This is a genomic window from Streptomyces sp. NBC_01381 (genome assembly GCF_026340305.1).
In the GTDB taxonomy this organism is placed as follows: domain Bacteria; phylum Actinomycetota; class Actinomycetes; order Streptomycetales; family Streptomycetaceae; genus Streptomyces.
Genome location: NZ_JAPEPI010000002.1, coordinates 393,997 through 449,861, shown reverse-complemented (window position 1 = coordinate 449,861; position 55,865 = coordinate 393,997). Strand labels below are relative to the sequence as shown.

The 55,865-nt window shown below is 70.0% G+C and carries 57 protein-coding genes and 3 pseudogenes (2 of these 60 only partly in view); 30 read left to right on the top strand and 30 right to left on the bottom strand.

The window, feature by feature from the left end:
- On the top strand, positions 1-1,721 hold the 3' portion of the coding sequence (gene fxsT, locus OG453_RS23825) for an FxSxx-COOH system tetratricopeptide repeat protein (RefSeq protein ID WP_266870483.1). Its footprint begins 2,188 nt before the window's first position; 1,721 of the gene's 3,909 nt are visible here — the last part of the coding sequence; the start codon falls outside the window, past its left edge; it ends in the stop codon at positions 1,719-1,721.
- Between the two features lie 57 nt (positions 1,722-1,778).
- Here fxsT and OG453_RS23820 read toward each other — a convergent pair whose 3' ends face one another.
- The 5 genes and pseudogenes from OG453_RS23820 to OG453_RS23800 form a co-directional block, all read right to left on the bottom strand.
- Positions 1,779-3,617: an HEXXH motif domain-containing protein gene (locus OG453_RS23820; protein ID WP_266870482.1), complete on the bottom strand. Its 1,839-nt coding sequence runs from the start codon at positions 3,615-3,617 to the stop codon at positions 1,779-1,781.
- Between the two features lie 32 nt (positions 3,618-3,649).
- The gene (locus OG453_RS23815; protein ID WP_266870481.1) at positions 3,650-3,817 is read right to left on the bottom strand and encodes a hypothetical protein; all 168 of its coding nucleotides are present in this window, start codon (positions 3,815-3,817) and stop codon (positions 3,650-3,652) included.
- A 124-nt stretch (positions 3,818-3,941) separates the two neighbouring features.
- Positions 3,942-5,003: a trypsin-like peptidase domain-containing protein gene (locus OG453_RS23810; RefSeq protein ID WP_266870480.1), complete on the bottom strand. Its 1,062-nt coding sequence runs from the start codon at positions 5,001-5,003 to the stop codon at positions 3,942-3,944.
- 14 nt (positions 5,004-5,017) lie between these two features.
- Entirely contained in the window at positions 5,018-5,317 is a 300-nt protein-coding gene (locus tag OG453_RS23805; RefSeq protein WP_266870478.1) for a trypco2 family protein, read from the bottom strand.
- Positions 5,318-5,529: 212 nt separating this feature from the next.
- Positions 5,530-5,708, bottom strand: a pseudogene (locus OG453_RS23800) (LytR family transcriptional regulator); the annotation flags it as partial.
- Positions 5,709-6,353: 645 nt separating this feature from the next.
- Here OG453_RS23800 and OG453_RS23795 point away from each other — a divergent pair.
- Both OG453_RS23795 and OG453_RS23790 read left to right on the top strand, forming a co-directional pair.
- A complete protein-coding gene (locus OG453_RS23795) occupies positions 6,354-6,611 on the top strand; it encodes a chaplin (protein WP_323178662.1) in 258 nt (85 codons plus the stop codon).
- 119 nt (positions 6,612-6,730) lie between these two features.
- Entirely contained in the window at positions 6,731-7,492 is a 762-nt protein-coding gene (locus tag OG453_RS23790; protein WP_266870477.1) for a chaplin, read from the top strand.
- Between the two features lie 409 nt (positions 7,493-7,901).
- On the opposite strand, the gene OG453_RS23785 is transcribed toward OG453_RS23790, so the two are convergent.
- Entirely contained in the window at positions 7,902-9,209 is a 1,308-nt protein-coding gene (locus OG453_RS23785) for an ATP-grasp domain-containing protein (RefSeq protein WP_266870476.1), read from the bottom strand.
- Between the two features lie 130 nt (positions 9,210-9,339).
- On the opposite strand from OG453_RS23785, the gene OG453_RS23780 reads away from it, so the two are divergent.
- Positions 9,340-10,629: a glycoside hydrolase family 26 protein gene (locus tag OG453_RS23780; RefSeq protein ID WP_266870475.1), complete on the top strand. Its 1,290-nt coding sequence runs from the start codon at positions 9,340-9,342 to the stop codon at positions 10,627-10,629.
- Positions 10,630-10,656: 27 nt separating this feature from the next.
- Here OG453_RS23780 and OG453_RS23775 read toward each other — a convergent pair whose 3' ends face one another.
- The 9 genes from OG453_RS23775 to OG453_RS23735 form a co-directional block, all read right to left on the bottom strand.
- Complete coding sequence (locus tag OG453_RS23775; protein ID WP_266870474.1) at positions 10,657-11,766, bottom strand: GNAT family N-acetyltransferase; 1,110 nt, start codon at positions 11,764-11,766, stop codon at positions 10,657-10,659.
- Positions 11,766-12,428 (bottom strand): lipopolysaccharide biosynthesis protein, encoded by a 663-nt coding sequence (locus tag OG453_RS23770; RefSeq protein WP_266870473.1) that lies wholly within the window; start codon positions 12,426-12,428, stop codon positions 11,766-11,768. The genes OG453_RS23775 and OG453_RS23770 overlap by 1 nt, the downstream gene beginning before the upstream one ends.
- Positions 12,429-12,435: 7 nt before the next feature.
- Positions 12,436-13,614, bottom strand: a complete 1,179-nt coding sequence (locus tag OG453_RS23765; protein WP_266870472.1) for a glycosyltransferase — start codon at positions 13,612-13,614, stop codon at positions 12,436-12,438.
- On the bottom strand, positions 13,611-14,324 hold the full coding sequence (locus OG453_RS23760) for a polysaccharide deacetylase family protein (protein WP_266873105.1): 714 nt from the start codon (positions 14,322-14,324) through the stop codon (positions 13,611-13,613). The genes OG453_RS23765 and OG453_RS23760 overlap by 4 nt, the downstream gene beginning before the upstream one ends.
- A 67-nt stretch (positions 14,325-14,391) precedes the next feature.
- Positions 14,392-16,068, bottom strand: a complete 1,677-nt coding sequence (gene murJ / locus OG453_RS23755) for a murein biosynthesis integral membrane protein MurJ (RefSeq protein ID WP_266870471.1) — start codon at positions 16,066-16,068, stop codon at positions 14,392-14,394.
- Positions 16,065-17,321: an O-antigen ligase gene (locus OG453_RS23750; protein ID WP_266873104.1), complete on the bottom strand. Its 1,257-nt coding sequence runs from the start codon at positions 17,319-17,321 to the stop codon at positions 16,065-16,067. The genes murJ and OG453_RS23750 overlap by 4 nt, the downstream gene beginning before the upstream one ends.
- A 97-nt stretch (positions 17,322-17,418) precedes the next feature.
- Positions 17,419-18,903, bottom strand: coding sequence for a sugar transferase (locus OG453_RS23745; protein WP_266870470.1), 1,485 nt, complete (start codon positions 18,901-18,903; stop codon positions 17,419-17,421).
- Positions 18,900-20,066, bottom strand: coding sequence for a glycosyltransferase (locus tag OG453_RS23740; RefSeq protein ID WP_266870469.1), 1,167 nt, complete (start codon positions 20,064-20,066; stop codon positions 18,900-18,902). Before OG453_RS23740 ends, OG453_RS23745 begins: the two co-directional genes overlap by 4 nt.
- A gap of 33 nt (positions 20,067-20,099) precedes the next feature.
- A complete protein-coding gene (locus OG453_RS23735) occupies positions 20,100-20,234 on the bottom strand; it encodes a hypothetical protein (protein ID WP_266870468.1) in 135 nt (44 codons plus the stop codon).
- Positions 20,235-20,579: 345 nt separating this feature from the next.
- On the opposite strand from OG453_RS23735, the gene OG453_RS23730 reads away from it, so the two are divergent.
- From OG453_RS23730 to OG453_RS23705, 6 genes and pseudogenes are all read left to right on the top strand, one after another.
- The gene (locus OG453_RS23730) at positions 20,580-20,819 is read left to right on the top strand and encodes a chaplin (protein WP_266873103.1); all 240 of its coding nucleotides are present in this window, start codon (positions 20,580-20,582) and stop codon (positions 20,817-20,819) included.
- Between the two features lie 201 nt (positions 20,820-21,020).
- The gene (locus OG453_RS23725; protein ID WP_266870467.1) at positions 21,021-21,680 is read left to right on the top strand and encodes a hypothetical protein; all 660 of its coding nucleotides are present in this window, start codon (positions 21,021-21,023) and stop codon (positions 21,678-21,680) included.
- Between the two features lie 244 nt (positions 21,681-21,924).
- On the top strand, positions 21,925-22,209 hold the full coding sequence (locus tag OG453_RS23720; RefSeq protein WP_266870466.1) for a hypothetical protein: 285 nt from the start codon (positions 21,925-21,927) through the stop codon (positions 22,207-22,209).
- A gap of 96 nt (positions 22,210-22,305) precedes the next feature.
- Positions 22,306-22,443, top strand: a pseudogene (locus OG453_RS23715) (chaplin); the annotation flags it as partial.
- Between the two features lie 242 nt (positions 22,444-22,685).
- Positions 22,686-23,363 (top strand): vitamin K epoxide reductase family protein, encoded by a 678-nt coding sequence (locus tag OG453_RS23710; protein WP_266870464.1) that lies wholly within the window; start codon positions 22,686-22,688, stop codon positions 23,361-23,363.
- 112 nt (positions 23,364-23,475) lie between these two features.
- Positions 23,476-23,934 carry a hypothetical protein gene (locus tag OG453_RS23705; protein ID WP_266870463.1) on the top strand — a complete coding sequence of 153 codons (459 nt, stop codon included), beginning with the start codon at positions 23,476-23,478 and terminating at the stop codon, positions 23,932-23,934.
- A gap of 148 nt (positions 23,935-24,082) precedes the next feature.
- Here OG453_RS23705 and OG453_RS23700 read toward each other — a convergent pair whose 3' ends face one another.
- A complete protein-coding gene (locus tag OG453_RS23700) occupies positions 24,083-24,364 on the bottom strand; it encodes a chaplin (RefSeq protein WP_266870462.1) in 282 nt (93 codons plus the stop codon).
- Between the two features lie 159 nt (positions 24,365-24,523).
- Here OG453_RS23700 and OG453_RS23695 point away from each other — a divergent pair, with 159 nt between their 5' ends.
- Positions 24,524-24,781, top strand: a complete 258-nt coding sequence (locus tag OG453_RS23695; protein WP_266870461.1) for a hypothetical protein — start codon at positions 24,524-24,526, stop codon at positions 24,779-24,781.
- Between the two features lie 22 nt (positions 24,782-24,803).
- Here the strand turns inward: OG453_RS23695 and OG453_RS23690 are convergent, their stop codons facing one another.
- Positions 24,804-25,898: a S1 family peptidase gene (locus OG453_RS23690; protein ID WP_266870460.1), complete on the bottom strand. Its 1,095-nt coding sequence runs from the start codon at positions 25,896-25,898 to the stop codon at positions 24,804-24,806.
- 458 nt (positions 25,899-26,356) lie between these two features.
- On the opposite strand from OG453_RS23690, the pseudogene OG453_RS23685 reads away from it, so the two are divergent.
- The 4 genes and pseudogenes from OG453_RS23685 to OG453_RS23670 form a co-directional block, all read left to right on the top strand.
- Positions 26,357-26,596: pseudogene (locus OG453_RS23685) on the top strand (GTP-binding protein); the annotation flags it as partial.
- Positions 26,597-26,823: 227 nt separating this feature from the next.
- Entirely contained in the window at positions 26,824-27,255 is a 432-nt protein-coding gene (locus tag OG453_RS23680; protein ID WP_266870459.1) for a hypothetical protein, read from the top strand.
- A 65-nt stretch (positions 27,256-27,320) separates the two neighbouring features.
- Positions 27,321-28,085 (top strand): hypothetical protein, encoded by a 765-nt coding sequence (locus OG453_RS23675; RefSeq protein WP_266870458.1) that lies wholly within the window; start codon positions 27,321-27,323, stop codon positions 28,083-28,085.
- 162 nt (positions 28,086-28,247) lie between these two features.
- Entirely contained in the window at positions 28,248-28,799 is a 552-nt protein-coding gene (locus tag OG453_RS23670; RefSeq protein ID WP_266870457.1) for a hypothetical protein, read from the top strand.
- 302 nt (positions 28,800-29,101) lie between these two features.
- Here OG453_RS23670 and OG453_RS23665 read toward each other — a convergent pair whose 3' ends face one another.
- Positions 29,102-29,335 (bottom strand): hypothetical protein, encoded by a 234-nt coding sequence (locus OG453_RS23665; RefSeq protein ID WP_266870456.1) that lies wholly within the window; start codon positions 29,333-29,335, stop codon positions 29,102-29,104.
- 67 nt (positions 29,336-29,402) lie between these two features.
- On the bottom strand, positions 29,403-30,752 hold the full coding sequence (locus tag OG453_RS23660) for a tetratricopeptide repeat protein (RefSeq protein WP_266870455.1): 1,350 nt from the start codon (positions 30,750-30,752) through the stop codon (positions 29,403-29,405).
- 125 nt (positions 30,753-30,877) lie between these two features.
- Here OG453_RS23660 and OG453_RS23655 point away from each other — a divergent pair, with 125 nt between their 5' ends.
- From OG453_RS23655 to OG453_RS23625, 7 genes are all read left to right on the top strand, one after another.
- The gene (locus OG453_RS23655) at positions 30,878-31,090 is read left to right on the top strand and encodes a hypothetical protein (RefSeq protein WP_266870454.1); all 213 of its coding nucleotides are present in this window, start codon (positions 30,878-30,880) and stop codon (positions 31,088-31,090) included.
- On the top strand, positions 31,087-31,416 hold the full coding sequence (locus OG453_RS23650; protein WP_266870453.1) for a DUF6415 family natural product biosynthesis protein: 330 nt from the start codon (positions 31,087-31,089) through the stop codon (positions 31,414-31,416). The genes OG453_RS23655 and OG453_RS23650 overlap by 4 nt, the downstream gene beginning before the upstream one ends.
- Before the next feature lie 167 nt (positions 31,417-31,583).
- The gene (locus OG453_RS23645; RefSeq protein WP_266870452.1) at positions 31,584-32,012 is read left to right on the top strand and encodes a hypothetical protein; all 429 of its coding nucleotides are present in this window, start codon (positions 31,584-31,586) and stop codon (positions 32,010-32,012) included.
- Between the two features lie 75 nt (positions 32,013-32,087).
- Entirely contained in the window at positions 32,088-32,840 is a 753-nt protein-coding gene (locus OG453_RS23640; RefSeq protein WP_266870451.1) for a class I SAM-dependent methyltransferase, read from the top strand.
- Between the two features lie 23 nt (positions 32,841-32,863).
- Positions 32,864-33,760, top strand: a complete 897-nt coding sequence (locus tag OG453_RS23635) for a hypothetical protein (protein ID WP_266870450.1) — start codon at positions 32,864-32,866, stop codon at positions 33,758-33,760.
- Positions 33,761-33,827: 67 nt separating this feature from the next.
- On the top strand, positions 33,828-34,112 hold the full coding sequence (locus OG453_RS23630; RefSeq protein WP_266870449.1) for a hypothetical protein: 285 nt from the start codon (positions 33,828-33,830) through the stop codon (positions 34,110-34,112).
- A gap of 158 nt (positions 34,113-34,270) precedes the next feature.
- The gene (locus OG453_RS23625) at positions 34,271-34,822 is read left to right on the top strand and encodes a hypothetical protein (RefSeq protein ID WP_266870448.1); all 552 of its coding nucleotides are present in this window, start codon (positions 34,271-34,273) and stop codon (positions 34,820-34,822) included.
- A gap of 23 nt (positions 34,823-34,845) precedes the next feature.
- Here OG453_RS23625 and OG453_RS23620 read toward each other — a convergent pair whose 3' ends face one another.
- From OG453_RS23620 to OG453_RS23605, 4 genes are all read right to left on the bottom strand, one after another.
- The gene (locus OG453_RS23620) at positions 34,846-35,262 is read right to left on the bottom strand and encodes a hypothetical protein (protein WP_266870447.1); all 417 of its coding nucleotides are present in this window, start codon (positions 35,260-35,262) and stop codon (positions 34,846-34,848) included.
- Positions 35,259-37,259 carry a hypothetical protein gene (locus OG453_RS23615; RefSeq protein ID WP_266870446.1) on the bottom strand — a complete coding sequence of 667 codons (2,001 nt, stop codon included), beginning with the start codon at positions 37,257-37,259 and terminating at the stop codon, positions 35,259-35,261. The genes OG453_RS23620 and OG453_RS23615 overlap by 4 nt, the downstream gene beginning before the upstream one ends.
- 152 nt (positions 37,260-37,411) lie before the next feature.
- Positions 37,412-39,322, bottom strand: coding sequence for a hypothetical protein (locus OG453_RS23610; RefSeq protein ID WP_266870445.1), 1,911 nt, complete (start codon positions 39,320-39,322; stop codon positions 37,412-37,414).
- The gene (locus OG453_RS23605) at positions 39,315-40,700 is read right to left on the bottom strand and encodes a site-specific integrase (RefSeq protein WP_266870444.1); all 1,386 of its coding nucleotides are present in this window, start codon (positions 40,698-40,700) and stop codon (positions 39,315-39,317) included. The genes OG453_RS23610 and OG453_RS23605 overlap by 8 nt, the downstream gene beginning before the upstream one ends.
- A 115-nt stretch (positions 40,701-40,815) precedes the next feature.
- On the opposite strand from OG453_RS23605, the gene fusA reads away from it, so the two are divergent.
- Positions 40,816-42,735, top strand: coding sequence for an elongation factor G (fusA, locus tag OG453_RS23600; protein ID WP_266873102.1), 1,920 nt, complete (start codon positions 40,816-40,818; stop codon positions 42,733-42,735).
- 80 nt (positions 42,736-42,815) lie between these two features.
- Here fusA and ychF read toward each other — a convergent pair whose 3' ends face one another.
- On the bottom strand, positions 42,816-43,904 hold the full coding sequence (gene ychF, locus OG453_RS23595) for a redox-regulated ATPase YchF (protein ID WP_266870443.1): 1,089 nt from the start codon (positions 43,902-43,904) through the stop codon (positions 42,816-42,818).
- A gap of 355 nt (positions 43,905-44,259) precedes the next feature.
- Here ychF and OG453_RS23590 point away from each other — a divergent pair, with 355 nt between their 5' ends.
- On the top strand, positions 44,260-44,742 hold the full coding sequence (locus tag OG453_RS23590; protein WP_323178710.1) for a DUF6542 domain-containing protein: 483 nt from the start codon (positions 44,260-44,262) through the stop codon (positions 44,740-44,742).
- Positions 44,743-44,754: 12 nt separating this feature from the next.
- Here OG453_RS23590 and ppgK read toward each other — a convergent pair whose 3' ends face one another.
- Positions 44,755-45,498 carry a polyphosphate--glucose phosphotransferase gene (gene ppgK, locus OG453_RS23585; protein ID WP_266870441.1) on the bottom strand — a complete coding sequence of 248 codons (744 nt, stop codon included), beginning with the start codon at positions 45,496-45,498 and terminating at the stop codon, positions 44,755-44,757.
- 30 nt (positions 45,499-45,528) lie between these two features.
- Positions 45,529-46,515 carry a 4-hydroxy-3-methylbut-2-enyl diphosphate reductase gene (locus OG453_RS23580; RefSeq protein WP_266870440.1) on the bottom strand — a complete coding sequence of 329 codons (987 nt, stop codon included), beginning with the start codon at positions 46,513-46,515 and terminating at the stop codon, positions 45,529-45,531.
- An 85-nt stretch (positions 46,516-46,600) separates the two neighbouring features.
- On the opposite strand from OG453_RS23580, the gene OG453_RS23575 reads away from it, so the two are divergent.
- From OG453_RS23575 to OG453_RS23560, 4 genes are all read left to right on the top strand, one after another.
- Positions 46,601-47,995 carry an APC family permease gene (locus tag OG453_RS23575; protein ID WP_266870439.1) on the top strand — a complete coding sequence of 465 codons (1,395 nt, stop codon included), beginning with the start codon at positions 46,601-46,603 and terminating at the stop codon, positions 47,993-47,995.
- A 318-nt stretch (positions 47,996-48,313) separates the two neighbouring features.
- Positions 48,314-49,531 (top strand): exodeoxyribonuclease VII large subunit, encoded by a 1,218-nt coding sequence (gene xseA, locus OG453_RS23570; protein ID WP_266870438.1) that lies wholly within the window; start codon positions 48,314-48,316, stop codon positions 49,529-49,531.
- A 9-nt stretch (positions 49,532-49,540) separates the two neighbouring features.
- The gene (locus OG453_RS23565; protein ID WP_266870437.1) at positions 49,541-49,798 is read left to right on the top strand and encodes an exodeoxyribonuclease VII small subunit; all 258 of its coding nucleotides are present in this window, start codon (positions 49,541-49,543) and stop codon (positions 49,796-49,798) included.
- Positions 49,799-49,953: 155 nt separating this feature from the next.
- The gene (locus OG453_RS23560; protein WP_266870436.1) at positions 49,954-50,544 is read left to right on the top strand and encodes a malonic semialdehyde reductase; all 591 of its coding nucleotides are present in this window, start codon (positions 49,954-49,956) and stop codon (positions 50,542-50,544) included.
- A gap of 83 nt (positions 50,545-50,627) precedes the next feature.
- Here OG453_RS23560 and OG453_RS23555 read toward each other — a convergent pair whose 3' ends face one another.
- On the bottom strand, positions 50,628-51,146 hold the full coding sequence (locus OG453_RS23555) for a DUF4245 domain-containing protein (protein WP_266870435.1): 519 nt from the start codon (positions 51,144-51,146) through the stop codon (positions 50,628-50,630).
- 165 nt (positions 51,147-51,311) lie between these two features.
- Between OG453_RS23555 and glpX the strand changes: the two genes are divergently transcribed.
- Entirely contained in the window at positions 51,312-52,343 is a 1,032-nt protein-coding gene (gene glpX / locus OG453_RS23550) for a class II fructose-bisphosphatase (RefSeq protein ID WP_266870434.1), read from the top strand.
- Positions 52,344-52,439: 96 nt separating this feature from the next.
- Here glpX and OG453_RS23545 read toward each other — a convergent pair whose 3' ends face one another.
- Positions 52,440-52,817, bottom strand: a complete 378-nt coding sequence (locus tag OG453_RS23545; protein WP_266870433.1) for a WhiB family transcriptional regulator — start codon at positions 52,815-52,817, stop codon at positions 52,440-52,442.
- Positions 52,818-52,933: 116 nt separating this feature from the next.
- Positions 52,934-53,614 carry a DUF1707 domain-containing protein gene (locus tag OG453_RS23540; protein WP_266870432.1) on the bottom strand — a complete coding sequence of 227 codons (681 nt, stop codon included), beginning with the start codon at positions 53,612-53,614 and terminating at the stop codon, positions 52,934-52,936.
- Between the two features lie 158 nt (positions 53,615-53,772).
- Between OG453_RS23540 and OG453_RS23535 the strand changes: the two genes are divergently transcribed.
- Entirely contained in the window at positions 53,773-55,464 is a 1,692-nt protein-coding gene (locus OG453_RS23535; RefSeq protein ID WP_266870431.1) for a fumarate hydratase, read from the top strand.
- A 28-nt stretch (positions 55,465-55,492) separates the two neighbouring features.
- Here OG453_RS23535 and OG453_RS23530 read toward each other — a convergent pair whose 3' ends face one another.
- On the bottom strand, positions 55,493-55,865 hold the 3' portion of the coding sequence (locus OG453_RS23530) for a dirigent protein (protein WP_266870430.1). 116 nt of this gene lie beyond the right edge of the window; the window shows 373 of its 489 coding nt (coding positions 117-489); the start codon falls outside the window, past its right edge; it ends in the stop codon at positions 55,493-55,495.

The window sequence follows — 55,865 nt, the reverse complement described above, 5'->3', positions numbered from 1 at the left end:
TCGCGCCGGACCCGATTTCCCGTTCCATTTTCTCCGGGCTGGGAAACAGCAGCATTTTCCCCGAGCTCGACGCGACACTGAACGACCCGATGCGCCTGGCGCGAGCCATAAGGGAGGTGAACCGCTACTCCCTCGCACGCATCGACCACCGTACGAACTCGATCGAAATGCACCGCCTGGTTCAGCTCGTCCTGAACAACCGCATGACCCCCGAGGAGCAGTCCCGTATGCGCCATGGCGCCCACACTCTGCTGGCCGCCGCTGACCCGAAGGCACCCAACGCCGCCGCCAACTGGCCGCGTTACGCGGAGCTCTACGGTCACGTCATCGCCTCTGACGCCATCAAGTCCGATCAGCCCTGGGTGCGTCAGCTCGTCATGAACATCGCCCGGTATCTCTACTACTGGGGCGACCACGAGGTGTCGCTCGACTTCTCCGAGCAGGCCTGGGAGACGTGGCAGACCGTGTTCGGCGAGGAGGACCAGCAGACACTCCTCATGGGGCAGTGGCTCTGCTACATCTACTGGGTTCTCGGCCGCCACCGCGAAGCCGTCGACCTGGTCGCCAAGCTCAAGGAGATCTACGAACGCACCGCCCCCGAAGGCCGCGAGGACACCCGCGAGGACGCCCTCGCCGCGATCAACCTGGAAGCGGCCGTGCGCCGCGTCGAGGGCGAGTTCGCCGCCGGAGCCCAACTGGACGCCACGGTGTACGAGCGGGCCCGCGTCGCCTTCGGCGAGGAGGACCCCACCACTCTCGAAGCCGCCCACAACCTCGGCACGAGCCTGCGCCAGGCCGGCGAATTCCGTAAGGCGCTCGAACTGGACGAGCACACCCTGGCACTGCGCCTGCGTGTCCTGGGCCAGGACCACCAGCGGACGCTGATGACGGAGAGCAACGTAGCCATCGACGTACGCGAAACAGGTGACTACGTAGGAGCACGCGCACGCCAGCAGGCCGTCCTGGACGCCTACCGCGACGTATTCGGCCGCGGCAATCCCGCGACCATCGGCACGGTGCGTCAGCTCAGCGAGGCGTGCCGCAAGGCGGGCGACCACACCCAGGCCCTCGAGCTCGCCACCGAGGCGTACTCGAAGTTCACCCGGCGCTACGGCGACACCCACCCCTCGTCGCTGATCGCCGCACTGACCCTGTCGGTGGCGCTGCGCCAGAACGGCGACCTGAACGCGGCACGCGAGCGCGGCGTGAAGGCCTGCCAGGAGTACCGCAACGTCTTCGCCCCGCAGCATCCGCACGTCCTGGCCGCGGACGTCGACCTCGCCGTCACGCTGCGGCTCCTTGGCCAGCCCGAGGAGGCCCGCCGTCTTGACGAGGCCGCGCTGTCCTCGCTCACCGAACGGCTCGGCCAGTCCCACCCGATCGTCCTGGCCACCGCCATCAACCTGGCCAGTGACCTGGCGGCGCTCGGCAACCACCGCGAGGCCCGTGCGATCGGCCGGCAGACGCTCGACCTCTGCCGTGCCGTCCTCGGCGACGACCACCCGACCACGCTGGCGTGTGCGGGGAACCTCGCGCTGGACCTCATCGAGCTGGGCGAGGAGGCCGAGGGCGCCCCGCTGCGGGCCGACACCCTGGCGCGGATGGAGCGCGTGCTCGACGCACCCCGGCTGCTCTCGGAGCCGGCCACTCCGCACCCGGCCACCTTGCAGGCCAAGGCGGGACAGCGCGCCAACTGCGACATCGACCCGGTGCCGCTGTAGCGACGCCGGAGGCCATGAGCGGGGCGGGCACCACCCGCCCCGCGGTCCCCTCAGGCGCTAAAGCCCCGCACGCCCCAACCACCCCGCGAGCCGCACCGGATCGGCACCCTGCCCGGTGGCGCTCTCCAGAGCGCTCTGCACGGCGCAGGCCCGCTCCGGGAAGTGCCGCAGCAGCCGCGCGGCGTCCCTGTGGGCGGCCGCACCGGCAAGGGACCGCCCCAGACCGGCCCAGGCGCCCAGCGGGGCGCCCTTGCCCGTCAGACGGGCGGTGAAGGCGTCCCGCGCCTCGGCCCGTTCGCCGCGGCACAGGAGTACGTCGGCCTCGTCGGCCCCCTCGACTCCGTACATGTCCCGGTCGGCGCCGCTGAGCCGGTGCCTGGCCAGGACGGCCGCGGTGTCCAAGAAGCGGCTCTCCGTGTCCGGTACGAGAACGGGTTCGCCCGCGAGACCCGCCGGGGGCTCCTCGTCCCCGCGCTGCCAGGCAAGCACTGCTTCCTCCACGGCCGAGGCGGGCGGCCGCAGATGGTGCGCCCGCCAGCGGGCCCGGTGGTCGGCGGCCACCTCCTGGGCCAGCGCCAACTCGGCGGACGGCACGTCATCGCCCATCCACCGCGCACAGCGCTCGCCGAGGGCCTCCAGGACGCGACGCCCCAGCGGGGTCAGCCCTTCGTGCGTCCGTACGAGGCCCACCGTGGACGCCACTTGGGTGCGCCACAGCGCGAACTCGAAGTGGGCCAGCGGGGCTCGCCCGGCATCGGCGGAGTGCCGATGGGCCCGCCAGAAACGGGTGACTCCCGCGAAGGCGTAGATCCCCTGCAGCAGTCCGCCCAGCGGGCGCGGATCGTCACGCCAGGGAGCGTAGAAGAGCTCCTCGGCCGACTCGGGCCCGTTCAGGTTCAGCGGCCGCAGCCGCATCAGACCGCCCAGCTTGATGTGCTGGAACTCGTGCACCAGCGTCGCGGCGAGCTGCGCGGCATCGTCCGGAAGTGACGCCATCACGCCCCCGAAGGCGTCCCCGGCGGTCACGCTGTGCGGCCGGAACCTTTCTCTCGCCGGCGTCGGTGTCACCGACTTCAGCCCGACACGCATGGCTTCGGCGGTCTCCGGCTCGTCCCGGAGCAGCACCTCCCAGGCGTCGGCGAGCACGCCCTCCCACCTCCGGGCGTCGGCGGCGGACAGCAGCACCGGGTCGGTGGGGCGGGGAAACGTCCGGTAGGGATCCAACTCCTCTAGGGACAGGCACTTCTGAGGCTCCGTCACCCCGAGCTCAAGTCGGCGCACTGAGTGCCACCCCGGCCCGCCCCGAGCAGCACCCGACGGGACCACCACAGCACCCGGCGCCCCGGAGATCCGCACCTGCCCGTCCCGCCCGACGACTTGAGCCGTGCCCCACGGCTCCGTGCCCTCAAGTTCCGCACACCCCAGGGTCGGCAGGAACGCGACGCCACGGCGGACCGGCACGGTGATCGAGAAGTCGAGTCCGGCCCGCGCCCCAGCAGCGGCGGCCAGCGCCGACAGATGCCCCACCACCGCCCACAGCGGCGCGTCCTCGGCGGGCACACCCCTGAGCCTGCGCAACGCCAGGGACAGCCACATCCCCGTATGCGGAGACATCAGGATGTCCTCGAAGACGTCCGGCGAACGCCCCTGTGCACGCTCAAGCAGGGCCCATGCCTCGCGGTACGAGATCGTGTCCCCACCCGCGGCGGGCGACGCGCCGCCCCCGGAAAGACCGTCATGGAGCGCCCGAAGGAGCAGCATGCGGCGGCTCCGCTCGGCGGCGAGGAGCTCCTCGACCACCGCCTTGCCGCCGTCACCCCGCGCGAGAGCGTGGAATCCGGCGGCCGAGAGCCGGTGAACCGGCAGCTGCCCCGATCCCGCAGGCCTAACCGGCATGGGCCGTCCGCCACGGCGCGGCGACGGTCCCGTCAGTCGAAACGGGACGGCCCTCCGTACGACATCGTGATGGCCCGGGCCTCGTCGATGTGGTGCAGCAGCGAGTCGAGCGACTCCGCGATGGCACTGCCGTCCATGGAACGCAGCGCTTCAAGAGAAACCCCCGAGAGATCTACGAGATCGGACTCGACGGCAGGCATCGATTGCTCCACGGCTGCCAAGTCCCCTCCCGCGATTCCGTGCATGCGCTGTCCCTTTCCCCCTCATGATGACCCAGCACGGCACGCCGCGAAACCCCGCATCCGAGCCGCCCCCGACATCAAGTCAGCAGTAATGCTCGGCCAGTTGAGCCGCTTCGCGGTCCATCCGGGCCACTTCCGACGACGGCCCTTCCACCAGACGCACGGCCTCGAGAAGCTGATCGAGCGTGCCCCGGTAACGCAGACAGGTGTGCACGATGCCGTAGATGTCCATTCTGAGCCGCGTGTCACGTGGCCGGTTGGCGGCGATCTCCGAGCTGATGCTGGCGAGCACCAGATGCAGCCCATTGGTGTCACGGAGTGCCGGAATTTCCACCAACGCGTCGACCAGTCCCATGAGTTCCTGCAGCGGCAGATCGGCGGGAAGCCCGACAAGGCTCACCGGCGCCGGCGGCCCCTGCACCACGGTGGACCCGCTCGTCTCACGCAGGGGCAGCCCCGCGTAGTGGTGGAGCTGCGCGAGATCGGTGGAGGACAGCGTGTCGTACCACCGCTCGACCCGGCTGGCTGCGAGGCGGCCACTCCCCTCCCCGCGGTGATGGGCGCTGACCACACCGACGATCGCGCCCTCGCACCACACCGCCGCGCCGGACATCCCCTCCCAGGGGGAGTGGCCCCGTTCGGGGTCGGTGCCCGGCGCGAGGACGGCCAGTTCGAGTGTGCCCTCGCGGCGGTTGGAGAGGACGGAGATGGTCCCCGTGAGATGGCAGGAGTCGCGGTACTGGCTGGGCGAGCCGTCGTCGAGGAGCCGCATGCTGTCGTTGCGCAGCTTGAAGCGGGGAAACCCGAGCGCGCTGAAGCGCAGCACCACATCGGCCTTGGGAACCCCCTCGTATCGGGGATGTTCGACCGTGGGCCCCTGCGGTGCGCCCATGATCTCGAGGAGCGCGATGTCCACGGCTTCGGCGATGAGCACGACGCGTACGTCGGCGCTCCACTCCCCCGCCAGATCGGCGTCGAAGCGCACCCGCACCGACGCCACAGGACCGGCGACCACATGCGCGGCGGTCAGCACGCACCCATTCCCCACGCGATATCCGGACCCGCGCCTTCCGGGCTGCCCTCCCGGCCTGCTCACCAGCACTTCGGCGACGCGCGCCGCTTCAAGACCCGCTGACTGCGGCATGGCAGCGGCCCGGCTCAGCGCTCGCGCGGGGTCTGGTCACCCGCGACGTACGGCTGTTCTCCCGTGGCGCGTACGCGCGGCTGCAGGGTGAGATGGACCCGATGGGTATTGCTTGCCGTCTGCTGGGCTGAGGCACCTGCCTCGACGACCCAGAAGCGGATCCTGCCGTCCGCCGTACCGGTCCGCTGGACGGCGAACTCCGCCTCCAGCTCCACGGCCCCCAGTTCGAAGCGCAGTTCCTCGTGCTCGGCCGCCGCCATGGCCGTGGCGAGTTCCCCACGTAACTGCGCGATCATCTCGGCGAGTTCAATCACGCCGACCCCCTACCCCCGGCGTGTCACCCCCACACGGAGGCCGGGGCTCGGGGGAAGAGCCCTGCACGGTGGTGAACTCCAGGGCCATGGACGGGAGTTCACCCGGCTCCAAGGCGAGGGACAGCAACTCCTCGTCGCTGAACCCCTGATCGACCTTGCCGGCCCCCAGCAGCGTCCGGCTCAACTGCGCAGCTGACGCGGTCCCGCGCCTCGGACACATGGACCAGCGTCAGCGTGTCCGTGCGGTTGCAGGCGACACCGCCGCGCGGAATTCGCGCTTCTCCCGCCGCGTGATGGTGTCGCGGCCGTCCGTCCCTATCAGCAGGATATTCGTACCCCGTCCCTCATTCGGACGATTCCTCATGTCGCCGAAAACATCGACGCGTTGGACAGGGTGCGGCAATGATTTGGCGGTTCCTCTCTGCCGCGAGAGCGAGCTTGTCCGCGTTGACCGGTGCGGCACCTTCGCGGCACCCACGAGGAACAACTCGTTCGCCCTAAGCACCGCGGTTTCGCCGGTTTCCGAAACTGGAACAGTTGGAACAGATTGCTCGACACACGCCCGTCGATGGCGAGGGGATATGACTGACTTCACGATGCGATGGAAGCGTCAAGGCCTGATTCCAGCGAGCAGGAATTCCCCGGAACGCCGAGTTCCGGATCCCATCTTCACCTCCCTTCAGGACTCCTGGGAGCGGCAGGGCAAGACCGTGCCGGGGCGCCCCGACCAGGAGTGGCTCGCCCTCATGGCGCGCGACCACTGGCCACGGGGCTGACGCGGAAGGAAACCACGGGGCCGATACACGGACAGAACAGCGGGCCGCCGGTGAACCGGCGGCCCGTCGGCGATGCCGAGGGGGACCGCTCGGGCTGCCGCGTTTCCACCGACCCCTTTCCCCCTTGCGGTAGTTCGGGTGAATTTCTCGGGCAGAGAAAATCCGACGGTTTCTTTCACACGTTTAACTCGTTTGCAGACTGCCGGTCATGGCGCGGGCCGTAAATGATGTGCCCGCTCGGTTTCGACTGCCATATGGGCATGACCGCGGAGAAGGGAAGATCCGTGAAGCACAAGAAGAGCGCGACGATCGTCGCCGGTGTCGTGATGGCGATGGGCATGGCGGCTCCGGCGTTCGCCGACGCCGGCGCCGAGGGCGTCGCCGCCCACTCCCCGGGTGTCCTCTCCGGCAACGTCGTCCAGGTTCCGGCCCACGTCCCGGTCAACGTGTGCGGCAACACCGTCGACGTGATCGGCCTGGCGAACCCGGCGCTCGGCAACACCTGCGTCAACAAGTGATGTAGCGCAGCCACCACAGGCTGTTCATGGCCGGCCTTGGACCGTCACCTCGGCTCCAAGGCCAGCTTTCCACTGCTCAGAGGAAGACAACTAGAGTGCGACAGGCCATTAGTAAGGGAATGCTCACGGCCGCGGCCGCGACCAGCATCCTCTCCCTGTCCGGTGCGTCCGCGTTCGCCGCGGACGCGGACGCGGTCGGCACGGCGTCGGATTCGCCCGGGATCTTGTCGGGCAACAGCGTGCAGGCTCCCGCGGACGTACCGGTGAACGCGTGTGGCAACAGCGTGGACGCGGTCGGCGTCGCCAACGCGGCCGCTGCCAACTCCTGTGCGAACTCCGGGGATTCGACGGCGCCGCGCGAGCGGCCCGACAAGACCGAGCCGACGGCCCGCACCAAGGCCACAGCCGCCCGTGGCGAGGCCAAGAAGTCGCCCGGCGTCCTGGCGGCCGGCAACATTGTGAAGGCCCTCAACAGCGGCGCCAACGCGGCGCTCGCACCCTCTCCGAAGGCCATCCCGGAGCAGAAGGAGCAGAAGACGCAGCACCTGTCGCCGACCGCGCGCGTGCCCAAACAGACGCACGGCCAGGACCGGGCGATGCGGCACACGTCGTCGTCCCCGGCCGTCACGGAGCTGTCGCCCGCCGGTGCGCCGGGTCCGCAACAGACGGACGGCCAGGACCGGGCGATGCGGCACACGTCGTCGTCCCCGGCCGTCACGGAGCTGTCGCCCGCCGGTGCGCCGGGTCCGCAGGTGCGTGGCGTGCTCGCGGCGACCGGCAGCGACGAGGACCTGCTGGCAGCTGCTGCCGCGGGGAGCGCGGCGCTCCTGATCGGCGGCGGAATCCTGTACCGCCGGGGAGGCGTGGCATCCCGCCGCTAGTGCGGCCGGGCATGCCGACTGGCAGGGAAGAGACGCCCTGAGGTCTCTTCCCTGCCAGCAGGGGAGGGGGGAAGGGCCGGCCCGGTCAGGGGTATTGCCCACCCACGGCGGAAGCGCCGACGGCTGGCGGGGGACAACCTGGCCCGTCCCACGAAGGCACAGCCCACCACCTGACCACCGCCACCGAAGAACCGATTCACCCGTTCGCCGACCGCATCACCTGTACGGGTTCTCCCCGCACACGAGGACGACGGCACCGCTCGACGACACCGCCACCGGCAGGGCCGCCTGGCCACCGCCGATCACCGTGACGTCCTTGTCGCGGAAGCGCTCCAGGTCGCTGTGGTGGCTGCTGTGCGAGGCGATGGACAGGCCGTAGGGCCTGCCACGACAGCCAACAGGTCGTACGTCAGCGACTGCTCGCTCTCTCGTCGTCGATACGGGCGTCGTCGATCCGGGCGTCCTCGGCACAGGTGCCTTCCAGCTCCCTGGGCGGGGCCTCGGGGCGTACCGCCCGCCGCAGCCGGCCGAGCACGCGCCGCGTGACATGGCGGCACCACAGCACCCCCATGGCGAGCGCGGGCGCCAGGTCGTCGCGGGCGAGCCAGGCCAGCTCGCGGCGGTGCGTCGCGGTGGCCGCGGGGCCCACCGGCAGCAGGGCCCGCAGCGCGGTCAGCGGCGCGTAGTTCTCCACCACGAACGCGCGCCCCGAAAGGACGGCGGCGGACGGCAGCGGACGGTGCGTCATGTCCAGGTGCAGGGCGCGTACGACGTCCAGGTCGGCGCCGTCGGCGAAGAGCCGGAACTGGGCGCCGGGCCGTGGGTTGAAGTCGAGCAGGCAGTGCTCGCCCGTCGCGGAGTCCACCCGGAAGTCGAGGTCGAAGATGCCCCGGTAGCCCAGCGTGCGGATCAGCCGCTCCGTGCGTGCCTTGAGGTCCGGGTCCGGCGCCCACCGCCCCACGGCCGTCAGGCCCGCGCTCCGCGGCCAGGAGCGATGCTTGCGGCCCGAGCCGCCGCCGCGCACGACGCCCGTCCGGTCGACGTATCCGTGCGCGAACCAGTCGCGTCCTGGCCCGTCCGGCAGGAAGGCCTGGAGCAGCAGCCGGCTGCCCGCCTCCCCGCTGCGCCGGTACAGCTCCTGCGCCTCCCCCGCCGATCGCACCAGGACGGTGCTGCGCAGCCCCGCCCCGCCGGGGACGAGCCACGGCCGGCTCCACTTGGCCACCACGGGGAGCCCCAGCTGGCGTACGGCGACGGCTGTTTGAGCGGTGGATTCGGGCAGGAGCGTCACCGGGTGCGGAATGCCGACGGTCTCGCACATCTCGGCCAGCGTCGCCTTGTCGGCGACCCGCTCCGCGAGTCCGCTCGCCTGGTCGGGCAAGAGATAGAAATCGGCGAGTTCCTTCTGCAGATGCCCGATGGCGAGGGCGCCCGCGTCGTCCATCGGAATGAGAACGGCGGGGCGCGCAACGCGCCGGGAAATGCGGCGCAATTCCGCGGAGATCTCCCCGAGCGACGCGCCCGGCGGCGGCGCAGGGTGGGTCTGATGCAGATAGCGGGATCTGCTGACGGGGCTCCACCCGGAATCGGCGGCGGCCACGTGCACCTCCACTCCCGCACGGCCCAGTGACCGAACAGCACCGAGCGTGCCGTGGTGAAAGGGGTTCCGGTCGATCCGCAGCAGAACCGCGGGGACCCGGGTGTCGAGAGTCAGCACCGTCAAATCCTCTCAATTCGATCCCCCATGCGGGCGATGGGCACGCCCGAAGGGTTAACGGCTCGATTGGCGCAATAGAAATACATATGACTGAGTGTCAGTGGATGGAGGAGCATCATGAGGAGCAGCCATGACCCCGCACAGACACAGGCCCAGTAGAAAACGGCCGGTATTCATCGCCACCGGAATCGTCGTGTCGGCGGCGCTCGCGATCGGCCCGGGATACGCGTGGGGAGCCGGGCAGGAGCCCGATCCGCCGGTCTTCCGCCCCGCACTGCCGACGACGACGCCCGCACCGTCCCCGCCCGCACTGCCCGCGTCGCCGTCCCCGCCCGTACTGCCCACCTCGACTCCCGCCGCCCCCACGCCACCCGTCCCGCCGAGCCCCACCGCGCCCGACCCGGCGGAGCGGAGCCCGGCGTTCGGCGCCTATCTCGACTACGGCCCCGAGGGCGTAGAGCGGATGGCGGAGCTCAGCACCTGGCTGGGCGGCGCGGAGCTGCGCGTCGGCCACACCTATCTGCCGGGTGACGTGTGGAGCAATATCGAGGGTGCTCCGAACTTCTTGGAGAACTGGGCGCAGTGGCGGCGAGAGAAGGACGACCGGCTCTTCGTGCTCAATGTCCCCATGCTGGAGCGCAACGAGGGAGACGTCGGTGACCGGGAAGTCCGCTCGCAGCTCCGCAAGGGTGCCGCGGGCGATTTCGACGAGCATTTCCGCACCCTGGCCGAACGCCTCGTGAAGCTGAAGGTGCCCGACACGGTCATCGTGCTCGGCTGGGAGATGAACGGCACCACGTACACCCACCGATGCGGTCCCGACCCGGAGTCCTGGAAGAAGTACTGGAAAAGCATCATCACCACGATGCGTTCGGTGCCGGGCCAGAAGTTCAAGTTCGACTTCACACCGAGCCGGGGCCGCGACGCCATTCCGTGGACGCAGTGCTATCCCGGCGACGACGTCGTGGACATCATCGGCATGGACTCCTACGACCAGCCGGCGGGCCAGTCCTTCGCCGAGCAGGTGAGTGAGCCGTACGGGCTGCAGGAGCACGTGGAATTCGCTGCCGCCCGCAACAAGCCGATCTCGTATCCCGAGTGGGGTCTTTTCCGCAACGGCGACAACGAGGAATACATGCGGAAAATGCTCGTCTGGATGGACAAGCACAAACCGCTCTACAACACCGTCACCGACTACTGCCCGCACGGCGTGTGGCAGTGCGAGGACAACCCCAAGGCGTCCAAGGCCTACCGGTCCCTGCTCTTCGGCCGCAAGGACACCGAGCCGGCCCCGCAGCCGACGCAGCCGGTCGCGCCGACGCATCCGCCCAACTGTTCCCCGCTGGAGATGGGCGACTGGGTCGAGTACTGGCTCGGCGGCAAGCTGTGCATGCGCCTCGACTGGTGGAGCCGCCGCTGATCAGGCGTCGAGCGGTGGCGGTCCGGCTCAGGAACCGCCGCCGCGCTCCTCCCGCCGTCGCAGGTACTCCTTGCAGCGGCTGCGGGCGGCCGCGTCGCAGGCGGCCGCCCGCAGCACAGGGGCGGTGCGGCGGCTGGCCAGCAGGAAGCGGTGGTTGGTGACCGCCTCGGGGCGCCAGTGGTGTTTGTACGGCTCGTTGCCGCGAAGGAGGCTGAGCACGCGGGCCCGGTCGCCCTCCGCGTGCTCCGTGTTGGCGTTCAGGAGCATGGTCGCCACGTCGACCTTCCGCTCCCGCAGCCGCGGATGCGCGCCGTAGAGGTAGCCGCCGACCAGGCCGGGCGAGAGCAGCGTCAGGTCGGCCGCGACCACGGCGTCGTCGAGCCGGAACTCGGTGACGACCGCGTCGCCCGCCCTGACCATGAGCCCCACCGACCTGATCAGGTGCTCGGAGAACCGTGGCTGGAGGTGTTCGGACGTCACCTTCCGTCCCTGCCACTGGAGTTGGTGCAGATGAAGGAGGGTCCGCACCGAGGCGTCCACCTCGTCGTGGCGTACGATCCGCCGCTCGACGCCCAGTGCGTCGATCTTGCGGATGTTGGCGCGCACCCGCTGGGCCCGCCGCGCGGGCAGCCGGCCGAGCAGTTCGCCCATGGAGGCCGCGGGCAGTTCGAGGCAGAGCGAGTCCGTCAGGCGCAGCCGGGGCCCGCGCCACCGTTCGTAGATCCGCTCCACGGCGGCACCCGACCTGACCTCGCGGAAGTCGATCAGCGCGCCGCGTGCCAGCCTCGACAGGCCGTCGGCGAGCGCCTCCAAGGCCTCATCGGCGCATGCGTCGTCGAGCAGCACATCGGTGAAGTCGGAGATGGCGCCGCCCAGCGGCACAAGCGCCGGGAGCGGCAGATACGTCCGCATCAGCGGCGCGGCGGCGACGAGCTCGCCGTCCCTGCGCACGAGCACCACCCGGAGCCGGCCGCGCCTGCCGTAGGAGAGCCACCACGAGTGCAGCCACGCATGGCTCTGGAAGGGCGTCGCCGTCCGGCAGCGGCGGTGCAGCCGCGCCCACGCCGCCGCGAGCCCCCCGAACTCCCCCTGGTCCGTGCAGACTTCGGCGGTCAGGGCGGGGCCGTGCGGGGCCATCACGTCTCCCGGCCGAGATCGGCGGCCTGCGCGGGTCCCGGCACGGGGGCCGCCACCGGCTCCTCGGTGCGCCGGGGCCGTACGAGCAGGGCGAGGCCGCCGAGCAGGCCGCCCGCGCTCGCGCCCACCAGGGCCGTCATGGGCGGTGCCGCCGACGCGGGCGCCTCCGGCTTGATCGCCCGGGAGAGCTGGAGCAGCCGTACCTGCGTGCTGTCCTTGGTGTGGTTGGCGTTGTTGGTCAGGGACCGGGACACGGCGTTGGCGATGTCGCGCGCCTTGCCGGGCTTGGCGGCGGTCGCCGAGATGGAGATCATCGGCGCGTCGGGCGAGGTGGCCGCCTGCACGCTGTCGCGCAGCGTCTGCGGCGACACCCCCGACTCGACCTGGGCGTCGCCGAGCACCGCGAGCTGGGTGGCGACGCGGCCGTACGCCTGGGCGAAGCCGAGCGCCGCGGTGGGGTCGGACTTCTCCTGCGGCACGGCGAGCACGTAACTCGTGGCCGTGTACGTCGGTGTCTTCACCACGCCGTACGCGCCACCGGCGATGGCGCCGGCCAGCGCGCCCGCCGGCAGCAGCCACCACGCGGGAAGGCGCTTGACGCGGCCGAGCACCGTGGCGGGCGGTCCTGCCGGGCGGTGCCTTCTCTTGAGGGTTTCGGTCATCGGGAACTCACTCTCGGGGTCGAGCGTCTCGGGTCGGGCATCTCGGCGTCGGGCGTCTCGGGGTCGGTTCTGCGGCAGCTGTCTCGTACACACGCATCAGCTGATCGGCGCTGCGCGTGATGCTGTAGTGGTGCGCGGCGTCCAGCAGCAGCCGAGGCCGCGGCCCCGCGTCCCGGGCCCGCAGCAGCGCCCGGGCGAACGACTCCGGGTCCCCCTGGACACGCAGCGCCCCGCCGGACGCGCCTGGCGGCAGATCCTCGACGGCCGGGCACCTGACGTAGAGCACCGGCAGACCGGCGGCGAGACCCTCGACCACGGCCAGGCCGAAGGCCTCCTCGGGCGAGGGCGACGCGAGGACGTCCATCGCGGCGAGGAGCGCGGGCAGGTCGCCGCCCTCCGCGGCCGTGTCCGCGGCCAGGTACGGGCGCTCCCCGGCGAACAACACCCTTTCCGCGACGCCCAGTTCACGCGCGGTCGCGCGCAGCCTCGCCTCGTCAGGGCCGCCGCCGACGAGCAGAAGGCGTACGTCACCGGGCAGCGCGGCCAGGGCGTGCAGCAGGACGTCGAAGCGCTTGCCCGCCGCGAGCCGCCCCACCCCGCCGACGACGAACGCCTCGTCGGGAAGGCCCAGTTGGCGGCGGGCCGCGATCCGGGCCCGTGGATCGAAGCGGAACGGCTCGACGTCGATGCCGTTCGGTACGACGTGAATGCGCTGCCGGGGCACGCCCCACCGGCTGAGCCGCTCGGCGACGGACGGTGAGACCGCCACGGTGGCCCGCCCGAGGCGCTCACCGGTCAGGTACAGGGCGCGGACACCGGCGGTCAGGGGGCGGCCCTCCATCTGGGAGTCGCCCAGGGAGTGCTCGGTGGCCACGACCGCCCGGGTCCCCGCGATGCGCGCGGCGATCCGCCCGTACAGGCAGGCGCGGTAGAGGTGGGTGTGCACCAGGTCGTAGCCGCCGCCCCGGATCAGCTGCACGAGGCGGGGCAGCGCGCCCACGTCACGGTTGCCGGCCATGCCCAGGTGGATGACGCGCACCCCGTCGGCCGTCAGACCGTCGGCGACCGGGCCGGGGTTGGTGAGGGTCACGACATCACAGGAGGCGGGCAAGTGCCTTAGCAGCAGCCGCAGTTGCTGCTCGGCGCCGCCGACGCCGAGGCCGGTGATGATGTGCAGGGCCTTCACGGGGTCACCACCGGTTCACCGGCCGCGCGGCGGCGGAACCGGTTGAGGCGCAGCTTCAGGTGCAGCCGCAGCGCGGTGTCCCGCCGGCCGATGTGGACACGCGGCAGGGCGTGGATCCCGGTCAGCGGGCCGGGAGAGATCGCGCACGCGTAGCGGTAGCCCGCATCGCGCACGGCGTCGACGACCCGCGCGTCGACCGTTCCGTACGGATAGCAGAAGCCCTCCACCTCGCAGCCCACGAGCTCGGCGAGGGCCTCCCGGCTGCCGCTGGTCTCCTGCCGCAGCACCCGGTCGTCGGCCAGCGTGAGGTCGACGTGGGTCAGGCCGTGCGAGGCGACCTCCATCCCCTCGGCGGCCGCGCGCCGGATGCCGTCGGCGTCGAGCAGCGACTTGCGCGGGCCGAGCGGATCCCAGGCGTTCTCGCCGGCCAGCCTGCCCGGCAGGACGAAGACGGTGGCGTCGAAGCCGTACTGGTGAAGCAGCGGCAGCGCGTGGTCGACGAAGTCGGTGTACCCGTCGTCGAAGGTGAGGCCGACCAGGCCCCTTCCCTCGCCGCGGGCGCGCGCGTCGAGGAGCCGCGTCATGCTCACACCCCGCAGACCCTGCCGCCGCAGCCAGCGCAGCTGGGCCGCCAGGCGCTCGGCGGGGACGGTGATCTCGTACGGGTCGTCGGCGCAGTCGTCCACGGAGTGGTACATGGCCACCCACATCGGCGCCTCGGGCAGCAGCCGCACGCGGCGCGGGCGGGATGCCCGGGGCGTCTCAGCCAATGCTGTGTCAGCGGACATGCGAGCGCTTTCGTGTGACGGAACGGATGACGGAGCGGATGACCGAACGGATGGAACGGGCGACGGGTTTGAAGGCCCTGGCCCGCAGCACCCAGAGCACCAGCGCGAAGACACCGGCGACGGTCAGGCTCCCGGCCGCGACACCGACCGGCGGGGACGCGACGCGCAGCGCCACGGCCGCGCCGAATCCGGTGGCGCACACCGCCGCGGCCGCCGGCTTGGCCAGTTCGGCAAGGACCCGGCGGACCCGGATCGGCACACTGCGCGGCCCCATCCCGCACAGCAGCACGACCGCCGTGATGCTGATGCCGGCCGCGTTGGCGAGCGCGATGCCGCGTACACCCCACAGGTCCACGGCCCGGCTGCCGATGGCGGCCGTCGCGGCCACCCCCACCGCCATCGCGCCCAGCGGGTACCACGTGACCCGATGCCCGGAGAAGTACGAGCGGACCAGCGCCCCCACCAGCGTGTGGCCGATGAGCCCCAGGGCGTACACGCGCATGACGGCCGTCGTGGCCGCGGTGTCGGCAGGGGTGAACGCACCCCGCTGGAAGAGGAGTTGGATGATCTGCGGCGCGCACGCGATCACCACGGCGGTGCCGAGCAGCACGACGCACGAGGCGAGGCCCAGGTCCCGCTCGACACGGGACCTGGCCCGCTTGACGTCGCCCTCGGCCAGGGCCTGCGCGACGACCGGGAGCGTGACCGTGCACAGCATCAGGGAGAGGATCATCGGCACCTGGGCGACTTTTTGCGCGTAGTTGAGGTGCGAGATCGCCCCGGCGGGCAGCGACGACGCGAAGAAGCGCTCGATGAGGACCTGCGACTGCCGGCACAGCGCGAACAGCAGCACGGTGGCGATGAGGGCGCCGCTCATCAGCCGCGCCGCCGACGCCTCGTCCGTAGCGGTGCCGCTCGGCGCTTGCGCCGCGCGCCGCCGCAGCTGCCACCAGAGCGACGGCGCCTGCACGGCCACCATCAGTACGCCGCCGATCGCCACGCCAAGGGCCGCGGACCGGACGCCGCCGCGCCCGTCGAGGAGGAGCACGGTGCCGATGATGCCGACGTTGTAGGCGACGTAGATGGCGGCGGGCGCCACGAACCTGCGGTGCGCCCGCAGCACCGCGCTGCAGTAGCCGGCGAGGCCGAAGCTCAGGACGCAGGTGGCGGTGAGGCGGGTGCAGTCCACGGCGAGCCGCGGGTCGGGCAGGCCCGGCGCGAGCAGCGCCACCAGGTGCGGCGCCTTCGCCATCAGGACGAGACCGACGCCCGCGAACGCCAGCGAGAGGCGGGGCAGCGTGGCGGCCACGAGCGCCCGTACCGGGTCCTCCCGCGCGCTGCGGCGGCGGGCCAGGGCCATGCTGAAGGCCGGTACGAGGGCGAACGCGAGGCCGTCCTCGATGAGCAGCGTGGTGGCCACCTCGGGCACGGTCCACGCGACCAGGAAGGCGTCGGTCTCCGAGCCCGCCCCGAAGAAGTGCGCAAGCGCCTGGTCGCGCCCGAGCCCGAGCACCGCCCCGGCCACGGTGAGCACGGCGGTGACGAGAGCCGCCTTGGCGAGAAAACCGTTGGAGGGGTCGGAGCCCTTGGGAGGCGCCGCCTCGGTGGCAGGGGCGGGCACCTTGCCGGACGGGGCGGCATCGACGGAGCGGGTGGTCGACGTCATCGCGGGACCTCACCGGCCAACGCCCGCCGGGACAGCGCCCACCAGGCGACGAGCCCGAGGACGACCGCCGTCAGGACCGTCGAAGGGCCGCCGATGTCGGCGTACGCGAAGTCCACAAGCAGCCACATGAGCAGCCCGCACGCGACCAGGCCGCAGTCGAGGCCGGCCGGTCCGCCGCGCACCTGCACCAGACGCCGCAGCCCGAGCACGAGGCAGGCCAGCCAGCTGCCGGCGAGGGTGCACAGGCCGAGCAGCCCCTGCTCGCTGAGGACGAGGAGATACATGTTGTGCGGGGAGAGCAGCGGCTGGCGGCGGAACTCCGCGCCCGCGCCGCCGGTGTCGCTGCCCGAGGAGAGGGCCAGCGACGCGTGGCTGTCGCGGTGGTCGGGGAACGCCTTGAGCCCGACGCCCGTCAGCGGCTTGTCGCGCCACATGTCCACGGCCGCCGCCCACATGGTGTACCGGTCGGTGACCGACTGGTCGGGGGCGTCGGTCACCTGCGTGATGCTGGTCATCCGCTCCTGCAGCATCGCGGTGCCGATCCCGAACCCGCCGACGAGTACGACCGCGGCGGCGGCGGTGGCCGCGAGCACCCGCAGCGCCCGCCGCACTCCCGCGAACGCCAGCTGCGCGCCGCACGCCACGGCCGTGGCGATCCACGCGCCGCGGCTGAAGGACAGCGCGAGGGGGACGATCAGGAGCAGCGCGCAGATCGCCGCCGCCCGCCGCTGCTTCAAGGCCGCCGGGCCGAGCGCGAGGGCGAGGGCGCACACCACGCCGTACGACACGATGGTCGCCATCCCCATGACGTCGGAGGGGCCGAAGGTGCCCACGGCCCGGATGTCCGAGCCCATGTAGGAGGCGCCCGTGCCCGTGACGTACTGGTACACGCCCAGCGAGCCCTGCCAGAGGGCGAGGCCGATGAGGGACCAGGCCACCAGGCGGAAGTCGCGGCGGTCCCTGACGAGTACGAGGACCGCGGCCGGCACCAGGACGAAGATCTGCAGGTAGCGCACCAGGCCGGTCGCCCCGGCGGACGCGGCGGACGCGCCGACGGCGGCGACCGCGACGCCGAGCACGGGAAGGCCGAGCACGACGGCGGCGGTCCGGGTCAGCGGCCGCCGCGCCGTGCGCACGGCGTGGGCCACGCACCAGAGCACGACGAGACCGGAAGCGGCGTCGGCGATCGTGCCGCCCCCGGATTCGGCGCCGCTCGACGGCACGGGCAGCGCGAGCAGCCCGACCAGCAGCATGACCGGCAGCACGGGCGCGGCCCCGCGCAGTGCCGCCGAGATCGCGGCGGCCGGTGAGCCGGGCGGGACGAGACTGACCGAAGCGCTGTTCACCGGGTCAACTCCCTGACGGGCGTACGAGGGAGGCCGCGGTCCGGAGCAGGATGCACAGGTCCTGCCAGAACGACCAGCTGTCGATGTAGGCGTTGTCGAAGCGGCACCGGTCCTCGATCGAGGTGTCGCCCCGCAGACCCTGGATCTGCGCGAGGCCCGTGATGCCGGTCGGCATGCGGTGGCGTTCCGCGTAGCCGGGATACGTCTGGCTGAACTTGGCCACGAAATAAGGGCGTTCGGGGCGCGGACCGACCAGGCTCATGTCGCCCCGCAGGACGTTCCACAGCTGCGGCAGCTCGTCGAGCGAGGTACGGCGCAGGAACTGGCAGAACCCGCTCATGTGCTGCTCGCCCGCGACGGTCCACCGGGTGGCCGCCTCGTGCGGATCGGCGGGACGGTGGGTGCGGAACTTCAGCAGGGTGAAGGGCCGCCCGTCCCTGCCGATGCGCTCCTGACGGAAGATCACTCCGGGTCCTTCGCTGGACCGCAGGACGGCGGCGCAGGCCAGCAGGACGGGGCTGAGCAGCAACAGCAGGATCCCGGAGGTCACCAGGTCGAGGCCGCGTTTGCTGACGCTGTGGTGCCGCTGCCCGGCCGGTGCGAGCGGGCGGCAGGGGAACCCGGCGATGCGCCCCGAGCGATACCGGCGGCCCGGTGCGTCGTACCCCGGCGGCTGCGTCGCGTCGACCGCCCAGACGTCACAGCCCGACGCGCTCAGCGACCGCAGCCAGCCGATCTGCTCCGGGCCCGGGTCGGGCCCGACGACCAGCAGGGTCCGCACGCTGTTCTGGATGACCGCGCGGCGCAGCTCCTCCAGCGTGCGCAGCACCGGCAGTTCGGCACCCTCCGCCGCTTCAGGACGCTCGCCCTGCGCATCCCCCACGATGCCCACGGGCCGCACCCCGGCCTGCGGATGGCGAAGCACCGCGTCGGCCACCCGGCGCGCGACGGCACCGGGGCCGACGACGAGCGCCGGTCGCGGCTGCCGGAGCACCGCACGGCGCGCCCGCAGGTAGACGGTGCCGCGCCCGGCGCAGCTGAGCACGCACTGCAGGGCGGCCGCCGACGCCAGGTTGGTGAGGGAGACCGGTTCGAGCGCGGAGAAGTTCGCCGCGAGGAGCCCTGCCGCGCCCCACGTAACCGCGATCTGCCAGGCCAGCGCGGGCAGTTCGTCGAGGGCGGAGGGCACGGCCACCCTGCGGTACAGCGCGGCGCGGGTGTTCAGGCTGGTCACACCGACGACCAGCATGGCCACCAGCAGGGGGTGGCGCTGCGGCGCGGCGAGGAGCATGGCGCCGAGCAGGACCGCGGCGCAGTCGGCGGCCAGCAGCGGGAAGGCCGCGGGGCGGCGCGCGGATGAGCCGAGGCCGATGGTCGTCCGCAGGCTTCGCCCGGCCGCGCGGGGAGGGACGACCGATGCGGTGGCGACGGCTTGGTCCGCGGCCCGTGGCTGCGCGGCAGGGGTGGCGACGCTTCGTTCCGCACTCACGGGTTGATGGACTCCCTGCACTCGGTGGGACCCACGCCCAGCAGCTCCCGGTACACGGCCGCGACAGCGTCCGCGGTGTGCCGCACGTCATGGGTGTTCCGTACGTGGCGGTGCGCCTGGCGGCCGAGCGCCGCGCACAGCTGCCGGTCGCCCAGCAGACCGGTGAGGGCCCGCGCGAGGGCCCCGGGGTCCTCCGCGGGAACCAGGCCGTGCGGCACGAGTCCGGGCGGCAGGCTCTCGCTCGCGCCGTCCACATCGGTGACCACGACCGGGCGTGCGCAGGCCATGGCCTCGAGCGGTACGAGCGCCATGCCCTCCCACCGGGACGGCAGGACGACGAGGTCGGCGGCCCGGTACCAGGGCGCGGCGTCCTCGATGTCCCCGGCGAACAGCACGGACGGGGGCGCCTGGCGGCGCAGCGCGGGACCATCGGGCCCGTCCCCCACCAGCACGAGCCGGGCGTGCGGCAACCGCTGAGCGACCGCCGCCCAGGCCCGCAGCAGTACGTCCTGTCCCTTCTGCCGGCAGAGCCGCCCCACGCACACCAGCAGGGGCGCCCCGGGCGCGAGGATCTCGTCGAGCCCGAGCGCGGCCCGGCCCGCATCGGCATCGCCGGGCCCGAAGCGCCCGACGTCCACCCCATTGGGGACGACCGACCAGCGGGCGGCGATCCCGGAACGCTGCCCGGTACGCCGCTCCGCCTCGCTGACACAGACCACGTGCGAGGCCCACCGAGCCCCGAACCGCTCCCACTGCAGCGCGAGTTGGGCGGTGACGCCGCCGACAGCCTCGAAGGACCACGCGTGCGGCTGGAACACCGTGGGAAATCGGCCGCGCACGGCGATGCGTGCCGCGAGCCCCGCCTTGGCACTGTGCGCGTGCACCACGTCCGGGCGGAGCTCGTCGACGATACGGGCGATGCGGCGCACCTCGTCCGGGAGCCGCGGCCCCGGCGAGCGCGTCGCCTCCCAGCGGTGCATGCCGCAGCCAAGGCCCCGCACGGCCCCCGCAAGACGGCCGCCGTCCGGGCAGGCCACGTCGACCCGCATCCCCGCGGACAGCTGGGACCCCACCAGGTCGGTGACCACCCGGGCCACTCCGCCGTCGACGGGCTGCGTGACGTGAAGGACCCGCGGCCAGAGGGGCGTTGATGACTGTTGCATGCACGGCGCCTTGCTCAGGGGGAAGGAGGTGCGCTACCGCTTCGCGTCGACAGCGACGAAGAGCACACCGGCCCAGCTGTTGGCGTACGCCGGCTTCTGCTCCCCATCCGCGAAAGAAAGGGCGCGCAGCATCACACGGCGCAGAAGCGGGCCCAGGGAATTGCGCATGACCGGCGTTGCCCTTTCGGGAAAGGTTCCGAACCAGGAGGGAGAATTGAATGTGAAAGTCACACTGACCTCGTGAACTTCCCGCACTCGTTCTGTCTAATGGCTTCAGGAGGAGAGCAACACTAGCCGCTTTTTGAATTTATCCAGGAAGGCTGACAAGTGTGTCGGATTCGTGAAGCACCGCGCGTCCACGGCCCGCCGGGAACACCGGCCGGAGGCCGCCGCGTAAACGCCGCGCCCGCAGATCACCCTTTTGGGTCCACAACCCCGGCGAGCGACGCCCGTTGATCCATGGGCCGGGCACTCCGCCTGCCGATGCATCAACTGACCAAGGAGCAACTCTCCATGTCGCGTACCGCGAAGGCTTTCGCCCTCACCTCCGTTGCCGCTGCCGCCCTGGCCGGCAGCGCCGGCATCGCCGCCGCCGACGCCGGCGCCAAGGGCGCCGCCACCAACTCCCGCGGCGTCGCCTCGGGCAACGCCGTTCAGGTTCCGGTTCACGTTCCGGTCAACGTCTGTGGCAACACCGTCAACGTCATCGGCGTGATGAACCCGGCCTTCGGCAACGACTGCATCAACCGCTGACACCTCGGCAGCTGACGCCTCAGCAGCCGGCTCTCCGCGACGGCCGTCCTCCCCTTGGGAGGGCGGCCGTCGTGCGTTCCGCTTCGCCCCGCGTGGACCCGCACGGCCCGCATGCCCCAAATGGCAGTCGCTCGGTTGCGGTCGGCCTTCACCGCTTTCACGGTGAACACAAGATCTGACGCATCATCGAAGGGAACATCCATGCGCGCTCTGCCCGCACGGCGTATCGCGACCTCCGTCCTTTGCGCATCACTCCTCCTCGGGGCGGCCGGTCCCGTCATCGCCGCCGAGAACGACTCCCCCCACGGCAGCGCCCAGGCGGCGGCCCGCGCGCCGGTACCCGGAGCGGACGCGCTGCTCGCCCAGATCAAGACCCTGGGCGACGTCGGCGGTGTGCTCACCCCGGTCACCGCCCTGCTCGACGCCGTCCTCAAGGCCGACAACGGCCAACTGCCCGCCGCGGAGGCCACGAAGCACGCCGACGCGGTGAAGGCCGCCATCACGGCGGCCACGGCGGCGGCGGCACCCAAGGCCCCCGCACTCCCCAAGACCCCCGCGGTCCCGGAGGCCCCGGCGGTCCCGGCGGTCCCCAAGGCCATGTCGAGTGACGACAAGGCGGCGGCCGACCTGAAGGGCGACGCCCTGAAGGCCCTTCAGAGCGCGGTCGACGCCCTGCTCAAGGCGGCCGCCGGCGGCGACGTCGGGGCGGTCGTCACCGCGGTTCCGATCGTGCTCACCAGCCTCGTCAACCTCATCGCCGCCACGCTGCTCGGCGGCGGCCTGCCCGTCCCCAACCTGCCGGGCCTGCCCGCGCTGCCGAAGCTGCCGACGGACGCGCTCCCGGTGCCGCTACCGCTCTGACTTCGAGTCAGCTTCCCCCGCCGCGTCGGCCTTCCGGGCCGGCGCGGCGGCCTTTTCATGCCCGCGCCCCATACCCTTCCCGCCGCCCATCTCATACGAGTATGAGACACCGCCTTCGTTCGGGTGGGTTCGTGGAATTTCCCGCCGCACAGAGTTTCCGCTGTACAGAGCGGTCGTTAGCCACGGCGAAGTGAACGGTGAGAATCCCCTCTGGCGACCACCCGTCGCCCAAGAAAGGAACACGATGAAGCCCCTGAAGGCTGCCGCTGTCGTTGCCGGATCCATGGTCATCGCTGGTGCCGCCGCACCCGCCTTCGCCGCCGACCTCACGCCCACCAGCCTGAACGGTGCACTGGACACGATCTCCACCCAGTCGACCCTCGACTCGTCCCCGGTAGCCACCAACGCCCTCGACACCGAAAACGCCAACTCGGTCGTCAACACCGTGAAGGGTGCCACGGAAAAGGTGCGCTCGGGCGGCAACGGCGCGCCGTCGCAGCTTCTCGGCGGACTTCCCCTCGCGAAGTAGAGCTGAATCAGAGCTCTGCTCCACCCCTTCCTCTCGGCTTGTCGCACCGAATGAAGGAAGCAAATACCTGGGCGTGTCCCTGCGGAAATCCCCGCAGCCGCCGGTTCGCCCGGCGTCATCTCCGGGCACCTGGGCCAGGTCCCGGTCCACGTTCCAGTGAACGTCTCGGGCAACACCGCCAACCTGATCGGCGCCCTGAACCCGGCGTTCGGCAACCAGGCCACCAACAGCTGACGCGCTCCCCCGAGGAGCGCCGCCGCGGGCGTACGGCGCGCGACGGCGAGGGCCGGTTCCGCGGATGATTCCGCGGAACCGGCCCTCGGGGTTTTCCGGGGCGCCGCCTTTTTTTGGGGGGAACTTCCGCCGTCTGAGCGGTAGTTGTGCGCGGAATCGCCACGGCCACGGTGAGACACACGACTACTGCAAAAGGGTGCCGAGCCCGCCGCCCCCCCCGAATTCAGTGAGGACCGCAGCCCATGCACACCGAGGCACCTCTGCCCGGAGCACGTACTCCGGAGGCCCGCAGGCCCGAAGTCCATACGTCCGAAGCACCCGCACGCCAGACGGACGCACCACCCGGTGTCGCCGGCACCCGTGCCTTCGCGCTGCTTCTGGTCATCACGGGGGCAGCGGGTCTCCTTGCCGCGTGGGTCATCACGCTGGACAAGTTCAAGCTGCTCGAGGACCCGAACTTCACGCCGGGCTGCAGCCTCAATCCCGTCGTCTCGTGCGGCAACATCATGAAGAGCGAGCAGGCGTCCGCCTTCGGGTTCCCCAATCCGATGCTGGGCATCGCGGCGTACGCGGTCGTGATGTGTATCGGCATGGGCCTGCTGGGCCGGGCCCGCTTCCCGCGCTGGTACTGGCTGTCCCTCAACGCGGGCACGCTCTTCGGGGTGGGGTTCTGCACCTGGCTGCAGTACGAGTCGCTCTACACGATCAACTCGCTGTGCCTGTGGTGCTCTCTGGCCTGGGTCGCCACGATCGTCATGTTCTGGTACGTGACGTCGTTCAACATCCGTAACGGCCTGCTGCCCGCGCCTTCCGGGCTGCGTACGTTCCTCGGCGAATTCACCTGGGTGCTTCCCGTACTGCACGTCGGCGTGATCGGGATGCTGATCCTGACCCGCTGGTGGGACTTCTGGACCAGCTGAATATCGGGGAATTGGTGCAACCGAGGGAATTCTGCGCTGATGCCGCCCGCGGGGTCGTTTGCCGGTCATGAAGACGACCACTCGAGGAACTCTTGCGGCTCTCATCACCTGCGTGGCCGCCGCGACCGCGTCGGGGACTCCGGCCGAGGCCGCGGAGGCCGCCCCCGTGGCCATCCCGCTCAACGGCCTGGAATGGGCCCTGGAGACGCAGGCCCCGGAGATCAGCACCGGCATTCCGATCCCCAGGCCGGGCATGCCCGACCGCCCTCAGATCGGGGAGGACCGGCTGTTCCCCGACCCGAACCTGCCGCAGATCCCGTTCGGCACCGTACTGCCTGCGACCCGGGTGGCGGCGCCCCTGTCCGACGCCCTCGGCAGTGCCGGGCCCGATCAACTCGACCTCACCGCGCCGGAATCAGACCTGAACACCTCGACACCGGGGGCCTCGATCGGCGCCCCCCTGACCCGCCCCCGGCGCGACCACCCCATCCCCGGGACGGCGCTTCCCCATGCCGCCCTGCACGCACCGGTGTTGCAGACGACGCCGGCAGCCGTGGCCGGCCTCACGTAAGGAGAGAACAGCGGGCATCGGGCGGGACGGGCGGGGGCCCGCCCGGCGCCGGCTCGTTCGACGAGGTCTATCAGGGGCGGCACATCCGCGGTTCGGACCGCAGAAAAGCCCCCGGCGGTGGTCACCGCCGGGGGCTTCGCGCCGAGGGTCAGCGGCCGTAGCCCTTGCCCTTGCCCTTGACCTTGCCCCCGTCGCTGTTCTCACAGGTGTTCCCGAACGCCGGGTTCGCCAGCCCGATGACGTTCACGGTGTTGCCGCAGAGGTTGACCGGGACATGGGCCGGGACCTGGACGAGGTTCCCCGACAGGGCGCCGGGAGAGCCAACGGCCATGCCCTGGGCGCCCGCGTCCGCCGCGGCCAGACCGGCCCCACCGAGCACCACGGCGCCCGTGCCGAGAGCGACGCCGGCTGCCTTCGCGATGCGAGACATCACGTTCTCCTTTGAATTGACGAGTACGGGCACATGGACACACCCATACTTTCCTCTCAACGGCGCCACTGACAGCAGGTAACGGCACTGATCAGTACATCATTGGCGAAATCTGCCGTAAGGCCGTGTCCACCACAGGGGAGAGCCGTTGCGCAGAACATGATTTCCACACGACGCATCGTTGCCGCCGTCGCTCTCGCCGCCGGGGCCTCGGCCCTGGCCGCCCCCGCGGCGAACGCCGCCATCTCGCCCATCTCGCCTATCTCACCCATCTCGCCCATCGACACGATCGACGGGCTCGCCAAGAGCGGGATTCCCGAGGAGCGCAGGGCCAAGATCCCGACCGTCGCCGGTCAGGTCGGCCAGCTGAGCGAGCTGGCCTCGCCGGACATGGGCTCCCTCTCCCCGGCGCAGTAGCCGGCGTGCGGGGCCGGGCCGGTCAGAGCTCGGCCCCCGTGGCGCTCAGCGCGTCGGTCACCGGCTGGAAGAAGGTCTCGCCTCCCGATGTGCAGTCGCCGCTGCCGCCGGATGTCAGGCCCACGGCCGCGTCGCCGGAGAACATGGCGCCGCCGCTGTCGCCCGGCTCGGCGCACACATCCGTCTGGATCAGGCCGTTGACGATGTCGCCGTTGCCGTAGTTCACCGTGGCGTCCAGGCCGGTCACCGTGCCCTCGGAGGTCCCCGTGGTGCTTCCGCTGCGGGTCACCTGCATGCCGACGCTCGCCTCTGCGGCCTGCGTGATCTCCTGCTGCGAGCCGTTCTGCAGGTCGACCGAGCTGGGCGCCTCGGTGGCCGGGTCGTCGTACTTCACCAGGGCGAAGTCGCTCTCCGGGAAGACCGATTCGACGACCGTGCCGAGCGGTTCGGCGCCTGCCTGATCACCGGTCCAGGTCTGCGATGCGTTGCCGCAGTGGCCCGCGGTGAGGAAGGCGGGCTCCCCTTGCAGCGTGACGTTGAACCCGAGCGAGCAGCGTGAGCCGCCGCCGAAGATGGCGTCCCCGCCCTCCGCGAACGGCTTGAACTCCCCCGCCGACCGCTTGACGGTCACCATTCCGTCCATGCTCTCGGCGGCCGCGTTCAGCTGGGCCAGGCCGTTGCGCGTGACGGTCCGGTCCGCGATCACGGACACCTGGTTGGTCTTCGGGTCGATGGACCACGAGGTGCCCGGCACCGATGCCTTGTCGCTCAGCGTCCCCTTCGCGGCCTTCAGCTCGGCGGTGCTGTTCTCCACCACCCTGGCCACCGCGCCCTCGGCCCGCGCGCGCTCGGCGGAGCTCTCGTCGGTGACGTTCATGACCAGTTGGCGCTTCTCGCCGTCGTAGAACCAGCCCGCGCCGCCGCCCCCGAGGTCCGCCGCGAGCGACGTACCGACCCGGGCCGCCGACCGTTGGGTGTACGCGCGTGCCTCCTGGTCCTGCTGGTCCTTGGCGCCGCTCGCGTTGGCGTGCGGGAGCAGCGTCGCCGCGGCGGCGATCGCGACGGCACCCGCCCCTATCAGCGCACCGGTCCTCTTGTTGACTCGTCGATGGCTCAAGTCGCTGACCTCCCATGAGTGTTGGCCACACCGGGGGCACGAGGGACTGGCGGCCCCGGTGTGACCGCTGATGCATCCACGTACGTATGGGAGGCGCGTGGGACTCAATGGGGGCGCACACGGAGGGCCGAATAATTCCCGTGCCCGTGGCCGGCCCGTTCGCTTAGGCTCGGTGTGCGCGCCGCGACGGCAAGGCGGTGCGCCTTTCGTCGAGCGATTCATGTGAGGGGGCCGGGCCATGTGTGACCGCACTGCTGCCCGCGCTCCCCGGTCGCGGTACGACGTGATCCCGGTGTCTTGGTGCGCCCGGTGACGGCTGCGCGGCCGTCACCGAATCTCCGCGACGCGAACAGCTGACTCCGCACTTCTGCTCTTCCGCTGTTCCGCTGGAGTCCCTTTGGAGTCCCGTCCGGAAATCGCGCTGCCCTGCTCCTGAGCACACCGAAAGGCCTTGGGCCATGCGCACCAACTTGCCTGCCCCGTCCACCCGTTCATCGGCGAACGTCCGCAATCTCGGCATCCTCGCCCACGTCGACGCCGGCAAGACCACCGTCACCGAACGGATCCTGTTCCTCACCGGCGCCACCCACAAGCGAGGCGAGGTCCACGACGGCACGACCGTCACCGACTTCGACGCGCAGGAACGCGACCGCGGGATCACCATCTTCGCGGCGGCCGTCAGCTGTGCCTGGGACGGTTCTCCACAGAGTGCATGTCTCATGAGACAGCCGCATCCTTGCGGCCTGGAAGAGAGTTGAGCGTTGCTCCGTGACGACTGAGCCCTGCGATGAGACACGCTACAACGATCCTGCCGCTCATTTCGCAGTGCTGGCTGCCGAGCGGCGCAAGGTTGGCCAAGGGGCCTGAAACAGAGCAGCCGTTGAGGCTCCCCACCAGCGCGTGAGAGTCGCCTAGGGTCCGTCCGGTGACCAGCGATTCCTTCATCACCCACTCGCTGGAGGACATACCCCTCCCTCCTCCGGCCGAGGTCACGATCGTCTTGATCCGTCATCGCATCGCGACGTGGAGCCCCGCCTTCCGTCCGCCGACCCGCCCTCCGACCGCCGGCGAAGAGCAAGTCCCCTCCGACGACGAGGCGCGCGAGGCCGTGCGCTGGTTGTGGGAAACCGTCGGCAGGGCGAAGGTGACAGCCACCGCCGACGGCAAGGTCAGCCAGTGGTACGAGATGGAAAACGCCGTGATTGACGCATACAGGGCCGTCGACCTTCTCCAGCGCCGCCCGCGCGATGCCCACCACCGCGATCTCACCTGGTACGTCACACATCGCTACATCGAGCACGCTCACGACATCTGGAGCGACCACTTCGCCGATCGCACGTCACGACCAGCGATGTGACGTTCGGGCCCGACGCAGCCCAGCAATCCAGGCCCCCGAGTGTCAAAGCGGGAAGAATCGACCGCATGGCACAAGAGCTTGCGGTTTACGACGACTCCCATGACTTCCCCGAAGGCGTCGTACTGCCCCCCTCACCCGAGGCGCGGAACCGGTGGGATGGCATGTGGGAGCGCTGGCAGGAAGACCGAGCGCGTCCTGTCGCCGAACGCGAGCGCCAGGCCCAGGAACGCCACTGGGAGGCCCAGGAGCGCCATCGGGAAGACCTCCGGCGGATGCGGGAGGAACGGGAGTCCCAGCGCGAGGAACGGGAGCGCGAGCGCGACGAGCGCGAACGCGCCCGGCAGGAACGTGAAACGCAGGCGCAGGAGGACGACAAGCGCCGGCGCGAAGAGTGGCAGCGTCAGGCCGAAGAACGGCTTCGCGTGTTCGCCGCACAGGGGCGGGAGCAGAGGGAGCGCTTGTTGGCGTTCGAGGAGCACCAGAGGGAGTTCTACACGTCCTTCCTTACCGATGCTCTCCAGCGCGTGGGCAGCGAGTATTTGCGGGCACTTGAGGAGCACCACCTGCGGGAGGGGGAAGAGCGCGAGAGCGCTCGCTTGAAGGAGCGGCAGGAGCAGGCGAAGGCAGATAAGACCAGGGAGCGGGCGCTCAAGGGAATGTGGGCAGCTCAGGAGGGGATGAAGGACAAGATCGAGGATTCCGCCCGAGATCTCCGCATCCTTGCAGACGTCATCCTGTCGATCCGCGGGCGCTTCCAGGCCCTGGAGAAGGTCCAGGAAGAGGACTTCGCTCAAGGGTCGGGGACTCCGGCGGCTGACGACACGCCGTGACAAAGTCGCCGCCTTCGAAGGAGAAATGCCACCAGCCCGCACGTCATGACGCAGGCGCGGGCCGGTGTGTCGAACTGTCCAAGCTGACCGGCAGCCTGCGTACCGCCCGCTGACCGGAAGCCTCCTGGCGCCCCGAGATCCGTACCGTGCAGCATCACCCTCATGGACCCCGCCACTGCTCTAGCCGGCGCCGCTCTCGCCGTCTCCCTTGCCTGCGCCGTCATCGCTGCCCGCGCCGCGCGCCGTGCCGCGCTCGACCCTGTCCGCTACATCTCCCAGCGTGATGCCTACCACTGCTTCATAGCTCTCCTCCTGCGCACCGGCGATGCCCTGGAAAAGCGCCCCTACGACGCCGAGCTGACCGAGAGCTGTCTGGAGGAGCTGAGCCGGGCCAGGGTGCGTGTCGCGCTGGAAGGCTCGCGTGACCTGAGATACCTCGCTGACCGAGCCCACAAAGCGGCCCGCCAAGAGCACCAGATACAGGGTGCCGAAGGGTTCGCTCCCTCCGGTTTTCCCGCCGCGGTGGAAGTCTTCAGCGACGCGGCGCACCAGTACCTCACCGGCGGAACAGTCCCATTGCGTCACCGTGGCTGGGTCGTCTATGTGAAGGACTGGGCCGACCTGGGCCCCCTGGGCAGCGGCCTGTTCATAGGGGGCGTCGCACTGGCACTGTTCTACCTGGCGTCGCGCCTCGGGCTATGGCCCTACGGATGAGCTGGAGCCACTCCCCGGGGCGGATTCGCGATCAATGGGATGCGCCAGCGAACAGCGTGCGCTTATTGGACTGCCTTTAAGGATGCCGATAGGAGGGGCAAGGTACCTCTGCGTAACGACTAGCAGTCGCACGACCAGCACTACTTACGGACGGTGAGAGGCGGAGTGGGGTACTCGGTACCGGGCTCCACAACGCGAGAATCCAAGCCTGTGACCTGCGAAAACGTTCCACCTTGCCCCGCATGACAGTTTCCTTAAAGCCAGGCCAACGGCTGATGCTCGCCGACCTCGCGGTACCCCATTCAGCGAGATGCCAGGACGGAGTCGATCGCCTCCTGGATCAGGTTTCGCTCTGGATATTCGCTGCCGGTGGTCTTGCCGTTGCGGCCTTCGGTCTCCGCCAGGTGCAGGACGGCGTGGGTGAGCCCGGCCAACGCCTTGACGATGGCGCTGTCCGCGCCGGTGGCCTCAGCGACGGCGGCCTGGGTGAACTCCTGGGCCTGCGCGCGATGTTCGTTGTAGTGGTGCGGGTTCATGCGGGGAGCGTAGCGGGGACCGGCGTGCTGGGGGGGCAGGCGTCTCCCGCTACGCGTGGCTTCCTGGTCAGGCTCGTGCGGTCGCCTTGATCGTGCGGGCGCGGTCGTACAGGTCGCGGGCGAACGCGTTGCGGGCGTATGGGCGGACGGCGGCGAGCATGGCCCGGTACCGGTCGTCGCAGCGGCCGGACTGGACGTGTGGGTACTCGTCGAGCATCTGGTGCCAGTGACCGCAGGCTTCCTCAAGGCGTCCGACTTCGAGTTTCCGCTCAGCCAGTAGTCCGAGGTGCCGTACGCGTCCGCGCCGGTAGACGGAGTACCGGACCCGGTCGGACTCCTCCAGCGATTCGATGGACTCGGTCTTGTCGCCGAGTTCGTAGCGGACCTGGGCGACGTGGTAGGCGAGCGAGGAGGGGTCGTAGGAGCCGAATGCCTTCGCCTTGGACTCGGCCTTCTCCATGGCCACCTCTGCCTCGCGGATCTTCGCCAGGGCCGTGATGCGGTCCCCGGCCTGGGCGGCGGCGTGGGCCTGCTGCCCGGCCAGGAAGGCGACCATGCGCGGGCCTGCCTGCGGGGATGCCGCTGAGGCAGAGTCGGCGAGGCGCAGGGACAGGCGGCTGTGCCCGAGGTCGACGGCCATGACGCTCATGCCGCGCAGGGTGGTGCAGTATGTGAGGTGGTCGTGGGCGTGCTGGGCCAGTTCCAGGGCCTTGAGGTAGTAGCGCTGGGCTAGGCCGTCCTGGCGCTCGTCCATGGCCATGTAGCCGGTCAGGTACAGGTGGTCGGCGGCGGCTGACAGCATCGCGGCGCGTACGTCGGCGGGGGCGTCGGCCTTCAGGTGCGGGGCGATGGTGTTGACCAGGAACGCGGCGGCCATGGGGCGGGCGGTCCGGCCGCCGAACTGGTCGTCCAGGTCGCTGATCTTCTCCGTCATGGCCATCACGGTGTCGACCTCGCCGTATCCGATCCGGGTGTGCGGATCACGCTTGACGGTGTCGAGGCGGTCGGCGGCTTCGGCGTACTCCGGGATGTTCAGGGCCAGGGCTGCCGAGAACGCCCCGGCAGCCCCCAGTACTGCCCTTCGGGTTGGGTCCATGTCCGCGCTCCCCAGCTCGATCACTGACGCCACCATATCCACGGCTTCAGCCGGCGCATTCGGGGCTGTGGCGAAGCCCGCTTCCCGTGGTGTGACGGGCCGGTGCAGGCGCCTGCTGAATGCCTCAAGGACGGCCGGGCGCACGCGGGTTCGGGGCATCGTGCCGGACAGCCAGTGACACACGGCGGAGTCGTCGTAGCGCAGTTGCAGGCCGTTCTCCGTGCCCACCCGGTTGACGGCGCGGGCTAACTCGCCGTTGGTCCATCCGGCCTCGCCAATGAGCGAGGCCAGGGCAGTGTTGGGGGTGCGGTTGGTGGCCATGGTCGCCCCCTTCCCTGAAATTCAAGGATTTCAACTCCCCACCCTGGCACGGCAATTCCCGGCCGCCCACCTGATCGGTTGACTCGATGTCAGCAGCAAGCCGTGCAGAGGGGACGGAGACGATCATGGATGGCCCGAGCAAGAAGCCCGAGCGACGCCCACAGATCGGCGATGAGGTCGAGTATGCGCCCGGCAAACGGGCGGTCCTCACCGATGTCCGCGAGGGGCATCCGATCCTGCGGGGTGCGGGCGGCCTGGAGTGGCCTGCCAGCGACCCGGACGGCCTCACCACGACCCGCACACAGGCCCAGCGCCGGTTGGACGGCGACGACCTGTGAACTCCACCCATCCGCGTCACAGCGACGCCATCGCCGACGCCGAACTCGCCTTGAAGCTGGCCGACGCGAGACCGACCGGTCCCGCCACGGACGCCTTGCGCGAGCGGCTGCGTGCCCACATCAGGGACCTCGCCGCCGACGCCGATGCCTACGCCCACTCGCTGGCCGACGGCCGGGCACGCGACATCGCCATCGACACCGTCCGGCACGCCCGCGCGGTCGCCTCCGACACCCCCCAAGACCCGGCGGCGAACCTGCGGCTCCTCGCCAAAGGCGCCCACCATCTCGCCCGCTACGCCGCCGCCGCACAAGGGCAGCGTCAGTGAGACAGCGATTAGCCGTGACCGCGTACGTCCTGACTTGCATCGCTGTCGTCGGCGGCCTGCTGTACATCGCGGAACATCCCTGACTTCGTCTATGCCGCTGGCATGGACGAAGGCGGTTCGGCCGCCGTCGGCGGCGGCCGAACCGCCGACCGAAAGGAGAGCACGGTATGACTGATCTGCCCTTCGAGACCGGCGACACCCTCGTCCGCTACAGGGTGCTCACCGGCGAGAACGACGACCCGGACCGCCGCGGTGACAAGCAGCTCGTCGCCCGGTCCCAGTGCGCGCTCACCTGCCCGGACACGGCCAGCATCGAGCGCACCATCGAGGCCCTGCGGTCCTCGGACGAACAGCTCAAACTCCGGCCGGACGCGGAGAAGTTCTACGACTGGACCAGCACATACATCGAGATGGACCCGGCCGTCCCCGACGGCGGACGGGTGCTGTTCGGTGTCGCCTGGTACGACGAGCCGTACTTCACCGAGAAGGCGACCGCCTTCCAGAACTCGATGCACCGGCACATGTTCAGCAAGCTGGGCGTCGCCCTGGACGCGATCGAAGTGACCCACTGGCGTGAGGTGCAACTGGCCGCCTGACGCCGCACGTTGGGGAGGGCCCGGCACCGCCGGGCCCTCCCCCTTTTCTGCCCGCACGAGCAAGGGAGTCAGGAAGTGGAAGAGATCGACCAGCAAGCGGCCCGCTGGGACCGGTGGGCGCCACACTATGACGGGCTGTCCACCGGCCGTCAGCCGCAGCGGGACGCGGTCCGGCTGCGCGAGCTGGCACCCAAGGGGCCCGCGCTTGAACTCGGCTGCGGCACGGGTCTGGTGGCGCTCGAACTGGCCCGCACCGGGACCCCGGTGACCGGCCTGGACGCCTCCCCGAAGATGGTGGACGCCTTCAACGCCAAGGCCAAAGCCGACGGCCTCTGGGCCCGCGCAGTGATCGGAGACATGACCCGCATCGAACTCGACCAGCGCTTCGCGCTGGTCTTCGTTGTGGCCTCAACCCTGTTCTGCCTCACCTCGCAGGAAGAACAGGTCGCCTGCTTCAAGGCCGCCGCCGACCACCTTCAGAAGGGCGGTGTATTCATCGTGGAGGCCCGCGTCCCGGACTGGCACCCCGAGACCCGGCAGGCCGTAAGCGTGCGCGAACTAAGCGACACCCATGCGCACTGGTCGGCCATGCTCCACGATCCGGTGACACAGGTCGTGCGGTCTCAGGAGGTCCGCGCGGATGAGAACGGAATACGGCTGCTGCCGATGGTGACCCGCTACGCGTGGCCCGCGGAACTCGACCTCATGGCCCGGCTCACCGGAATGCGCCTCCTGACCCGTCACGGCGACTGGGAGGGAGGTTCCTTCAACCCGTCCAGCACCCGGCATCTGAGCGTCTACACTCTCGACCCTTCGGATGCCCGCTAGCGCACAAGCCGGACGGAACCACAGTGGCCGACTCCTCCCACACCACCACAGCACACCGCCTGATCGCTTCCGTGTGGGGGGAGGACGCCCCCGCCGTGCTCGTCGCCGACCGGCGCGGAACCTGCCTGTGGCGGGTCGACACCCGCCACGGCCCGTACGCCCTGAAGATCACCGTCCCGTGCACGGACCCGCAGGGACACGTGGACTCCGAGCGCCTGGCGCTCGTGGAGGCGGAACTGCTGCTCGGGCTCGAAGCGGATCACGTCCTGACGGGCCTGTACGAGGCCCATGGCACGCTCCCCGAGGGAGTCGGGTCCTGGCTGGCCTTGAAGTGGGTGGGCGGCGACGACGCCGACGCGGCGTTCGCGAAGCTCCGCCACAGCCCAGATGCGGCCCTAGCCGCTTCCTACGCCGCGGCGATGTGCCGGGCCGTGGCTGACCTCCACGCCGGCGGCTGGCGTCATGGCGACCTCCAGGACGCCCACTTCATCCTCGATGGCTCCAGGGCCCACCTGCTCGACTTCGCGATGGCCCACGCACCCCGCCGCACTCCTGGCACCGGCCCCGTGGTCTACCGGGGTGCGTACGACTGGTTCATGTCCCCCGAGTTGGCGCACGACCGCCTCACCACCACCCCGGCCGATGACCTGATGCTGACATGCGCCTCCGAGGTCTGGTCGCTGTGCGCGGTGATCTTCGCGTGCTGGACCGGCACGTACCCGATCAGCTCGAAGACCACCACGCAGACCACGCCGGAACTGCGCAAGGAACTCAGCCTCGGGCAGGTCAAACCCTGGCAGGATGTGCGGCCGTGGCCGTACGCCTCCTTCGAGGAGATCATCACCAGCGGCCTGCAACACGATCCGGGGCACCGCCCCACCGCCCGCGACCTCCAGCGCGCCTTCGAGGAACTGGCCTAAGTGCCGTTGCCCAGGACACGGGCCCTGATGCGGCCGGGATGGTGCGCGGCCACGCCACCATGAGCACATGACAGAACCAGCACGTATCCGGCCGGTCCCCGACAACCCGGCGTCCACCGAGGCCGAGGCCCCGCGGTCCATCACCGCCTCCGGCTGGCAGGACATCCTCACCACGGCCGCAGGGTCGAGCCCGGAAGTCGCCGCATCGACGACCATCGCCTACATCGCCCACGAGGCGGCCGAAACTGCCCGTGCGTACATCGGGCAGAAGGGCCTGACTGACCGGGCCCGGATCAAGGCCCAAAGTGGCGCTCAGCCTGGCGGAGAGAGCGGCAACCAGCCAGAAGGTTGACCGCAGGGTGCCGCCGATTCGTGCCCGGCGTGGGCGGTGAGCTGTTCGGCGTCGAGGATGGCGACCCCTCCGGGCTCGCCGGCGTGGATCGGAGCCAGTACCTCATAGCCTCCTCAAATCCCAGGTCGGCGCTCGCTGGCTGGGCCAGGATTCCCGCTATGCCTTTCCCCGACTGGGGCACCGTCCCCACCTGGTTCAGCGCCACCGGCACGACCGGAGCGCTGTGGGTCGGCGCCATCACCCTGCGGCGTGCCCAGAACAAGGAACGCCGCTCCGAGGCCGACGCCGTGTCCTGCTACGACGGCCCCGGAGGTTGCTGCGGACACAAAGTCGGACCGGGATGGACCGTCCACGTCAGCAACGGGAGCAAGCGTCCCATTTACAACCTCTACGCGATCAGCTTCGACAGCGACACCGGCACCATGGGCCAGGCCCACCGCCTCTACAACGTCCTCCAGCCCGGAGTCAGCGACCACGAACACCTGACCGGGCAGAGGCCCACCTGGGATAGTCCCGGAGCCCTCCTCTTCCGCGACGCAGACGACACGTGGTGGATACGGGACCTGATGGAACAGAGCCTCTACCAGCAGCACCGCCATCTCCCCCTGGGTCGCGTCCCGCGCACCCGGCGCCGCCTGGAGAAGGAAGGGCGCCTGAAGAACCCCAGTCGGCCCCGGCGTGGTGGCAACGGTCACAAAGCTCCCTGGTGACCGACCGGGGAACGGACATGGCGTCAGTCGGTGGCGCCTCGCCGGGAATCGAGCGACACCACCGTGCCGCCGCGTGAGGCGATGTGCTCGCGCATCGCCTCGTTGTCGTGGTGTAGTGCGCCGATGACCGTGGCGGCGGCCTCCAGCTTCTGTTGGAGCTGGGTGCATTCCTGGGTCTTGGCCTTGAGTTTCCGCTGTAGTTCGGTGATCTCGGCATCTCGCCGGGACTCTCCGACGGTGCGGCGGCCGTGCTGGTCGAGGTAGGCGTCCCATTCGGCCATGACCACGGTGGCGCGGTTCATGGTGGCCCGGCTAACCCCGGCTTCCCGGTACAGGTTCTCCTTGGTCATCTTGCCGTCGGTGGCCTTCGGACGGCCTTCCATGAGCCGGGTCATGGCGTCCCTGAGTGCCTGGACTGCGGCGGGGGATGCTTCGCTCACGACTGCTGGCCCTTCTCGATGGTCGCTTCGACTTCGGCGAGTTGCTGTTTCAGCGCGTCGCGGTGGCAGGGGGCGAGCTTCGGTGACTGGAGCTGCTTGTTCAGGCTCTCCCGCTCTGCGCTCCAGATCGGCAGGTGGACGGGGGCGATGACGCTGTTGGCACACCGGTCGGGGCGGCACCGGTCCGGCTGCGGCTCGGTCATGGTGCCGGGGGCTGCGTTCTCCAGGCACACCGCGCCGGCGGGGTTTCGGGGGTCGAACGCGCAGTGGTTGAGGGTTCCGAACCGGATGGACATCTTCGACTTCCGCAGCAGGTCGAACTCCACGCGGGCGTCTCCATGCCGGGGTTGGGCGGTGGACCGCAGGCGTTCGGCGGTCTCCTGGATGGCAGTGAACTCGGCGGTGATCTTCTCTGCACCGGGGCCGAAGCCGACCGGCTTTCCTGCCTGAAAGTCGGCGTAGAAGTCGTTCAGGCGCTCGAAGTGGGCGTCTTCAACAGCGGTGTTGAGGAGCTTGGCCCAGTCGGCATCGTCGGCCATGTAGCCACCGGTGACCTGGTTGGACAGGGCGCGGGTCGCGACGTGCTTGAGCTGCATCCCAAGGGCGATCTCGGCTCCGGGGTGTTCGCCGACGAGCATGGCCATGGTCTTGCGGAAGCGGTGCGGCGCCGCCCCGCCGGGCGGGATGCGCAGGCCGTTCCAGCCGGAGTTCTCGTTGACGTGGTTGATGAAATTGTTGACCGAGTTCCCGCTGTCGAACGAGTCCCCGCAGGTCTCGCTGAGGATCGCGCCTGAACCGCAGTGGGTGGCGAAGATCAATTCGTCGTCCCACGACAGAGACTCGGCGACCGCAATGGCCTCAGCGACAGGTTCGATGATCCACCATCGCTCAGTCGGAGCGTCAGGATCAAGCTTGCGCTTGCGGGACACCAGGGCTGGTGCTCCGTAGTACTCGACCAGCGCGTTACGGTGGATCTCGCGAACCTCGCTGTCCCGCATCATCGAGAGCCCGATTACCAAGATGTAGCAGGCATCGCGCAGTGTGGTGATCTCGCGCCCCAGGGTCCGTGGGGCAAGTCCTCGATGCCAGGGACCCGTCGATTCATCCTGGCGTTCAATCTGTCGGAGCCGACCCCCGAGACCGCCCAGCACGCACCTTTCCGGGGTGGAAGCAGCAACGGCCATGACCCGTGCTCTGTTGTCCGGGTCGCGCTTGGCGTTCAGGTAGAGGGCCGCTGCCTTTGGAGAGGTACCGCTCAGCAGTCTGAGAAGGCTCCAGTTGACCGTGCCTTCAGCCACACGTCCCGCTGGTGTCCTTCCGCCGCCGTGGCTGGTGGGGTGGAGGGGGATGAGGTTGTCCTGGTCGGCAAGGTAGGTATTCAACCGCTCACGTGCCCCGGTGGTGCTGCGGGAGCTGTTCTCCATGAGGGTGCGGTATTGATCGCGGGCGCGCAGGATGTCCGGGGCAAAGTCGTGCACGTACGCCCAGGCGGCGCGGATGATCGCGAACCACACGGGCGGTGCGATGTTCTTCGTCCGTAGTTCGGGGTCTTTGGGGTTGTCAGCCACCTCGCGGGCTGTTTGTCCTGGCCACGGATCAGCCGAGAGGCCGCCGCCAGTCAGGGCGCGGGAGAGCTGGTGTAGCCGGCGCACCAGCCCGACGTAGCTCATGATGCTGCTGCCGCCCCGGCCAGTGCGCATGTCGTCGACGAAGGCACGGGCATCGTCCGGCTGCCACAACGAGAGATCATCCGGCATACGGTGCTCGGCCGCCCATGCGGCGAGTTGGCACAGGCGGTGGGTCTGCTGGCCCAGGGTGGAGACGGCTGCGGCTCGTCTGCCGAGGTGAACACCGCGGTCCAGGAGGGCTGGGTGCTGCGGGTTGAGCATGGCCATCGCGATTTCGCGGGCCCGCAGGTTCCAGATGCCGTCCAGACGATTCAAAGGGATGGACCACGCGGAGGCCGAGATGTTGGCGGCCTTGCGTGTGGCGGTCATCCGCCACGTGGTGGGGTCTCCGAAGCGCGGCACGGGGATGCCTGGGACGAGAGGGTGGGACTGGAGGACCGGTTCGTCGTCCGCGAAGACATCGCTTGCCAACGCGTCGTGCGTCGCGGCCTGGTGTACGGGGATCGGGGCACGGGTGTGCTTCATCGGTCGAATTCCGTATGTGAGGAGAGAGGGATCTGGAGGGTCAGGCTCTGGTCTTCGATCTGCTTGCGGGCGGCGGTGATCTCGTCAGAGGTCCGCTCGGCAAGAGCTGCGCGGAGGTTGGTCTGGCGCTGCCCCCATCTGGCGTCGAAGACGGGCGGGGTGAGCCGGTGGGTGAGCTGGTCCAGGAAGTCCCCGTAGAGCAGGAGTTGGGGCAGGTTGGACGGCAGGATAAAGGCGTTCTTGCACTCCAGGCAGCTCAAGGGCGCTGCGGGGCACAGCTCGCCGGGTTTCTTGGCGTAGGGCGAGTCATAGGGGTCGCGGCATTCGGAGACGCCCATGTTCAGGGCACCGTCCCGGATCTGGTCGGCCTGGTCGCGGCTGAGGTCCAGGGCGGCCAGCGCCTCGGGAGCGTTGAAGCTGGCTTCGGCGGCTTCGTCCAGGACGACGGGTCCGGTGACCGCCGTGTCGAACCATTCCCGCTGGGCCTGGGTGACGAGCTGGCCGGAGACGACGCGGAGCGTGGTGCCGCGTGCGTAGTGGTCGAGATATGTCTGCCGGGTGTGGTCGTCGGCGATGCGGTCCACGGCGCCGTGGTGGGCGATGGCCTTCTCTACCTTTCCGGACTTCCGCAGTCGGCGGATGTCGCGGGGCTGGGAGATGTCCAGGCCCTGACGGGTGCCCCATCCGCTGAAGCTGCCGTTCGGGAGATTCGGATTGAACGGACGGATCTGTGGTTCGCGGGAGCGCGGCAGCGTCGCCACGAGGAACAGCCGGTCTGCGTCCTCCGCGCCGGCCAGTTCGCGAGTCTGGGCGGTGACGGAGATCAGCCTGCGGAGCAACTCGGCCGCGTTGAGCTGTCCGGAGTCGGGGTGCGTCGCGGTGCGGGGCGCGTGGAATTCACGGGTACGGAGCTTGCGTGCTCGCCGCTTGCGCAGGGTGACGCGGACACCGAGCGAGGTGAACTCGACGTCGCTCTCGCCAAGGCCCGTGATCTCCTCGGGTGCGTGTCCGGTCGCCGCCATGATCAGGATGCGGAAGGCGTGCATATCGTCTTGCGTGACGTGCAGATAGGTGAGCAACCCCGTGCAGAACTGGCTGCGTGCCGAGTCTGGTCTGACGGCCCCGGCCCGGCTGGAGGCCAGCTCTCGCATCTCCTGTGTCCACGTGCTCAAGGGGGGCAGGCTGCGGGCGAGTTCACGCCAGGTGAACCCGCCGACCTGGACGGCCCACAGCAGGTTGGCGATGTCGGTCCATCCGTGAGCGGCAGGAGGTCCGCCCTGCGCCACCAGTTCGCGGCCACGGGCCAGCCGGTTCTCGGCCTCCCTCACCCCGGCCCACGCCGCGCGGAGGAGCGCGCCCTTCTCCTTGCGGGAGAACTCGTCCAGCTCGGATGACTTGCCGTACGGGACAGAGTGAGGAGCGGCAAGCAGCCTCAGCAGTCCCTCCGCCACGGAGACTTCTTCGCGCTGGGCGTGGGCGTTCATCAGTGCGCGCAGGTTGTCGATCAGTAGCGCCGGAGTCTCAGAGCCGGTCGCGTACTGAGCAGGTAGAAGCCTGCTGTGCTCGCGGACCAGGTGGGCGAGGTCCGGTACGTCGCGGGCGAGGGAGGCTGCTTCGGGGGAGGCCGCGTGAGTGTCTACGAATCCCGCGAACAGCTTGATCGTTCGGAGGTGCGTGTCCACGGCGGCGGAGCGCCACTGTCGCAGTTCGGCGAGGGAGGCCCATTCATCGGCGAGTTCGGATACCAGGCGCGTGCAGCGGAAGTCGGCCGGGGTGATGCGGAATGCCCTTGTGCCGGACCGGTTGTGCTGGGGGACGTGGACGACGCGGGGGCCGATCACAGCGGGCGGCTGTGTGCCGTGCGCCGCGACGGGTGTGGCTGGGGTGTGCTGGCCGCGTCTAGGCACGAGCCGCCTCCACGTCCAGGTGCCATGTCCGCAAGGCGATCTCGGCATACGTGGCGCCGTCGTGGTCGGTCCATTCACGGAAGGCGTCGTCCACGTAGTTCATGGGGTCGTCCATGTAACGCAGATATCCGAGGGTGCTGGTCAAGCGCTTATGTCCAAGTCGGCGCTGTACCCGAAGGATGGGGCCGAACAGGACGTGGTCATCCGGCGATGCCTTTGGGCCTGGAGGCATCTGGCCTTCGCGTTCCCACTTCATCCGGTAGAGCTGCTTGAGGAGCTGGAGGGCGTAGGTGTGGCGGGCGTCGTGGTAGCGCCATGGCTTGCGCGGAAGCGGGGGGACGCCGTCGGCGTCGGCGTACTTGACTGCTCGGTCCCAGGCGGCCCAACGGATGCGGTCCCAGGAGGCATCGCTGAGCATGAAGCCGCCCTGCCCGATGAAGACGGCGAGGGCTTCAAGGCCAAACTCGCCCTCGCGGACGAGTAGCCGGCGCATGTCAGGGTCGATGGCGGAGATCGTGAAGGTGCGGGTACGTCCTTCGAAGGTGCCGGTGAGGGTGCCGCGCTCGGTGTTGTTGGAGGTGACGATGAACAAGTCTTTCGCCTTGCGGGCGAGGTTGCGTGCGGCGGTGGCCGCCACAGCGTTCCGCTCGAACTGCCGGTAGTGGTGGATCATCTGGTGCGCGGCGGCCGGGACGTAGGCGTCTCGGGCGATCTTGTACTTGGCGCATGCCTGGAGACGGAAGTCGGAGCTGATGGCGGGGTTGTCCCAGCCTTCGCCGAGTTCGGGGATCAGGAGAGTTGACCACTCCTGCTTGCGCATCCCGGTGAGGAGCGCGGTCTCCTCGGAGGCCCGGCCGCGGTGGACAGTGTTGATTCCCCGGTAGGTGAAGTCAACGGTGCCGTCGGGAAGCATTCCCCCGAAGCCAACGTCGCGGAAGTACAGGTACTGCGGCAGCGTCATGTGCCGCACGTCCATCTCACGGATCGTTCCGCTGGTGAGGGGGTTGCGGCCGGTCGAGTCAAGCCGCACAGGCTTGCGCGTGATCAGGTTCTGGTCGCGGAGCCAGGTGTAGAGCCGGTCGATGACGCTGGCCTCGCGGCTCCATGTGGTGTCCTCGTCCACGGGCTTGTCTTGCAGCTGTGTGCGAGAGAAGCGGTACGCGACAAGGTCAGCTTCAGTGGCAGAGAGGATGTCGGTTCCCCGCTCTTCGAGGAAGGCCGCCAGCCGAAGGACGATGTAGGCATACGGCCGCATGGTGGCGGCGTCGCGCTTGCGCAGGGACAGCGAGCGGAACCATCCGGAGAGGTGTGGGATGGGCCGCATCTGTGAGTCGAGGAACACCGGGGTCTGGTCGAGGATGGCTCGGTGTTCGAGCATCCTCCGCACCTCCCCAGGTGACGGCCCCACTCCCGGCGGCCACTTCTCGACCAGTTTGGGCCTGATGTAGAACAGATTCACCTACGTCCCCCTGAGACAGTTTGAACTACAAGGAATAACACAACTACCCAACCGTTGCCCCTTAGTTCAGGCATCTCGTGAGACACGGATAAACTGTGTGGAGAAGGACGGCCACCGGATCAACCTGATCGACACTCCGGGCCATGTCGACTTCGCCGACGAGGTGGAGCGTTCGCTGCGGGTGCTCGACGGTGCGGTCGCGGTGTTCGACGCCGTCGCGGGCGTCGAACCGCAGAGCGAGTCGGTGTGGCGGCAGGCCGATCGGTACGACGTGCCGCGGATCGCGTTCGTCAACAAGCTGGACCGGGCGGGCGCCGATCTCGACACGGCGGTCGCCTCGATACGGGAGCGGCTGCACACGGTCCCGCTGGTGGTGCAGCTGCCGATCGGGCAGGAGGACGAGTTCACGGGCGTCGTGGACCTGCTGCGGATGCGCGCCCAGGTCTGGCACGCGGGCCGCGGCGATACGTACGACACACATGACGCGTACGAAGTGGTCCCGATCCCCGCGGCCCTGCGCGAACAGGCCGACCGGCGGCGGCACTTGCTGGAGGAGACGGTGGCCGAACTCCATCCGGCGGCGATGGAGGAGTACTGCACGACGTCGGCGCTCTCGACAGGGACACTGACCGCCGCGCTGCGCGATCTCACCCTCAGCGGTGAGGGCGTGGTGGTCCTGTGCGGCTCGGCCTACCGCAACCGCGGCATCGAGCCGCTGCTGGAGGCCGTGGTGTCCTACCTGCCGTCGCCGCAGGACGTACCGGCGATGCGCGGGAGCTGGGACGACGCCGTGCAGGAGCGCGCCGCCGACCCGACGGCGCCGTTCGCCGGCCTCGTCTTCAAGGTGAACGCGACGGCGACGGGACGGATGACGTATCTGCGCGTGTACTCGGGAACGATCACGAAGGGAGACACGGTGATGAACGCGGGCACGGGCCGCGGCGAGCGCATCGGCCGCATCCTGCGCGTGCAGGCCGACCGCCACGCGGAGTTGGACCGGGCGGTCGCCGGCGACATCGTGGCCGTGATCGGCCCGAAGTCCGCACGCGCCGGCAGCACGCTGTGCGCGCCCGACGCCCCGCTGGTCCTCGAACCGCCCGCGGTGACGGCATCGGTGGTCTCCGTGGCGGTCGAGGCCCGCAGGAACGTCGACACCGGACGGCTGTCGTCGGCCCTTGCCCGCCTGGTCGAGGAGGACCCCTCGCTCGCCGTGCGGGTCGACCCCGAGACCGGCCAGACGGTGCTCTCCGGCATGGGCGAACTGCATCTGGAGGTCGCGGTGGAGAAGATCCGCCGTACGCACGGCTTCGACGTCGAGGTCGGCCGCCCGCAGGTGTCCTACCGGGAGACGGTCGTGCGCGGGGTGTCAGGACTGACGTACCGGCATGTCAAACAGGAGGGAGGCGCGGGGCAGTTCGCGCATGTGGTGCTCGATGTCGAGCCGCTGGAGACGCACGCCTTTGTGTTCGACTCCACGGTCGTCGGCGGCCGGGTGCCGCAGGAGTACGTCCGTGCGGTGGAGGCCGGTTGCCGGGACGCTCTCGCGGAGGGCCCGCTCGGCGGCCATCCGGTGACGGGGCTGCGGGTGACGCTGACCGACGGGGCGACCCACTCCAAGGACTCCTCGGAGATGGCGTTCCGCACGGCGGGCCGCTTCGCGCTCCGCGAGGCGCTGCGGGCCGCCGAGATGGCCCTGCTCGAACCGGTCGTCGAGCTGACGGCCACGGTGCCGGACGACGCCGTCGGGGCCGTGCTCGGCGACTTGGCGGCGCGCCGCGGCCGCGTCTCGGCCTCGACCACGCGGGCCGGCACGGCGGTCCTCACGGCAACGGTGCCGCTGGCCGAGCTGTTCGGCTATGCGTCGCGCCTGCGCGGCCGTACGCAGGGCCGGGGGACGTTCACGACTCGGCCCACGGGGTACGCGGTGGTGCCGGCCGGGGTGCTGGTTCGGTAGCGCGCGACGACGGCCCCGCCCCTTGGGGGGGGCGGGGCCGTCGTCGGTGCGGGCTGGGGAGGGTCCCCGGGGGCGGAGGGTCAGACGTTGAAGCGGAACTCCACCACATCGCCGTCCTGCATCACATACTCCTTGCCCTCCATGCGTGCCTTGCCGGCCGCGCGGGCGTCGGCGACCGAGCCCGTTTCGACCAGGTCCGCGAAGGAGATGACCTCGGCCTTGATGAAGCCCTTCTGGAAGTCCGTGTGGATCACACCGGCCGCCTCGGGGGCCGTCGCGCCCTGGGAGATCGTCCAGGCGCGGGACTCCTTGGGGCCTGCCGTGAGGTACGTCTGGAGGCCGAGGGTGCGGAAGCCGACGTGGGCGAGGGTGGCGAGGCCGGGCTCTTCCTGGCCCACCGACTGGAGGAGTTCGAGGGCCTCGTCGTCGTCCAGCTCGGCGAGGTCCGCCTCCAGCTTGGCGTTGAGGAAGATCGCCTCGGCGGGGGCGACCAGGGCGCGCTGCTCGGCCTTGAAGTCGTCGTCCGTCAGCTCGTCCTCGTCCACATTGAAGACGTAGAGGAAGGGCTTGGTGGTGAGGAGGTGCAGGTCGTGCAGGAGTTCCTCGTTGCCCGAGCCCTGGACGATGCCCGCGGAGAAGAGCGTGTCGCCGCGCTCCAGGATCGCCTGGGCCTCCTCGACCGCCTTCACCTTCGGGGCGATGTCCTTCTTGATCCGCGACTCCTTCTGGAGGCGGGGGAGGACCTTCTCGATGGTCTGGAGGTCGGCGAGGATCAGCTCGGTGTTGATCGTCTCGATGTCGTTCTTCGGGGAGACCTTGCCGTCCACGTGGACGACGTTCTCGTCCTTGAAGGCACGGATGACCTGGCAGATCGCGTCCGACTCGCGGATGTTCGCGAGGAACTTGTTGCCGAGGCCCTCGCCCTCGCTGGCGCCGCGCACGATGCCCGCGATGTCTACGAAGTCGACCGTCGCCGGAAGGATCTTCTGCGAGCTGAAGATTTCGGCGAGCTGGGTGAGGCGGGGGTCGGGGACGCCGACCACGCCGACGTTGGGCTCGATCGTGGCGAACGGGTAGTTGGCCGCAAGCACGTCGTTCTTGGTCAGGGCGTTGAACAGGGTCGACTTGCCGACATTGGGCAGACCGACGATTCCGATCGTGAGCGACACGTTGCGACTTCCCGTACGTGAGGGCTGTGGGTGGACGGCCCTGAGGGCCGGAGAGCGACCGTGGGGCGATCCCCCAGTCTACGGCGTGCGGGCCCGGCCCTCGTCGGCGTACCGCTCGCGGATCGAACGCTTGGCCAAGGTCGGCCAAAGGGCGTGTCCCAGGCAGGATTATCAGTATGGGTCGACCTAGGTTGGTCCGGTGGAGCAACACAGGACGCGTCCCCCTCAGCATCCGGCCCGGCCGCGGCGCACCGCGCCCCTGCCCCCGCAGGGCAGGCCCGCCGAATCGTCGGCGGTCTACCGCGCCGCGTCCCGCCCCCGCCGTCCCGCCCCGCCCTTCGTACGCAAACTGCGCATGCTGCCGCTCTATCGCTTCTACCGCGCGCTGCGCCGGATGCCCAACCCGCGTCTGACCGGGCTCGGGTCCGGGCTCTTCTGTGCCGCGACGATGTTTCTGCTCGCCTGTCTGCTGTGGCTGTTCTTCGGCAGCTCGAACGGCTCGCTTGTCGCCTACGGGGTGCTGTTCGTGCCCGTCAGCGCGCTGACCGCGCTCTGGGTGCGGCCGGTCGACCTGGTGACCGCGCCGGTCGCGGTGCCGATCGCCTTCGTGGCCGGGCTGCCGCCGGTCTCGGGGGGCAGCGGCGGCTTCGGCGGGCAATTCATGGGGCTGATCACCGCGCTCGCGCTGCACGCGGGCTGGCTGTACGGGGGGACGCTGGTCGCCGGGGTCCTCGTGATCGTCCGGCGGATCCGGTTCCTCGCGCAGCGGCGGCGGGCGCGCGCCGCTGCTGCCGCCGCCGGGCCGCGGACGCCTCGGCGGCGGATGCCCGCCACGTAACCCCTACGGGCTCTAGGCCTCGCCCGCGGCCGCCATCGCCGCGCCCACGATGCCCGCGTTGTTCTGCAGCTGCGCCGGGACCAGCTCCGCGCGGATGCCCTTGATCAGGGGCAGGAACTTCTCGGCCTTGCGGCTCACACCGCCGCCGATGATGACGAGCTCGGGCGAGAACAGCATCTCGACGTGTGCCAGATACTTCTGGACGCGGCGCGCCCAGTGCTCCCAGCTCAGGTCCTCGTCCTCCTTGGCCTTGGACGAGGCGCGCTTCTCCGCGTCGTGGCCGTGCAGTTCGAGGTGGCCGAGCTCCGTGTTCGGGACCAGGCGGCCGCCGGTGAAGAGGGCGCTGCCGATGCCGGTGCCGAAGGTGAGCAGCAGGACCGTGCCCTTGTGGCCGCGGCCCGCGCCGAAGTGCATCTCGGCGACGCCCGCCGCGTCCGCGTCGTTCAGGACCGTGACGGGGACGCCGCCGAGCCGGTCGGACGCCAGGGCCTGGATGTCCGTACCGATCCAGCTCTTGTCGACGTTGGCCGCCGTGCGCGCCGTGCCGTCGGTGATCACGCCGGGGAACGTGGCGCCGACCGGGCCCTTCCAGGCGAAGTGCTCGACGACCTCGCGCACCTTGTCGGCCACGCCGTCGGGCGTGGCCGGATGCGGGGTCAGGACCTTGTGCCGCTCTTGTGCCAGGTCTCCGCGGTCCAGGTCAACGGGAGCGCCCTTGATCCCTGATCCGCCGATGTCCACACCGAAGATCTGCATGGACACCACGTTACGACGCCGGACTGACAGTCACTTCTCGGCGGAGAGTTCCGCAGCCTCCGCGCGCAGGTCGCGGCGGAGCTCCTTGGGCAGCGAGAAGGTGATGGACTCCTCGGCCGTCTTCACCGTTTCCACGTCGCCGTAGCCCCGCTCGGCAAGCCACTCGATGACGCCGTCCACCAGGACGTCGGGAACGGATGCGCCCGAGGTCAGGCCGACCGTGGTCACGCCCTCCAGCCAGGCCTCGTCGATCTCGTCGGCGTTGTCGACGAGGTGCGACGCCGGCACGCCCGCCTCCAGGGCGACCTCGACCATGCGGATCGAGTTCGAGGAGTTCTTGGAGCCGACGACGATGACGAGATCGGCGTCCTCGGCGAGCTTCTTCACGGCGATCTGGCGGTTCTGCGTGGCGTAGCAGATGTCGTCGCTGGGAGGGGAGATGAGGCCCGGGAACTTCGTCTTCAGGGCGTCTACCGTCTCCATCGTCTCGTCGACCGAGAGCGTGGTCTGGGAGAGCCAGACGACCTTGTCGGGGTCGCGGACCTCGACGTTCGCGACGTCGTCGGGGCCGTCGACCAGCGTGATGTGGTCGGGCGCCTCACCCGACGTGCCGATGACCTCCTCGTGGCCCTCATGGCCGATCAGGAGGATGTCGAAGTCGTCCTTGGCGAAGCGGACCGCTTCTTTGTGGACCTTCGTGACGAGGGGGCACGTCGCGTCGATGGTGGCGAGCTTCCGCTCGGCGGCCTCGGCGTGGACGGTCGGGGCGACGCCGTGCGCGGAGAACATGACGATGGAGCCCTCGGGGACCTCCGCCGTCTCCTCGACGAAGATCGCGCCCTTCTTCTCCAGGGTCTGCACCACGTACTTGTTGTGCACGATCTCGTGGCGGACATAGATCGGGGACCCGTACTGCTCAAGGGCCTTCTCGACGGCGATCACGGCACGGTCCACACCCGCGCAGTAGCCGCGGGGGGCGGCGAGCAGGACTCGGCGGGCAGGAGTCGAAGCAGTCATACCCACCATCGTAAGGCCGAGCCCAGCGCGTCAAAGATCGCCTCCTTGGGGAGACTGGGGGTCCGCGTTCACTTACGGAGGCGAGATGTCCGGTAGCTCAGGCAGTGCGGCCGATTCCGGTCCTGGTACCGGTACCGGCACCGCTGTCGAAGGGGACGGGCTGCGGCGCAGTCTCGGCTTCCGGGATCTCGTCGTCTACGGACTGCTGTTCATCGCCCCCATGGCGCCGGTCGGTGTCTTCGGGACGCTCGACGCCAAGTCGCACGGGGCCGTCGCGCTCGTCTACGTCATCGCCACGATCTCCATGGCGTTCACCGCCTTCAGTTACGCCCAGATGGTGCGGGTGGTCCCCCAGGCGGGCTCCGTCTTCGCGTACGCGCGCGTGGGGCTCGGCAACGGGGCCGGGTTCATCGCCGGGTGGATGGCGATGCTGGATTATTTGCTGATTCCGGCGGTGGCGTATCTCTTCTCCGGGATCGCGATGGAGGCGCTGGTGCCTTCCGTGTCCCGGTGGGTGTGGACGGCGATCGCGGTTCTGGTGACGACCGCGCTGAACCTGTGGGGCGTGCGGGCCGCTGCGCGGGTGGGGTTCCTCGTGCTCGCCATGGAGATCGTGGTCCTGCTCGTCTTCATCGTGTCGGCGATCGTCGTGCTGGCACAGGACGGGGCTGAGCGGGACTGGCTGTCGCCGCTGACCGGGGACGGCTCGCAGGGGGCGTTCGCGCTGTCGGCCGTCGTGGGGGCGGTGTCGGTGGCGGTGCTCTCGTATCTGGGCTTCGATGCGATCGCCTCGTTCGCGGAGGAGGTGACGGGGGGCTCGGCGAAGGTGGCGCGGGCGGTGCTGTTCTGTCTGGCGCTCGCGGGTGTGCTGTTCATCGCCCAGACCTATCTGGTGGCGCTCCTGGAGCCGCTGTCGTCCGCGGAGCTCGCGGCGGAGCCGGGCAAACAGGGGTCCGCTTTCTACGATGCCGTCGACTCGGCGGTGGGTGACTGGCTGCACGACACGGTGGCCGTCAGCAAGGCGATCGGCGCGGCGTTCGCGGCGCTCGCCGGGCAGGCGGCGGCGGGGCGGCTGCTCTTCGCCATGGCGCGGGACCGGCGGCTGCCGCGGGCGCTGTCGCGGACGGATTCCGGTACGCCGCGGGTCGCGCTGCTGTGCGCGGCCGTCGTGACGATGGTGGCCGCGGTGTGGGCGGCGCGGCGGGACGACGGGATGGACCACCTGGTGTCGGTGGTCGACATCGGGGCGCTGACGGCGTTCGTGCTGTTGCACGCGAGCGTGGTGGGGTGGTTCGTGGTGCGGCGGCGTGAGGGGGCCTTCAGCTGGTGGCGGCACTTGCTCGTCCCTGTGCTGGGGGCTGCGATCACTGTCGCCGTGATCGTGGAGGCTGCGGGGTCCGCGCAGGTGGTGGGGTTGATCTGGTTCGTGGTGGGGCTTGTGGTGCTGGTTGCCCAGAGGGCTCGGCGGGAGTCCTTGTAGCCGCCGACTGCCGCTGCGCGGTCTCTGCGGGTCGACTCCGGACTGGGCCGCCGCTTCGCGGCGGATCTTTCCCGCCCACCCGCCCGATTGCTCTGCGGTGGGGGGGGTGGGTGGGCCAGCCGGTGCGTCGGGGCGGTGGGTGGGCGTCGGGCCAAGGGCGGGGGCCAGTGGGCGGGCGTCGGGGCGGTGGGTGGGCGTCGCGCCAAGGGTGGGGGGCCAGTGGGCGCGTGTCGGGGCGGTGGGTGGGCCTGGGCGTTGGGGCAGTGGGGGGTGGTTTTACGGGGTTGGCCTGTCAGTACGGGCCTATACGCTCGGGGGATGGCTCTCAATACGTCTGCTGATGCTCCGTTGCCCGTGGGTGAGGTGTCTCGGCTCATCGGGGGGTGGATCGATCGGCTTGGTGCCGTGTGGGTCGAGGGGCAGATCACGCAGTTGTCGCGGCGGCCCGGTGCCGGGGTCGTTTTTATGACGCTGCGGGATCCGTCCCACGACATCTCGGTCAGTGTCACCTGCTATCGGCAGGTGTTCGACGCCGTCGCCGACGTCGTCTCCGAGGGCGCCCGCGTCGTCGTACACGCCAAGCCCGAGTGGTACGCGCCTCGGGGGCAGCTCTCCCTGCGGGCCGCCGAGATAAAGCCCGTGGGTGTTGGGGAACTGCTTGCTCGGATTGAGCAGTTGAAGAAGAGTCTTGCCGGGGAAGGGTTGTTCGCCGCCGAGCGGAAGCAGGCCCTGCCCTTCCTGCCCCAGCTCATCGGGCTCGTCACCGGGCGCGCTTCCGCCGCCGAGCGGGACGTGCTGGAGAACGCCCGGCACCGCTGGCCCGCCGTCCGCTTCGAGGTGCGCAACGTGCCCGTCCAGGGCGTGCACGCCGTTCCGCAGGTCGTGCAGGCCGTCAAGGATCTCGACGCGCTCGATGACGTCGACGTGATCATCGTGGCGCGCGGTGGCGGCAGCGTCGAGGATCTGCTGCCGTTCTCGGACGAGCAGCTGGTGCGTGCCGTCGCCTCGTGCCGTACGCCCGTCGTCTCCGCCATCGGGCACGAGCCGGACAATCCGCTGCTCGATTACGTCGCCGATCTGCGCGCCTCGACTCCGACGGATGCCGCCAAGAAGGTCGTGCCGGACGTCGGCGAGGAGCACGAGCGGGTGCGCTGGCTGCGGGACCGGGCGCGGCGCAGCATCGATGCCCTGCTACAGCGGGAGGACCGTGGGCTCGCGCACGCCCTCGCCCGGCCCTCCATGGAGAACCCGCACCGCATGGTCGAGGAGCGCGAGGAGCAGGTCTCGGCCCTCGTGGACCGCAGCCGCCGCACGCTCGGGCATCTCCTGGACCGCGCCGGTTCGGAGCTGACGCACACCCACGCGCGCGTGGTGGCCCTCTCCCCCGCCGCGACCCTTCAGCGGGGGTACGCGGTGCTGCAGAAGGCGGACGGCGCCGTGGTGCGCGCCGCCGACGAGGTCGCCGCCGACGAGGAGTTGCGGGCACGCGTGGCCGAGGGCGAATTCACCGTACGAACCGTACAAGTCGACATTTAGGGTGGGCGCATGACCAGCAAGACGGACGAGGCCACCGGCGCGGCGGACGCGCTCGGCTACGAGCAGGCGCGGGACGAGCTCATCGAGGTCGTACGCCGCCTGGAGGCGGGCGGCACGACCCTGGAGGAGTCGCTCGCCCTGTGGGAGCGGGGCGAGGAGCTGTCCAAGGTGTGCCGGCGGTGGCTGGACGGGGCGCGGGCCAGGCTGGACGCCGCCTTGGCCGGGCCCGAGGGCGACGGGGACGCCGAGGGCGACGACCAGGGCTGAGCGCGGGTTCGGGCGGGGCGGAATCTCCCCGCCCGCCCCCGTACGGAAAGATGTGAAGCGGATCACCATGCTCCAGTTTTTGTTGAATCTTAAACCGCAGCGGCGTACCTTCGGTCGAGCAAGCTGATCCACGCACGCACCGAGAAGGTTGATCCATGTCTCTCGCCCTTGACCCCGCCGCCCAGGACCTGCTCTTCCGCGAGGCCCGCACCGCGAACACCTTCACCGACGAGCCGGTCACCGAGGAGCAGGTTCAGGCGATCTACGACCTGGTCAAGTTCGGCCCGACCGCCTTCAACCTCTCCTCGCTGCGCATCACGCTCGTCCGCTCCCCCGAGGCCCGCGAGCGCCTGGTCAAGCACATGGCCGAGGGCAACCAGCCGAAGACCGCGAGCGCCCCGCTCGTCGCGATCCTCTCCGCGGACAACGAGTTCCACGAGGAGCTGCCGGCCCTGCTCCCGCACTTCCCGCAGGCCGCGGACATCTTCTTCACCGAGCGCCCGGTCCGTGAGGGTGCCGCGCACCTCAACGCCGCCCTCCAGGCCGCCTACTTCATCATCGGCGTGCGCGCCGCCGGCCTGGCCGCGGGCCCGATGACCGGCTTCGACTTCGCCGGCGTCCAGAAGGAGTTCCTGGACGACGACCACACCCCGGTGATGGTCATCAACATCGGCAAGCCGGGCGACGACGCCTGGTTCCCGCGCTCCCCGCGCCTGGAGATCGACCAGGTCATCACGACCGTCTGAGTCGCACCCCCGACCATCAATGCGAAGGGCCCCCGGCAGCTGCCGGGGGCCCTTCGCATTGCCGTACGCGTCCGTGCGCGTCCTCAGGACGTCTTCAGCGCCTGCGCCATCTCCGTCAGCTGACCGAACGACGCTGTGCCCGCGACCACCGTCGTCGCGCCCTTGTCCTGGCTCACCAGGGCGTCGTACGTCTTGCCCTCGTAGCGCTGCCAGGTCCGGCCGCCGATCTCCTCGGTGGTCTTCGTCTTCACCGCGCGCTGGGTGGCCTCGTCGATGAACTCGGACGGCTTGCCCGTGGACTGCTTGACCGCGACGTACTCGCCGTCCGGGTCCAGAAAGCCCAGGTGCCAGCTGTCGTGCTTGGCGCCGTCGAAACGGACCGACGTCGGCTTCCACGCCTTGGCCAGACCCTCGGGCGCGGCCACCGGATACGCCGCGGCCCTGCGGGCGGTCAGCAGCTCCACGCGGTAGTCCACGCGCTTGACGGGGGTCTTGGACTCGTCGTGCGGGATGAAGATGTAGATGACGCCCGCGACGAGGCAGATCACCACCATCGACCACAGCATGTTCCGCACGGTCTGCTTGCCTTGTCTTCCAGCCACGTGCCCCATCGTCGCAGGTCCCCGCGGACCCCTTGCGCCCGCCCTGGGCACCCGCGTCCGGTCCGCTCATGCGTGGGGCCCTCTGCTCATTTTGTCGGCCTGCGGATAGAGTCATTCACAAACCCTCATCCGGCCGTCGTCGTATCAGCAGAAAGGTGCGCTCCGATGACCGAGCATCATCTCCCGTCCGAGCTCGAAGTCTCCCCCGAGGCCCCCGACCGCAACCTCGCCCTGGAACTCGTCCGGGTCACCGAGGCCGCCGCCATGGCCGCGGGCCGCTGGGTCGGCCGCGGCGACAAGAACGGCGCCGACGGGGCCGCCGTCAGGGCCATGCGGACCCTCGTCCACACCGTCTCGATGAACGGCGTCGTCGTCATCGGGGAGGGCGAGAAGGACGAGGCCCCGATGCTCTTCAACGGAGAGCACATCGGTGACGGCACCGGCGCCGAGGTCGACATCGCCGTCGACCCGATCGACGGCACGACCCTGTGCGCGAAGGGCATGCCGAACGCCATCGCCGTGCTCGCCGCCGCCGACCGCGGCGCCATGTTCGACCCGTCCGCGGTCTTCTACATGGACAAGCTGGTCACGGGCCCGGAGGCCGCCGACTACGTGGACATCAACGCCCCGGCGTCCGTCAACATCCGGCGCGTCGCCAAGGCGAAGAACTCCGCGCCCGAGGACGTCACGGTCATGATCCTCGACCGCCCCCGCCACGAGGGCATCGTCAAGGAGATCCGCGAGACCGGCGCGCGCATCAAGTTCATCTCGGACGGCGACGTCGCGGGCTCGATCATGGCCGTGCGCGAAGGCACCGGCGTCGACATGCTCATGGGCATCGGCGGCACCCCGGAAGGCATCATCTCGGCCTGCGCGATCAAGTGCCTCGGCGGTGTGATCCAGGGCAAGCTGTGGCCGAAGGACGACGCGGAGCGGCAGCGCGCGATCGACGCGGGCCACGACCTGGACCGCACGCTCTCCACGACCGATCTGGTCCGCGGGGACAACGTCTTCTTCGTCGCGACGGGCATCACCGACGGCGAGCTGCTCCAGGGCGTGCGGTACGGCGCGGAGACCGCGTCGACCTCGTCGCTGGTCATGCGCTCCAAGTCGGGCACGATCCGCAAGATCGAGTCCGACCACCGGCTCTCGAAGCTGCGCGCGTACAGCGCCATCGACTTCGACCGCGCGAAGTAGCAGACAGCACGTAGCAAGCGGGCTCTGCAGAGCGCCAGTTGCGTACGTCGAAGGGGGCGCCCCGTGCGGGGGACGCCCCCTTCGACGTACCGACTGTTATCCGGCGGCGGCGATCGGGCCTGCGGTGTGTGCCGCCTTCTTGAGCTCCAGGTCGCGCCTGCGGCGCCTGGCGAGCACCACGCGGCGCTCGGCGGCCGTGAGGCCGCCCCAGACGCCGTACGGCTCGGGCTGGAGCAGGGCGTGCTCCCGGCACTCCACCATCACGGGACAGCCGCCGCAGACACGCTTGGCGGCTTCCTCGCGGGAGAGGCGGGAGGCGGTCGGCTCCTTGGACGGGGCGAAGAACAGCCCCGCCTCGTCTCGCCTGCACACCGCTTCGGTGTGCCATGGGGAGTCCTGATTCCGATCGCGCACTGGCACCCGCTGGCCGGGAACGGCGGCGACCTGCAGGGACTGATGCGACGGCTGCAGCACGGGTCTACTCCTGACGACGGCTTCGCGAGCGAGAGACGATGCAGCAAGCTCTACCCGCTGTGCATGCGCCTATGCACTGAGTTCCGATGTACGCCCGCCGCCGCCCCTCGGGGCCGTCAGTGACCCAAGTGCTTGCGCAGCTGCTTGTGCAGATCGCGCACCAGCTTGCCGCGCCTGGGCCGGGCCTCGATGCTGCCGAGGACCGCGAAGCCGTCGACGAAGACGACCGGGGCGTCGCGCTCGGCCGAGTCGAGCGTCTCCACCTCGAAACTGCCGAGCACGCCCGTGCCGCTGCCCCGCAGCGAGATGTTCTCCGGGACGCGGATCTCGACGCTGCCGAAGACGGAGACCGCCTTGATGACGACCTGCCGCTGCTCGAAGATCGCCTCGCTGAGGTCGATCTCCACGCTGCCGAAGATCGCGTACGCATGGGTGCGGCGGCCGACCCGCCAGCGGCCCTTGCGCACCGAGCTGCTGAAGACCGCGACCAGGTTCTCGTCGGCGACCGGGGGCACCATGCCGTCCGACGGCCGGGAGGGGGCCGGCTCGGGAGCCGCCGTCGCATACCCGGCACCGCCGGCCGCGGGCAGGTCGCTGACCAGGGGCGCCAGCTCCTCCACCGTCTTCGCGCGGTAGACGCCGTCGATGCGCTCGCCGTGCTCCTCGGCCGTCAGCCGGCCCTCGGCCAGGGCCTCGCGGAGGATGTCCGCCGTGCGGTCCCGGTCCGCGTCGGAGGCGCGCAGGGCTGCGGGCCGCGGTTCCGGCGATGGCTGCTGAGGGCGCTTCTCTAGGTCCACACCAGTCAGCGTACCCAAACGCGATAGATCGCGACTACCCCTCGAACCGCGGTACTGAGCCTTACCTCACAGACCCGGCCGTCCTGTGGCGTTCTACGCTGGTTGGCGCGTCGCCAATGGAGGCCGCGCCGCTGTCTGCCGAGTGAGGAATGGCCGTAATGCCAGAGTTTGAGTACTCCGATCTGCTCCCGCTGGGAGAGGACACCACCCCGTACCGGCTGGTGACCTCCGAGGGTGTCGCCACCTTCGAGGCCGACGGGCGGACGTTCCTCAAGGTCGACCCGGAGGCGCTGCGCAAGCTCGCCGCCGAGGCGATCCACGACATCCAGCACTATCTGCGGCCCGCACACCTGGCGCAGCTGCGGCGCATCATCGACGACCCCGAGGCGTCGTCGAACGACAAGTTCGTGGCGCTCGACCTGCTGAAGAACGCGAACATCGCGGCGGCCGGCGTGCTGCCCATGTGCCAGGACACCGGCACGGCGATCGTCATGGGTAAACGCGGCCAGAACGTCCTCACCGAAGGTGAGGACGAGAAGGCCCTGAGCCGCGGCATCTACGACGCGTACACGAAGCTCAATCTCCGGTACTCGCAGATGGCTCCGCTGACCATGTGGGAGGAGAAGAACACCGGCTCCAACCTCCCCGCGCAGGTCGAGCTGTACGCGACCGACGGCGGCGCCTACAAGTTCCTCTTCATGGCCAAGGGCGGCGGCTCGGCCAACAAGTCGTTCCTCTACCAGGAGACGAAGGCCGTCCTGAACGAGGCCTCCATGATGAAGTTCCTGGAGGAGAAGATCCGTTCGCTCGGCACGGCGGCCTGCCCGCCGTACCACCTGGCGATCGTCGTCGGCGGCACCAGCGCCGAATTCGCCCTGAAGACCGCCAAGTACGCCTCCGCGCACTACCTGGACGAGCTGCCCGCCGAGGGCTCGCCGACCGGACACGGCTTCCGGGACAAGGAGCTCGAGGAGAAGGTCTTCGAGCTGACGCAGAAGATCGGCATCGGCGCGCAGTTCGGCGGCAAGTACTTCTGCCACGACGTGCGCGTGGTGCGCCTGCCGCGCCACGGTGCCTCGCTGCCCGTCGCGATCGCCGTCTCCTGCTCGGCCGACCGCCAGGCCACCGCGAAGATCACCGCCGAAGGCGTCTTCCTGGAGCAGCTGGAGACCGACCCGGCGCGCTTCCTTCCGGAGACCACGGACGAGCACCTCGACGAGGCCTCCGCCCGCGGCGAAGCCGCTAATGCGCGCAGTGTCAAGATCGACCTCAACCAGCCGATGGACGACATCCTCGCCGAGCTCACCAAGTACCCGGTGAAGACGCGGCTTTCGCTCTCCGGCCCCCTGGTCGTGGCCCGCGACATCGCGCACGCCAAGATCAAGGAGCGGCTCGACGCGGGCGAGGAGATGCCGCAGTACCTGAAGGACCACCCGGTGTACTACGCGGGCCCGGCGAAGACCCCCGAGGGGTACGCGTCCGGCTCCTTCGGACCGACCACGGCCGGCCGGATGGACTCCTACGTAGAGCAGTTCCAGGCCGCGGGCGGCTCCAAGGTGATGCTCGCCAAGGGCAACCGCTCGAAGCAGGTCACCGACGCCTGTGGCGCGCACGGCGGCTTCTACCTGGGCTCGATCGGCGGCCCCGCCGCGCGCCTCGCCCAGGACTGCATCAAGAAGGTCGAGGTCGTCGAGTACGAGGAGCTCGGCATGGAGGCCGTCTGGAAGATCGAGGTCGAGGACTTCCCGGCGTTCATCGTCGTGGACGACAAGGGCGACGACTTCTTCCAGAACCCGGCCCCGGCGCCGACGTTCACCAGCATCCCGGTGCGGGGCCCCGGCCTGGGCTGACCCGGCGGCAGCACCCCGTCAGGGCCGTTCAGTCGCGGACGTGGAACTCCAGCTTCTGGTAGTCCCCGTCATCGGTGGAGTGGATGTAGCCGCGTACCTCTTCGTAGTCGCCGGTTCCGCCGGTGATCGCGATGTCGAACGTGGGCTGTTGCTCCGATTGGTCGAGCGGCAGTACGGCCTGCCCGGCGATGTGGCCGCCTTCGAGCACGAAGGTGCCCACGCACAGCAGGTCGCCGGGGTCGGCGACGCGCACCACGGTGCACGTCACGCCGTCCCTGCCGACCTTGCCACCGCCCTTGCTGTCATACAGGTCGTCGGCGAAGGCGAAGCTGTCCCCGATTTCGGGTGCCTGCTCGCTCTCGCCCTCGTCGTCCTCGCTCGCGACTTCCTTGGCATAGAGC

Bases quoted from the DNA above. Each gene is read 5' to 3' on its own strand.
- OG453_RS23820 (WP_266870482.1), bottom strand. From the start codon at position 3,617: ATGCCGGTTAGGCCTGCGGGATCGGGGCAGCTGCCGGTTCACCGGCTC.
- OG453_RS23815 (WP_266870481.1), bottom strand. From the start codon at position 3,817: ATGCCTGCCGTCGAGTCCGATCTCGTAGATCTCTCGGGGGTTTCTCTT.
- OG453_RS23810 (WP_266870480.1), bottom strand. From the start codon at position 5,003: ATGCCGCAGTCAGCGGGTCTTGAAGCGGCGCGCGTCGCCGAAGTGCTG.
- OG453_RS23795 (WP_323178662.1), top strand. From the start codon at position 6,354: ATGACCGCGGAGAAGGGAAGATCCGTGAAGCACAAGAAGAGCGCGACG.
- OG453_RS23790 (WP_266870477.1), top strand. From the start codon at position 6,731: ATGCTCACGGCCGCGGCCGCGACCAGCATCCTCTCCCTGTCCGGTGCG.
- OG453_RS23780 (WP_266870475.1), top strand. From the start codon at position 9,340: ATGACCCCGCACAGACACAGGCCCAGTAGAAAACGGCCGGTATTCATC.
- OG453_RS23775 (WP_266870474.1), bottom strand. From the start codon at position 11,766: ATGGCCCCGCACGGCCCCGCCCTGACCGCCGAAGTCTGCACGGACCAG.
- OG453_RS23770 (WP_266870473.1), bottom strand. From the start codon at position 12,428: ATGACCGAAACCCTCAAGAGAAGGCACCGCCCGGCAGGACCGCCCGCC.
- OG453_RS23760 (WP_266873105.1), bottom strand. From the start codon at position 14,324: ATGTGGGTGGCCATGTACCACTCCGTGGACGACTGCGCCGACGACCCG.
- murJ (WP_266870471.1), bottom strand. From the start codon at position 16,068: ATGACGTCGACCACCCGCTCCGTCGATGCCGCCCCGTCCGGCAAGGTG.
- OG453_RS23750 (WP_266873104.1), bottom strand. From the start codon at position 17,321: ATGCTGCTGGTCGGGCTGCTCGCGCTGCCCGTGCCGTCGAGCGGCGCC.
- OG453_RS23740 (WP_266870469.1), bottom strand. From the start codon at position 20,066: ATGCAACAGTCATCAACGCCCCTCTGGCCGCGGGTCCTTCACGTCACG.
- OG453_RS23735 (WP_266870468.1), bottom strand. From the start codon at position 20,234: ATGCGCAATTCCCTGGGCCCGCTTCTGCGCCGTGTGATGCTGCGCGCC.
- OG453_RS23730 (WP_266873103.1), top strand. From the start codon at position 20,580: ATGTCGCGTACCGCGAAGGCTTTCGCCCTCACCTCCGTTGCCGCTGCC.
- OG453_RS23725 (WP_266870467.1), top strand. From the start codon at position 21,021: ATGCGCGCTCTGCCCGCACGGCGTATCGCGACCTCCGTCCTTTGCGCA.
- OG453_RS23720 (WP_266870466.1), top strand. From the start codon at position 21,925: ATGAAGCCCCTGAAGGCTGCCGCTGTCGTTGCCGGATCCATGGTCATC.
- OG453_RS23710 (WP_266870464.1), top strand. From the start codon at position 22,686: ATGCACACCGAGGCACCTCTGCCCGGAGCACGTACTCCGGAGGCCCGC.
- OG453_RS23700 (WP_266870462.1), bottom strand. From the start codon at position 24,364: ATGTCTCGCATCGCGAAGGCAGCCGGCGTCGCTCTCGGCACGGGCGCC.
- OG453_RS23695 (WP_266870461.1), top strand. From the start codon at position 24,524: ATGATTTCCACACGACGCATCGTTGCCGCCGTCGCTCTCGCCGCCGGG.
- OG453_RS23675 (WP_266870458.1), top strand. From the start codon at position 27,321: ATGGCACAAGAGCTTGCGGTTTACGACGACTCCCATGACTTCCCCGAA.
- OG453_RS23670 (WP_266870457.1), top strand. From the start codon at position 28,248: ATGGACCCCGCCACTGCTCTAGCCGGCGCCGCTCTCGCCGTCTCCCTT.
- OG453_RS23665 (WP_266870456.1), bottom strand. From the start codon at position 29,335: ATGAACCCGCACCACTACAACGAACATCGCGCGCAGGCCCAGGAGTTC.
- OG453_RS23660 (WP_266870455.1), bottom strand. From the start codon at position 30,752: ATGGCCACCAACCGCACCCCCAACACTGCCCTGGCCTCGCTCATTGGC.
- OG453_RS23655 (WP_266870454.1), top strand. From the start codon at position 30,878: ATGGATGGCCCGAGCAAGAAGCCCGAGCGACGCCCACAGATCGGCGAT.
- OG453_RS23645 (WP_266870452.1), top strand. From the start codon at position 31,584: ATGACTGATCTGCCCTTCGAGACCGGCGACACCCTCGTCCGCTACAGG.
- OG453_RS23630 (WP_266870449.1), top strand. From the start codon at position 33,828: ATGACAGAACCAGCACGTATCCGGCCGGTCCCCGACAACCCGGCGTCC.
- OG453_RS23625 (WP_266870448.1), top strand. From the start codon at position 34,271: ATGCCTTTCCCCGACTGGGGCACCGTCCCCACCTGGTTCAGCGCCACC.
- OG453_RS23615 (WP_266870446.1), bottom strand. From the start codon at position 37,259: ATGACCGCCACACGCAAGGCCGCCAACATCTCGGCCTCCGCGTGGTCC.
- OG453_RS23605 (WP_266870444.1), bottom strand. From the start codon at position 40,700: ATGCTCGAACACCGAGCCATCCTCGACCAGACCCCGGTGTTCCTCGAC.
- OG453_RS23590 (WP_323178710.1), top strand. From the start codon at position 44,260: ATGCTGCCGCTCTATCGCTTCTACCGCGCGCTGCGCCGGATGCCCAAC.
- ppgK (WP_266870441.1), bottom strand. From the start codon at position 45,498: ATGCAGATCTTCGGTGTGGACATCGGCGGATCAGGGATCAAGGGCGCT.
- OG453_RS23580 (WP_266870440.1), bottom strand. From the start codon at position 46,515: ATGACTGCTTCGACTCCTGCCCGCCGAGTCCTGCTCGCCGCCCCCCGC.
- OG453_RS23575 (WP_266870439.1), top strand. From the start codon at position 46,601: ATGTCCGGTAGCTCAGGCAGTGCGGCCGATTCCGGTCCTGGTACCGGT.
- xseA (WP_266870438.1), top strand. From the start codon at position 48,314: ATGGCTCTCAATACGTCTGCTGATGCTCCGTTGCCCGTGGGTGAGGTG.
- OG453_RS23565 (WP_266870437.1), top strand. From the start codon at position 49,541: ATGACCAGCAAGACGGACGAGGCCACCGGCGCGGCGGACGCGCTCGGC.
- OG453_RS23560 (WP_266870436.1), top strand. From the start codon at position 49,954: ATGTCTCTCGCCCTTGACCCCGCCGCCCAGGACCTGCTCTTCCGCGAG.
- glpX (WP_266870434.1), top strand. From the start codon at position 51,312: ATGACCGAGCATCATCTCCCGTCCGAGCTCGAAGTCTCCCCCGAGGCC.
- OG453_RS23535 (WP_266870431.1), top strand. From the start codon at position 53,773: ATGCCAGAGTTTGAGTACTCCGATCTGCTCCCGCTGGGAGAGGACACC.